At 59.8% G+C, this 55,217-nt stretch carries 59 protein-coding genes and 1 pseudogene; 23 read left to right on the top strand and 37 right to left on the bottom strand.

Annotated elements, in window-relative coordinates; all coding sequences use genetic code 11:
• Positions 1-575: 575 nt before the first annotated feature.
• Positions 576-1,643, top strand: a complete 1,068-nt coding sequence (locus GAO09_RS06390; protein WP_153353209.1) for a porin — start codon at positions 576-578, stop codon at positions 1,641-1,643.
• A 274-nt stretch (positions 1,644-1,917) separates the two neighbouring features.
• Positions 1,918-3,042 (top strand): porin, encoded by a 1,125-nt coding sequence (locus GAO09_RS06385; RefSeq protein ID WP_153353208.1) that lies wholly within the window; start codon positions 1,918-1,920, stop codon positions 3,040-3,042.
• Between the two features lie 138 nt (positions 3,043-3,180).
• Here the strand turns inward: GAO09_RS06385 and GAO09_RS06380 are convergent, their stop codons facing one another.
• Positions 3,181-5,292, bottom strand: a complete 2,112-nt coding sequence (locus GAO09_RS06380; RefSeq protein WP_153353207.1) for a lytic transglycosylase domain-containing protein — start codon at positions 5,290-5,292, stop codon at positions 3,181-3,183.
• 327 nt (positions 5,293-5,619) lie between these two features.
• Between GAO09_RS06380 and dapA the strand changes: the two genes are divergently transcribed.
• The 3 genes from dapA (at position 5,620) to GAO09_RS06365 (ending at position 7,590) form a co-directional block, all read left to right on the top strand.
• On the top strand, positions 5,620-6,504 hold the full coding sequence (dapA, locus tag GAO09_RS06375; protein WP_153353206.1) for a 4-hydroxy-tetrahydrodipicolinate synthase: 885 nt from the start codon (positions 5,620-5,622) through the stop codon (positions 6,502-6,504).
• Between the two features lie 131 nt (positions 6,505-6,635).
• The gene (smpB, locus tag GAO09_RS06370) at positions 6,636-7,112 is read left to right on the top strand and encodes an SsrA-binding protein SmpB (RefSeq protein WP_153353205.1); all 477 of its coding nucleotides are present in this window, start codon (positions 6,636-6,638) and stop codon (positions 7,110-7,112) included.
• 109 nt (positions 7,113-7,221) lie between these two features.
• Complete coding sequence (locus tag GAO09_RS06365; RefSeq protein ID WP_153353204.1) at positions 7,222-7,590, top strand: hypothetical protein; 369 nt, start codon at positions 7,222-7,224, stop codon at positions 7,588-7,590.
• An 18-nt stretch (positions 7,591-7,608) separates the two neighbouring features.
• Here the strand turns inward: GAO09_RS06365 and GAO09_RS06360 are convergent, their stop codons facing one another.
• Positions 7,609-8,667 (bottom strand): bifunctional transcriptional activator/DNA repair enzyme AdaA, encoded by a 1,059-nt coding sequence (locus GAO09_RS06360; protein ID WP_153353203.1) that lies wholly within the window; start codon positions 8,665-8,667, stop codon positions 7,609-7,611.
• Between the two features lie 75 nt (positions 8,668-8,742).
• Positions 8,743-9,318 (bottom strand): LabA-like NYN domain-containing protein, encoded by a 576-nt coding sequence (locus GAO09_RS06355; protein WP_153353202.1) that lies wholly within the window; start codon positions 9,316-9,318, stop codon positions 8,743-8,745.
• Between the two features lie 285 nt (positions 9,319-9,603).
• On the opposite strand from GAO09_RS06355, the gene rpoZ reads away from it, so the two are divergent.
• From rpoZ to era, 8 genes are all read left to right on the top strand, one after another.
• Positions 9,604-10,002: a DNA-directed RNA polymerase subunit omega gene (rpoZ, locus tag GAO09_RS06350; RefSeq protein ID WP_153353201.1), complete on the top strand. Its 399-nt coding sequence runs from the start codon at positions 9,604-9,606 to the stop codon at positions 10,000-10,002.
• Between the two features lie 154 nt (positions 10,003-10,156).
• Positions 10,157-12,397 (top strand): RelA/SpoT family protein, encoded by a 2,241-nt coding sequence (locus GAO09_RS06345; protein WP_153353200.1) that lies wholly within the window; start codon positions 10,157-10,159, stop codon positions 12,395-12,397.
• A 489-nt stretch (positions 12,398-12,886) separates the two neighbouring features.
• Positions 12,887-13,039 (top strand): DUF3563 family protein, encoded by a 153-nt coding sequence (locus GAO09_RS06340; protein WP_132273015.1) that lies wholly within the window; start codon positions 12,887-12,889, stop codon positions 13,037-13,039.
• A gap of 144 nt (positions 13,040-13,183) precedes the next feature.
• On the top strand, positions 13,184-13,693 hold the full coding sequence (locus tag GAO09_RS06335; RefSeq protein WP_458773774.1) for a DUF2062 domain-containing protein: 510 nt from the start codon (positions 13,184-13,186) through the stop codon (positions 13,691-13,693).
• A gap of 33 nt (positions 13,694-13,726) precedes the next feature.
• A complete protein-coding gene (acpS, locus tag GAO09_RS06330) occupies positions 13,727-14,131 on the top strand; it encodes a holo-ACP synthase (protein WP_153353198.1) in 405 nt (134 codons plus the stop codon).
• A gap of 98 nt (positions 14,132-14,229) precedes the next feature.
• Positions 14,230-14,979 (top strand): signal peptidase I, encoded by a 750-nt coding sequence (gene lepB, locus GAO09_RS06325; RefSeq protein WP_324185232.1) that lies wholly within the window; start codon positions 14,230-14,232, stop codon positions 14,977-14,979.
• Positions 14,976-15,695, top strand: a complete 720-nt coding sequence (rnc, locus tag GAO09_RS06320) for a ribonuclease III (protein WP_153353245.1) — start codon at positions 14,976-14,978, stop codon at positions 15,693-15,695. The genes lepB and rnc overlap by 4 nt, the downstream gene beginning before the upstream one ends.
• 6 nt (positions 15,696-15,701) lie before the next feature.
• A complete protein-coding gene (era, locus tag GAO09_RS06315; protein WP_153353196.1) occupies positions 15,702-16,670 on the top strand; it encodes a GTPase Era in 969 nt (322 codons plus the stop codon).
• A 241-nt stretch (positions 16,671-16,911) separates the two neighbouring features.
• Here the strand turns inward: era and GAO09_RS06310 are convergent, their stop codons facing one another.
• Complete coding sequence (locus GAO09_RS06310) at positions 16,912-17,298, bottom strand: hypothetical protein (RefSeq protein ID WP_235937952.1); 387 nt, start codon at positions 17,296-17,298, stop codon at positions 16,912-16,914.
• 179 nt (positions 17,299-17,477) lie between these two features.
• Between GAO09_RS06310 and recO the strand changes: the two genes are divergently transcribed.
• Entirely contained in the window at positions 17,478-18,239 is a 762-nt protein-coding gene (gene recO, locus GAO09_RS06305; protein WP_153353195.1) for a DNA repair protein RecO, read from the top strand.
• Here recO and GAO09_RS06300 read toward each other — a convergent pair.
• The 15 genes and pseudogenes from GAO09_RS06300 to GAO09_RS30450 form a co-directional block, all read right to left on the bottom strand.
• Positions 18,227-19,453, bottom strand: coding sequence for an MFS transporter (locus tag GAO09_RS06300; RefSeq protein WP_153353194.1), 1,227 nt, complete (start codon positions 19,451-19,453; stop codon positions 18,227-18,229). The genes recO and GAO09_RS06300 overlap by 13 nt on opposite strands.
• A gap of 113 nt (positions 19,454-19,566) precedes the next feature.
• Entirely contained in the window at positions 19,567-20,556 is a 990-nt protein-coding gene (locus tag GAO09_RS06295) for a flagellin N-terminal helical domain-containing protein (RefSeq protein WP_153353193.1), read from the bottom strand.
• 214 nt (positions 20,557-20,770) lie between these two features.
• Complete coding sequence (locus GAO09_RS06290; protein ID WP_153353192.1) at positions 20,771-21,667, bottom strand: DMT family transporter; 897 nt, start codon at positions 21,665-21,667, stop codon at positions 20,771-20,773.
• Between the two features lie 199 nt (positions 21,668-21,866).
• Positions 21,867-22,724, bottom strand: coding sequence for an MOSC domain-containing protein (locus tag GAO09_RS06285; protein ID WP_153353191.1), 858 nt, complete (start codon positions 22,722-22,724; stop codon positions 21,867-21,869).
• 3 nt (positions 22,725-22,727) lie between these two features.
• Positions 22,728-23,384, bottom strand: a complete 657-nt coding sequence (locus GAO09_RS06280) for an HD domain-containing protein (RefSeq protein WP_324185231.1) — start codon at positions 23,382-23,384, stop codon at positions 22,728-22,730.
• Positions 23,381-26,194: a DUF2339 domain-containing protein gene (locus GAO09_RS06275; RefSeq protein ID WP_420796138.1), complete on the bottom strand. Its 2,814-nt coding sequence runs from the start codon at positions 26,192-26,194 to the stop codon at positions 23,381-23,383. Before GAO09_RS06275 ends, GAO09_RS06280 begins: the two co-directional genes overlap by 4 nt.
• Before the next feature lie 212 nt (positions 26,195-26,406).
• Positions 26,407-27,267, bottom strand: coding sequence for a mechanosensitive ion channel family protein (locus GAO09_RS06270; protein ID WP_153353190.1), 861 nt, complete (start codon positions 27,265-27,267; stop codon positions 26,407-26,409).
• Between the two features lie 144 nt (positions 27,268-27,411).
• Positions 27,412-27,960 carry a tyrosine phosphatase family protein gene (locus GAO09_RS06265; protein ID WP_153353189.1) on the bottom strand — a complete coding sequence of 183 codons (549 nt, stop codon included), beginning with the start codon at positions 27,958-27,960 and terminating at the stop codon, positions 27,412-27,414.
• Positions 27,957-28,535 (bottom strand): HD domain-containing protein, encoded by a 579-nt coding sequence (locus GAO09_RS06260; RefSeq protein WP_153353241.1) that lies wholly within the window; start codon positions 28,533-28,535, stop codon positions 27,957-27,959. The genes GAO09_RS06265 and GAO09_RS06260 overlap by 4 nt, the downstream gene beginning before the upstream one ends.
• Before the next feature lie 44 nt (positions 28,536-28,579).
• Positions 28,580-29,422: a CAF17-like 4Fe-4S cluster assembly/insertion protein YgfZ gene (gene ygfZ, locus GAO09_RS06255; protein WP_153353188.1), complete on the bottom strand. Its 843-nt coding sequence runs from the start codon at positions 29,420-29,422 to the stop codon at positions 28,580-28,582.
• A 136-nt stretch (positions 29,423-29,558) separates the two neighbouring features.
• Positions 29,559-30,275 carry a hypothetical protein gene (locus GAO09_RS06250; RefSeq protein ID WP_153353187.1) on the bottom strand — a complete coding sequence of 239 codons (717 nt, stop codon included), beginning with the start codon at positions 30,273-30,275 and terminating at the stop codon, positions 29,559-29,561.
• A gap of 59 nt (positions 30,276-30,334) precedes the next feature.
• Positions 30,335-30,592 (bottom strand): hypothetical protein, encoded by a 258-nt coding sequence (locus GAO09_RS06245; RefSeq protein WP_112732297.1) that lies wholly within the window; start codon positions 30,590-30,592, stop codon positions 30,335-30,337.
• A gap of 103 nt (positions 30,593-30,695) precedes the next feature.
• Entirely contained in the window at positions 30,696-31,133 is a 438-nt protein-coding gene (locus tag GAO09_RS06240; RefSeq protein ID WP_153353186.1) for a TIGR02301 family protein, read from the bottom strand.
• A gap of 57 nt (positions 31,134-31,190) precedes the next feature.
• Positions 31,191-31,619, bottom strand: a complete 429-nt coding sequence (locus GAO09_RS06235; protein ID WP_153353185.1) for an NUDIX hydrolase — start codon at positions 31,617-31,619, stop codon at positions 31,191-31,193.
• A 56-nt stretch (positions 31,620-31,675) separates the two neighbouring features.
• A pseudogene (locus tag GAO09_RS30450) lies at positions 31,676-31,783 on the bottom strand (HigA family addiction module antitoxin); the annotation flags it as partial.
• A gap of 333 nt (positions 31,784-32,116) precedes the next feature.
• On the opposite strand from GAO09_RS30450, the gene GAO09_RS06230 reads away from it, so the two are divergent.
• From GAO09_RS06230 to GAO09_RS06220, 3 genes are read left to right on the top strand one after another with little or no spacing between them, the layout of a single operon-like run.
• Positions 32,117-32,452, top strand: a complete 336-nt coding sequence (locus GAO09_RS06230) for a YnfA family protein (RefSeq protein WP_153353184.1) — start codon at positions 32,117-32,119, stop codon at positions 32,450-32,452.
• Between the two features lie 45 nt (positions 32,453-32,497).
• Entirely contained in the window at positions 32,498-33,265 is a 768-nt protein-coding gene (locus GAO09_RS06225; RefSeq protein ID WP_153353183.1) for an SOS response-associated peptidase, read from the top strand.
• A 53-nt stretch (positions 33,266-33,318) separates the two neighbouring features.
• The gene (locus GAO09_RS06220) at positions 33,319-33,942 is read left to right on the top strand and encodes a LysE/ArgO family amino acid transporter (protein WP_153353182.1); all 624 of its coding nucleotides are present in this window, start codon (positions 33,319-33,321) and stop codon (positions 33,940-33,942) included.
• Positions 33,943-33,955: 13 nt separating this feature from the next.
• On the opposite strand, the gene GAO09_RS06215 is transcribed toward GAO09_RS06220, so the two are convergent.
• From GAO09_RS06215 to GAO09_RS06205, 3 genes are all read right to left on the bottom strand, one after another.
• Entirely contained in the window at positions 33,956-34,099 is a 144-nt protein-coding gene (locus tag GAO09_RS06215; RefSeq protein WP_153353181.1) for a hypothetical protein, read from the bottom strand.
• Positions 34,100-34,259: 160 nt separating this feature from the next.
• A complete protein-coding gene (gene pssA / locus GAO09_RS06210; RefSeq protein ID WP_410768562.1) occupies positions 34,260-35,123 on the bottom strand; it encodes a CDP-diacylglycerol--serine O-phosphatidyltransferase in 864 nt (287 codons plus the stop codon).
• A gap of 34 nt (positions 35,124-35,157) precedes the next feature.
• On the bottom strand, positions 35,158-36,072 hold the full coding sequence (locus GAO09_RS06205) for a phosphatidylserine decarboxylase (protein ID WP_274379750.1): 915 nt from the start codon (positions 36,070-36,072) through the stop codon (positions 35,158-35,160).
• Here GAO09_RS06205 and GAO09_RS06200 point away from each other — a divergent pair.
• On the top strand, positions 36,030-36,404 hold the full coding sequence (locus GAO09_RS06200; RefSeq protein WP_153353178.1) for a hypothetical protein: 375 nt from the start codon (positions 36,030-36,032) through the stop codon (positions 36,402-36,404). The genes GAO09_RS06205 and GAO09_RS06200 overlap by 43 nt on opposite strands.
• Before the next feature lie 112 nt (positions 36,405-36,516).
• On the top strand, positions 36,517-36,765 hold the full coding sequence (locus tag GAO09_RS06195; protein WP_153353177.1) for a hypothetical protein: 249 nt from the start codon (positions 36,517-36,519) through the stop codon (positions 36,763-36,765).
• 77 nt (positions 36,766-36,842) lie between these two features.
• Here the strand turns inward: GAO09_RS06195 and GAO09_RS06190 are convergent, their stop codons facing one another.
• From GAO09_RS06190 to GAO09_RS06170, 5 genes are all read right to left on the bottom strand, one after another.
• Positions 36,843-37,865: an LLM class flavin-dependent oxidoreductase gene (locus GAO09_RS06190; protein WP_153353176.1), complete on the bottom strand. Its 1,023-nt coding sequence runs from the start codon at positions 37,863-37,865 to the stop codon at positions 36,843-36,845.
• A 174-nt stretch (positions 37,866-38,039) separates the two neighbouring features.
• Entirely contained in the window at positions 38,040-38,531 is a 492-nt protein-coding gene (locus GAO09_RS06185) for a hypothetical protein (RefSeq protein ID WP_153353175.1), read from the bottom strand.
• A gap of 48 nt (positions 38,532-38,579) precedes the next feature.
• Positions 38,580-38,720: a hypothetical protein gene (locus GAO09_RS06180; RefSeq protein ID WP_153353174.1), complete on the bottom strand. Its 141-nt coding sequence runs from the start codon at positions 38,718-38,720 to the stop codon at positions 38,580-38,582.
• Between the two features lie 21 nt (positions 38,721-38,741).
• Positions 38,742-40,631: an ABCB family ABC transporter ATP-binding protein/permease gene (locus GAO09_RS06175; protein ID WP_153353173.1), complete on the bottom strand. Its 1,890-nt coding sequence runs from the start codon at positions 40,629-40,631 to the stop codon at positions 38,742-38,744.
• Positions 40,632-40,797: 166 nt separating this feature from the next.
• Entirely contained in the window at positions 40,798-42,555 is a 1,758-nt protein-coding gene (locus GAO09_RS06170) for an Ig-like domain-containing protein (RefSeq protein ID WP_153353172.1), read from the bottom strand.
• Between the two features lie 137 nt (positions 42,556-42,692).
• Here GAO09_RS06170 and GAO09_RS06165 point away from each other — a divergent pair, with 137 nt between their 5' ends.
• On the top strand, positions 42,693-43,328 hold the full coding sequence (locus GAO09_RS06165; protein ID WP_324185229.1) for an LOG family protein: 636 nt from the start codon (positions 42,693-42,695) through the stop codon (positions 43,326-43,328).
• Between the two features lie 10 nt (positions 43,329-43,338).
• Here GAO09_RS06165 and GAO09_RS06160 read toward each other — a convergent pair whose 3' ends face one another.
• Positions 43,339-43,668 (bottom strand): DHCW motif cupin fold protein, encoded by a 330-nt coding sequence (locus GAO09_RS06160; RefSeq protein ID WP_153353170.1) that lies wholly within the window; start codon positions 43,666-43,668, stop codon positions 43,339-43,341.
• Positions 43,669-43,682: 14 nt separating this feature from the next.
• Positions 43,683-44,633 (bottom strand): EamA family transporter RarD, encoded by a 951-nt coding sequence (gene rarD / locus GAO09_RS06155; protein WP_153353169.1) that lies wholly within the window; start codon positions 44,631-44,633, stop codon positions 43,683-43,685.
• A 139-nt stretch (positions 44,634-44,772) separates the two neighbouring features.
• Here rarD (GAO09_RS06155) and GAO09_RS06150 point away from each other — a divergent pair, with 139 nt between their 5' ends.
• From GAO09_RS06150 to rarD (GAO09_RS06140), 3 genes are all read left to right on the top strand, one after another.
• Complete coding sequence (locus GAO09_RS06150) at positions 44,773-45,651, top strand: protein-L-isoaspartate O-methyltransferase family protein (protein ID WP_153353168.1); 879 nt, start codon at positions 44,773-44,775, stop codon at positions 45,649-45,651.
• A 63-nt stretch (positions 45,652-45,714) separates the two neighbouring features.
• Complete coding sequence (locus GAO09_RS06145; protein ID WP_324185228.1) at positions 45,715-46,083, top strand: ExbD/TolR family protein; 369 nt, start codon at positions 45,715-45,717, stop codon at positions 46,081-46,083.
• A 114-nt stretch (positions 46,084-46,197) separates the two neighbouring features.
• Positions 46,198-47,109: an EamA family transporter RarD gene (rarD, locus tag GAO09_RS06140; protein WP_153353166.1), complete on the top strand. Its 912-nt coding sequence runs from the start codon at positions 46,198-46,200 to the stop codon at positions 47,107-47,109.
• 18 nt (positions 47,110-47,127) lie between these two features.
• Here the strand turns inward: rarD (GAO09_RS06140) and cimA are convergent, their stop codons facing one another.
• The 8 genes from cimA to GAO09_RS06100 all read right to left on the bottom strand — a co-directional run.
• On the bottom strand, positions 47,128-48,744 hold the full coding sequence (gene cimA / locus GAO09_RS06135; protein WP_153353165.1) for a citramalate synthase: 1,617 nt from the start codon (positions 48,742-48,744) through the stop codon (positions 47,128-47,130).
• A gap of 131 nt (positions 48,745-48,875) precedes the next feature.
• Positions 48,876-49,835 carry a prolyl aminopeptidase gene (gene pip, locus GAO09_RS06130; RefSeq protein ID WP_324185227.1) on the bottom strand — a complete coding sequence of 320 codons (960 nt, stop codon included), beginning with the start codon at positions 49,833-49,835 and terminating at the stop codon, positions 48,876-48,878.
• Positions 49,832-50,308, bottom strand: coding sequence for a GFA family protein (locus GAO09_RS06125; RefSeq protein ID WP_153353163.1), 477 nt, complete (start codon positions 50,306-50,308; stop codon positions 49,832-49,834). Before GAO09_RS06125 ends, pip begins: the two co-directional genes overlap by 4 nt.
• On the bottom strand, positions 50,305-50,823 hold the full coding sequence (locus tag GAO09_RS06120) for a GFA family protein (protein WP_153353162.1): 519 nt from the start codon (positions 50,821-50,823) through the stop codon (positions 50,305-50,307). Before GAO09_RS06120 ends, GAO09_RS06125 begins: the two co-directional genes overlap by 4 nt.
• Complete coding sequence (locus tag GAO09_RS06115; protein WP_324185226.1) at positions 50,820-51,317, bottom strand: GFA family protein; 498 nt, start codon at positions 51,315-51,317, stop codon at positions 50,820-50,822. The genes GAO09_RS06120 and GAO09_RS06115 overlap by 4 nt, the downstream gene beginning before the upstream one ends.
• Positions 51,318-51,384: 67 nt before the next feature.
• Positions 51,385-52,770, bottom strand: a complete 1,386-nt coding sequence (gene cysS, locus GAO09_RS06110; protein ID WP_153353161.1) for a cysteine--tRNA ligase — start codon at positions 52,768-52,770, stop codon at positions 51,385-51,387.
• A gap of 252 nt (positions 52,771-53,022) precedes the next feature.
• Positions 53,023-53,763 carry an SDR family NAD(P)-dependent oxidoreductase gene (locus GAO09_RS06105; protein ID WP_153353160.1) on the bottom strand — a complete coding sequence of 247 codons (741 nt, stop codon included), beginning with the start codon at positions 53,761-53,763 and terminating at the stop codon, positions 53,023-53,025.
• Positions 53,764-54,205: 442 nt separating this feature from the next.
• On the bottom strand, positions 54,206-55,217 hold a 1,012-nt coding region (locus tag GAO09_RS06100), incomplete at its 5' end, for an amidophosphoribosyltransferase (RefSeq protein ID WP_153353159.1).

The raw sequence follows: 55,217 nt of genomic DNA, 5'->3' as shown, positions 1-55,217 counted from the left end.
ACGAATTTTCCCTGACATGGATATGTTGAACGTGCGCCAGCGCCGGTCGAGCCATGTGCTTGCAGCGGCGCATTTCCGATTCCTGGTTTCGGGCCTGCTTGTTCACCGGCGGACTACCCGGGCAACCGATTCCGATTCTCGCATCGATTCTGCCGGCTGGGCCAAATGGTGGGTTGTTGCCAGCCGACTCTGAAATTGCAGGATGCAGACTTTCTGGAATCACCTTTGAAAATCCCTGGGTCGGCTGCGAATCCGCGCTTCTCCACAGGCCGACAGGACAGTCTTTCGGCGGCTAAGTGCCTGCGTCTCAAGGCAATTGTTAAGGATTTGTAAAAATTGAACGATCCTCAACGGCCGTTTTGTGGCCTTTCCGCAACAGCGGGATTGGAAGCGGGCATGGCGAACCGCAATTCTCCCAGTTCAAGATTGCGTGCGCGGCGCGGTCTTGTATTTTCACTCTCGGAAGCGCGGCGGTGGATCGCACGTTTTCGAATACCGATGGGGATGGGGCAGGGAATGCTGTCCTTCAGCTATAAGAACCCAGACCCTTATGTAACTTTGACTGGAGGTCAAACATGAACATCAAGAGCCTTCTTCTCGGCTCCGCAGCAGCTCTCGCTGCTGTATCTGGCGCACAGGCTGCCGACGCTATCGTTGCTGCTGAACCTGAGCCCATGGAATACGTCCGCGTTTGCGACGCTTTCGGCACCGGCTACTTCTACATCCCGGGCACCGAAACCTGCCTCAAGATCGGTGGTTACGTTCGTGTACAGGTTGACGGTCGTTCGGACTTCGACCTGACCGGTCAGCAGGGCGGTTACCGCACCAACACCCGCGCTCAGCTCCAGTTCGACGCCAAGTCTGACACGGAACTCGGCACGCTCGCTTCCAAGATCACGCTGCGCGCCAACACGAACAGCGACTCGGACTTCTACCTCGAAGAAACCTACCTCGAAATCGGTGGTCTCCGCGTTGGTCAGTTCTACAACTACTTCGATAACGGCCTTCCGGGCGAAACCGTTCTTTCGGACGGCGGCCCGTTCGGTAGCGGCTACATCGCTGGCGACACGCTGAACAACTCCATCCGTTACACCTTCGATGGCGGCGCTTTCCAGGCCTACATCCAGGCTGACGCTTTCAACTCGGAAGCTGGCTGGAAGTTCGACAACGGTATCGTTGACACGCAGGACGAAGTTGGCGTTAACGCCATGATCGCTGGCAAGTTCGGCGGCGTATCGATCGACCTGTTCGGCGCCTACGACTTCGATTGGGAAGACGGCGTTATCGCTTCGACCCTGTCGGCTGAAATCGGCCCGGGCAAGCTCGGCGTCTTCGGCGTATACTCGACCGGCCCGTCCGCTTACTGGGACTTCTCCGAGTGGAGCATCGGTGCAGAATACGCAATCGCTGTAACCGACAAGTTCTCGATCACCCCGGGCGCTCAGTACTGGGATAACGTTACCCGTAACTACGGCACCGGCGACTACGTTGGTGGTGACGCTTGGCGCGTTGGCGTAACTGCCGACTACAAGATCACCCAGGGCCTGACTGCTAAGGCAACTGTTAACTACACCGACGTAGACAACGGCGTAGAATCTGCTGACCGTTGGGACGGCTTCTTCCGTCTGCAGCGTTCGTTCTAATCTGACCTTTCAGGTTTGATCGGGAAGCCCGGCCTTTGGCCGGGCTTTTCTGTTTTGGGCCTTCGTCGGCTTTGGTTTCGATTCGACCGAAGATGAAAAATCCGGCAGGGTGTGGAAAGACTGTGTGCACTGCAATAAGTTGTGACATAAAAGTGACGCAGGTGTCGCAACTATGTGGCGAGGCGCATTAGCAGTGCCGGATTTGCTTGAAAGCAAGTTATGCACATGTACGTTGGACCCCGTAAGAATGACTCGCCAAATCGGGGAATGACCAATGAACATCAAAAGCCTTCTTCTCGGCTCCGCAGCTGCGCTGGCAGCCGTTTCCGGCGCCCAGGCGGCCGACGCTATCGTCGCTGCCGAACCGGAACCCATGGAATACGTACGCGTCTGCGACGCGTTCGGCACCGGCTATTTCTACATCCCGGGCACCGAAACCTGCCTCAAGATCGGCGGTTATGTTCGCGTCCAGGTCGACGGCCGTAGCGATTTCGATTTCGACGGCCCCGCAGGCGGTCGCTTTCAGGAAGGCGGCTACCGCACCAATACCCGTGGTTACCTGACCATCGCCGCCAAGTCCGACACGGAACTCGGCACGCTCGGTTCGTCGATCAGCCTTGAAGCCGACACCAACGGCGGCAGCCAGGATTTCTTCGTGGATGAAGCCATCATCCAGCTCGGCGGCCTGCAGGTCGGTTACTTCTACGGCTACTTCGATAACGGCCTTCCGGGCGAAACTGTTCTGTCTGACGGTGGTCCGCTCGGCAGCGATTTCGGTTATATCGGTGGCGACACTCTGAACAACTCTATCCGTTACACGTTCGACGGCGGCTCTTTCCAGGCCTACATCCAGGCTGACGCTTTCGACTCGCAGGACGGCTGGAAGACCGGTGGTTTTGTTAACGGCGCTGGGGATTTCGTTCCTGGCAATGAAGACGAACTTGGCGTCAACGCCATGATCGCTGGCAAGTTCGGTGGCGTTGCTATCGATCTGTTCGGTGCTTACGACTTCGACTTCGACGATGGCGTCATCGCTTCGACACTCGCTGCCGAAATCGGCCCAGGTACCCTCGGCGTCTTCGGCGTCTACTCCTTCGGCCCGTCGCGTTACTGGGACTTCTCCGAATGGAGCATTGGTGCTGAATACGCTATCAAGGTTTCCGACAAGCTCGCTATCACGCCCGGTGCTCAGTACTGGTCTAATATCCTGCCGGTTTACGGCGATAGCGATTATGATGGCGGCGATGCATGGCGCGTTGGCGTAACGGCCGACTACGAAATCACCACCAACCTGAAGGCTAAGGCCACCGTCAACTACACCAGCGTAGACGTTGATCTTGCTGGCGTTGGCGATGGCGATCGTTGGGACGGCTTCCTGCGTCTGCAGCGTTCGTTCTAATCGGATCTCGCAAGAGACAAAGAAGCCCGCGGATCATCTCCGCGGGCTTTTTCGTTGTGGATGCTGAATGTGCGAGGCCTTGATGTCGGATGGCTGTGGGCAACAAACGATGAAACAGCACATGTCGTCGTTTTCGGCTTATCGCCGCCCGAACCTCAGATCATCCTCGATATCAGCCGTCTGGCCGAGACGTGTCTTGTAGACCTGGTAATTCTCCATCACCCGCTGCACGTAATTGCGGGTTTCGGGGAAGGGGATGCGCTCGATCCAGTCGATCACCTCATCCAGCGATTTGCCGCGCGGATCGCCATAGCGGGCGACCCAATCCGGCACGCGGCGCGGACCGGCATTATAGGCGATGAAGGTGAGGATGTAGGAGCCACCAAAACTGTCGATCTGCTCGCCGAGATAATGGGCACCAAGCGTGGCGTTATAACCGGCGTCGGTTGTGAGTTTGGCGGCCGTGTAGGTAATGCCGTGACGACCGGCGACGCCTTTGGCGGTGCCCGGAAGAATTTGCAGCAGGCCGCGCGCATCGGCCGGTGAAATGGCGGCCGGGTTGAAGGCGCTTTCCTGGCGGGCGATGGCATAAGCCAGCGCCTTGCCGGAGCCGGCAATATTCGCGGAGGAGGGGATGACGCCGGTCGGGTAAGCAAGTGCCGCCACCTCGATGCCGCGCGCAAAGGCGGATTTACCGATCTGCAAAGACAGCGCATGGTCGCCGTTCTTTTCTGCGCGTGCGGTCAGAATGGCGAGTTCGCCGGGGCTGGTGATCTCGTCGGCCAGTGCGCGGTATAGTGCGTTTGCACGCGAATCATGGCCGGCCGCATCCAGCCGGTCGATGGCGCGCACCACTTCGCGGTTCTCGAAATTGCGTCGGTCGCTATCGCTTGGTGCGGGATAGGAAACGTTCAGTACCTTCGTGCCGAGTTTGGCTGCTGCCAACTGGCCGTAGAATGTGCCGGAATATTGTGCGGCCTGCCGGTAAAAATCAGCTGCCTTGCCGGGGCCGCCGGCTTCGGCGGAGCGGCCGAGCCAGTAGAGCGCGCGCGACGCCGAAAGCGGTCGCGTCGAGGTATTCAGGATTGCGCGAAAATGTTTTTCAGCGTCTGTCGGGTTCTTGAGCGCGCGCAGCGCATACCAGCCGGCATGAAATTCCGCGTCGACGATATCCGTGGCGGCAGTCGCCATGTGGTGGGAGGCGACACGATAGGCCTCGGCAAAGTCACCCTTGTCGGCCAGGCCGCGTGCGATGATGCGGCGCTCGTTCCACCATTCGCCGCCATTGACGAGCCGGGTGGCATCCCGCGGTGCCTTGTCGAGCAGGCTGGCTGCCTCGCGGTAACGGTCCTGATGGCGCAGGTTCTCGATCGTGGAAAACAGATAGGCCGGGTCCTTGCTCCAGTTGGCGGATGCCGCCTGCAGAAGTTGATCGGCATTTTTGCTCTTCGTGGCAACGGCGGCCCATGCCTTGTAGAGCGACTGCGCGCGGCCGAGATCGGCGAACCGCTCGGCCTGCGCCGTGCGTCCGCGATACATCAGGTAATCCATGCGAGCCTTATGGTCGGCAGTGGAGAGAAGGCCGGAAAATTCCTTGAGGATCTTGTCCTCGGTGCCCTTGTCCAGCGCCTCACCGGTCCAGATCGTGCGCAGCACGGTGGCGGCGCGTTTGCTGTCTCCGGAGGTGACCAGAGCGCGGGCGAGGACCATCGCGCCTTCCGGCGTTTCGGCCGCACTGTTGCCGAAGGCGGCAAGCACGGAAGCCGGGGCCGGATTTTCGCGGTAAAGCGCGCGCTCCGAGTTGGCACGCAGGCGGGTGAGCCCCGGCCAGCCGCGCAATTCGCGCTGTGCATTTGCAATCTCGAAAGAGGGCACACCGTTGAGGCCGGACGTTGCGATTGCCCAGGTGAGGATCTGGCGGTCGAGCGAGCCGGCGGGCAGGCTGTTGCGGGTCGCAATCGCGGTGCCGGCATCACGCGCGGAAAGCGCATCAAGCCCGGTTTTCAGCTGGCTGACCATACCGAGGCGACCGCCGCGCTGCGGCAGCGAAGGTGAGGGGATAGAACCGGTAATGTCGGGAGAAGACATCGGTGGCCGGGCGGGCGCATTCGGCCGGGGTGCATCCGGTTTGACGAAAGGCAGCGGGACCGGACCTTCCGGCAACGACGCAGCAATGCTCATGCGCAGGTCGAAAAGGCCTGCGGTCAATCCGAGGCCAAGGCCTGCAAGGATCAGAACATTTTTTCTCATTCACCGTCCACGAACTTTGTGCCTGAAACCTTTGGAACCGCCCCGTCCTGCAGCTTCGGCAATCCTCATTCTCTTGCGGGATCACACGCCATCGACATGATCCTTTATACCATCGATTAGCGACCAGGCCGATTAACGATTCCTTACCGTATTCAAGCAAATGCGTGCTTTTCCGTGACCGGATCGTCACGAAAGCGTCATGGCTGCGCTTGTCGGCGGATCGACAGCAATCTATGGTGCCCGCCGAATAGGATTTTGCCTATAAAATTGGATTAGGGCCGAAGCATGAATCTTCAAAGATTCTGGGCCGCCGAGGAGAGTTTTTGCATGTTCAAGGGATCGATGCCCGCTCTTGTTACCCCGTTCACGGCGGAGGGCGCGGTCGACGAGCAGGCCTTTGCGGACCATGTGGACTGGCAGATCACCGAAGGCAGCTCCGGTCTTGTACCGGTCGGCACCACGGGCGAATCGCCAACCCTGTCGCATGCCGAGCATAACCGCGTTGTCGAGCTCTGTATCGAAGCGGCCGCCGGTCGCGTGCCGGTGATTGCCGGCGCCGGTTCCAACAACACGCGCGAATCGATCGAGCTTGCCGTCCATGCTGAAAAAGCTGGTGCCGACGCCATCCTCGTGGTTACGCCCTATTATAACAAGCCTACCCAGAAGGGCCTGTTTGCGCATTTTTCCGCCGTCGCCGAAGCGACCAAACTGCCGATCATCATCTACAACATTCCGCCGCGCTCGGTCATCGACATGAGCCCGGAAACGATGGGCGCGCTGGTCAAGGCACACAAGAACATCATCGGCGTCAAGGATGCGACGGGCAAGATCGAACGCGTTTCCGAGCAGCGCATCACTTGCGGCAAGGATTTTATCCAGCTGTCAGGTGAGGATGCGACGGCGCTCGGCTTCAACGCCCATGGCGGTGTAGGCTGCATTTCGGTTGTGGCCAACGTTGCGCCGCGCCTTTCTGCCGAGTTCCAGGCAGCCACCGCCGCCGGCGATTTCAGGGCGGCGCTGGATTATCAGGATCGCCTGATGCCGCTGCACAAGGCAATCTTCATGGAACCGGGCCTGTGTGGCGCCAAATATGCGCTAAACCGCACGCGCGGGATGAACCGCACCGTGCGTTCGCCACTGATGTCGACGCTGGAGCCGGCAACCGAAGCGGCGATCGATGCGGCGCTGCGCCATGCCGGCCTGTTGAACTGAGGCATTACGAGGCATCGTCGTAAGGCGGTGCTTCACTTTCGGCACTGCACGCACTAGATATGACTGACAGAACCCCGGTCCTCGCCAAGGCCGGGGACACTTGTTTCAGATGGCGAGACGGAAGACATCCCATGGCCCCCAGAGGCAGCCAGCGCACGGTCAACAAGATAGTCGCGGAAAATCGCAAGGCCCGCTTCAATTACGAGATCCTCGACACCTACGAGGCAGGCATCGTGCTGACCGGCACCGAGGTGAAATCACTGCGCGAAGGCAAGGCCAATATCGCCGAATCCTATGCATCTGACGAAGGTAACGAGATCTGGCTGATCAACAGCCATCTGCCGGAATATCTGCAGGCCAACCGCTTCAACCACGAACCGCGCCGCCGCCGCAAACTGCTCTTGTCGAAGCGCGAGATCAGCCGCATGCGTGTCGGTATCAACCGCGAAGGCATGACGCTGGTACCGTTGAAGATTTATTTCAACGAAAAGGGCCGGGCCAAGCTGGAACTGGCGCTCGCCAAGGGCAAGAAGCTGCATGACAAGCGCGAGACCGAGAAGGAACGCGACTGGAACAGGCAGAAATCGCGGTTGCTGAAGACGGGGTGATCTTAGCCCACCCTTCCGTTTCGCCGGATTTGGAGACGTCGTGTTCCTGCCTGAGTTTCGCCGATTGAACGCAGGCTGGAATGCCGAGCCAAATTCGCCGGATCCGAGCGTGACGGTGACGGAGGCAATTACTCGCCTGTCTTTCGTGTTGAATTCCCAAATCTATGACTTCGCTGAAGACAAAAAGGGCGCGCTCATCTTTGCCCGGTGCACGCGCTGGCGCCTTGGAGCCACCAATGATGAGGGCTGGTACCGTGGGCAGTGCCGTTACAGCCGATCCGCTCCGATATGGGGCGAGTTTTATGAATTGGCCGGCGAGGATGATGTCAGGCTGCAGCCTGATGACTGGCATGTCCTGTCATCAGAGACGGGAGAAGATCGTCATTTTCTCTTTTATCTGAGAGACGAGACCTTCGAGTGTTTCGCCTCCGATTGGACGTTCGAGCGGGAAGACAGCAGCGCCGAGGCGACATCATAGGCCAGCACTTCCGAGGCCTTATGTCTTCGCCACCATTCGCCGTTCATGCTCCAGCAGCCAGCGTTTGCGCCACAAACCTCCACCATACCCGGTCAAACTACCGTCCGATGCGATCACCCTGTGGCAAGGGATCACGATGGCGATCTGGTTGGCGCCGTTGGCACCGGCAACCGCACGGGTGGAGGACGGCAGGTTCATGTTGGCCGCCAGCGCGCCATAGGAACGGATTTCTCCCGACGGAATTTTTCGGAGAGCATCCCAGACCTGGCGCTGAAAGGGTGTGCCGTGACCGGCGATGCGGGTGGAAAAGCTCGTGTCCTCGCCGGCGAAATAGGCTTTCAGTTCAGATTCCATCTGGTCGATCGGCGCATGGCGGCCCATGACGATGCTGCTGCCGGTCGCGGCCTGCAGGCGGCGAATTTCAGCTGGCAATGCCTTGCGTTCAGCGAATTCGAGAATGTGTAGCGCATGGCTGTCGGCAATGGCGATCATCGGGCCGATCGGCGTTTCGATCCAGTCGGCGCGTAACAGATTTTTGCCGCGCAGTTTTGCCGGGGCCTCGCCGAACATTTTGGTGACGGCACTGCGAAAGCCGCTGCCGGATTCAAAGCCGGCATCGAGCTGCGCGTCGATCACGCTCGCGCCCTCATTCAGCACGTCGGCTGCCTTGCCCATGCGCCGCAGCCGCGCCATTTCCAGAAAACTCAGGCCAAACCGGCGCTTGAAAGCCCGCCGTGCCGTGGATGGATCGATGCCGGCGGCAATCACGTCGTCCTCGCTCCAACGCCGGAATGGATCGGCGTCGAGTGCTTCCACCAGTTTCGTCACCACGGGGTCGGTCTCGCCGAATTTCACCAGTGGCCGGCAACGGCTGCAGGGGCGAAAACCCGCCTCCATACATTCGGCGATGGTGCCGTAAAATGTGGTGTTCTCGCGTTTCGGTTTGCGGGCAGGGCAGGTGAGGCGGCAGAAGACGCCGGTTGTTTTCACCGCTGCCCAGGCAAAGCCTTCGTAGGCGGCGTCGCGGGAGATCAGCGCGTCGTAAAGAATGTCGTCGGTGGGGCGTTCGAAAAGCATGGTGTTTTCTAACCCGAAACAAAAATAGGCGCCGCCGAAAAACGGGCGCCTATTTTATTGTTTATGCCGTCCTCATCAGAGTTCGGCGGGTTCCACCGGTTCGACCGGACGCTGCGGCCGTTCGGACGGATCGCGTCCGATTTCGGCCTTCAGCGACGAAAGGTCGATGAAGTGGTCGGCCTGGCGGCGCAGGTCGTCGGCGATCATCGGCGGCTGGGTCGCCATCGTCGAAACGACGGAAACCTTGCGGCCTTTACGCTGAAGGGCCTCAACGAGCGTCGTGAAATCGCCGTCTCCGGAGAAGATGACCAAGTGGTCAGCGGTCTCCGATTGCTCCATGGCGTCAATTGCCAGCTCTATGTCCATATTGCCCTTCACCTTGCGGCGGCCCATGGAATCAGTGAATTCCTTGGCTGGTTTGGTGATGACCTTGTAGCCGTTGTAGTCGAGCCAATCGATCAACGGCCGGATGGACGAGTATTCCTGATCCTCAATCAGAGCTGTGTAATAATAGGCGCGCAGGAGATAGCCGCGCTTCTGAAAAGCCTTCAGCAGCTTACGATAGTCAATATCGAAGCCGAGGCTTTTGGAAGCCGCGTAAAGATTCGCGCCATCTATAAAAAGCGCAATCTTCTCCCTAGGGTCGAACATTAAACCTCCACTCCCTTAAAAATACGTGGCGGGATCAGCCAACTATCCAGTCTACGCAATTTGTAGCTTGATCCGCAAGAATAAGTGTTACATTACGTAATGGTGATATAAAAGTGATTTATGCTGTGGCGCTCGGGAATCCAAGCACCAATTATGGTCATAAGATAATTGTCGTGAGTTGCGGCCACCACGCGCACCACCCATGTCAACAAAAACTTGAATTTTGCCGCCAATGCCTGTATCGGGCGTGTCAATCCCTGAAAGACCAATCAAGAAGGACAGGCAATGGCCCGCGTCACCGTAGAAGATTGCATCGACAAAGTTGACAACCGCTTCGAGCTCGTCCTGCTCGCCAGCCACCGCGCTCGCCAGATTTCGCAGGGCGCCTCGATCACCATCGATCGCGACAACGACAAGAACCCGGTCGTGGCTCTGCGCGAAATCGCCGACGAAACGCTGTCGCCGGACGACCTGAAGGAAGACCTGATCCACTCGCTGCAGAAGCATGTGGAAGTGGACGAGCCGGAGCCCGATCCGTCGAGCCTCATCGCTGCCAATGCAGCCGGCGATGGCATCGAGGAAGAAGACGCTCCGGAAGCCGTCAACTTCGACCAGATGTCGGAAGAAGAACTGCTGGCCGGTATCGAAGGCCTCGTGCCGCCGGAAAAGAGCGACGACTACTAAGATTGATCGGATCATGGGCAGGAAGCGTTCATCCTCTTGCCCCAATCTGTATGTCTTCTCTTTGATGGCTGCGCCGGTCTTCTGATCGGCGCGCCATTTTTCGTTTCTCCCCCCTTCATCTCACATGGGGGCATTTCGAGGGACCGGTTCCAGAATGATGCGGCAATACGAGCTCGTCGAGCGGGTCCAGCGATACAAGCCCGATGCGAACGAAGCTCTTCTCAACAAGGCCTATGTCTATGCCATGCAGAAGCATGGCCTGCAGAAGCGCGCCAGCGGCGATCCCTATATTTCGCACCCGCTGGAAGTTGCCGCCATTCTCACCGACATGCATCTCGACGAGTCGACCATCGCGGTCGCGCTTTTGCACGATACGATCGAGGATACCACGGCGACCCGCGCCGAGATCGATGAACTGTTCGGCGAAGATATCGGCCGTCTTGTCGAAGGCCTGACCAAGCTCAAGCGGCTCGATCTGGTTTCCAAAAAGGCCAAGCAGGCCGAAAACCTCAGAAAGCTGCTGCTCGCCATTTCAGATGACGTGCGCGTGCTGTTGGTCAAATTGGCTGACCGCCTGCACAACATGCGCACGCTCGATCATATGGCGGCGGACAAGCGTGCCCGCATTTCCGAAGAGACGATGGATATCTATGCGCCGCTCGCCGGCCGCATGGGTATGCAGGACATGCGCGAGGAACTGGAAGACCTGTCCTTCCGCCACATCAACCCGGAAGCCTATGAAACGGTCACCAAGCGGCTGGCCGAACTGTCCGGTCGCAACGAAGGCCTCGTCACCAAGATCGAGGACGAGTTGAGGGAGTTGCTGGTCGCCAGCGGCCTCAAGGATGCGACCGTCAAGGGCCGGCAGAAAAAGCCGTATTCCGTCTTCCGCAAGATGCAGTCCAAGTCGCTGTCCTTCGAGCAGCTTTCGGACGTTTACGGTTTTCGCCTCTTCGTATCGGAGCTGGCCGATTGTTATCGTGCGCTGGGGATCGTCCACACCCGCTGGCGCGTCGTGCCCGGCCGGTTCAAGGATTATATCTCGACGCCGAAGCAGAACGATTACCGCTCGCTGCACACCACCATTGTCGGCCCGTCGCGCCAGCGAATCGAGCTGCAGATCCGCACCCGGCGCATGCATGAGATCGCCGAATTCGGTATTGCAGCGCATGCGCTCTACAAGGATGGCGTCGGCAGCGATGGCGAATTGCTGTCAAAGGAGAGCAATGCCTATTCCTGGCTGCGCCGCACGATCGAGCAACTGGCCGAGGGCGACAACCCGGAAGAGTTTCTCGAGCACACCAAGCTCGAACTGTTTCAGGATCAGGTGTTCTGCTTCACGCCGAAAGGCAAGCTGATCGCACTGCCGCGCGGCGCAACCCCGATCGACTTTGCTTATGCCGTCCATACCGATATCGGCGACACCACGGTCGGCGCCAAGATCAACGGCCGCATCATGCCGCTTGTCACCCGTCTTTCGAACGGCGATGAAGTGGAGGTGATCCGCTCCGGCGTGCAGGTGCCACCGGCCGCCTGGGAAGAAATCGTCGTGACAGGCAAGGCGCGCGCCGCCATTCGCCGCGCCACTCGCATGGCGATCCGCAAGCAGTATTCCGGCCTCGGCCACCGCATTCTGGAGCGCACTTTCGAGCGTGCCGGAAAAACCTTTTCCAAGGATGCGCTCAAGCCGGCGCTATTCCGTCTCGGCCACAAGGATGTCGAGGATGCCGTGGCGGCCGTTGGCCGCGGCGAACTGTCGTCGCTCGATGTCGTACGTGCGGTTTTCCCCGATTACAAGGACGAGCGCACCACGGTAAAGCCGTCTGCCGATCAGGGCTGGTTCAACATGCAGAGCGCACAAGGCATGATGTTCAAGCTGCCTGATGCGCCGCGCACCGCCGAACAGGCGGCGGCTGCCAGCGTGCAGGACGGCACCGGGCCCGGACCTCTGCCGATCCGCGGGCTTTCGGGCAATTTGCCCGTCCAGTTCGCGCCGGCGGGAGCGGTGCCGGGCGATCGCATCGTCGGCATCATGGAAAAGGGCAAGGGGATCACAATCTATCCGATCCAGGCGTCGGCCTTGCAGCGGTTCGACGATCACCCGGAAAGCTGGATCGATGTGCGCTGGGATATCGACGAGGCAAACAAGTCGCGTTTCCTTGCCCGTGTGTTCTTCAACACGATCAACGAACCGGGGACGCTCGCAACCGTCGCGCAGGCGGTGGCCAATCTCGATATCAATATCCGCACCCTGAAAATGGGCAGCAGCCGCGCGGCCGATTTTTCCGAGATCGAGATGGAGGTCGAGGTCTGGGATGTGCGCCAGCTTAATCAGTTGCTGACCCAGGTGAAGGACCTCGACTGCGTCTCGAGCGTTCGACGCATCTACGACTGACATTTCGGCTCTGATTACCGCGTGAGAGTAGGCGGCGAGCTACCGAGGTGCGAGGTGCTCGCTATCGGCCATGTTCCTGAGGTGTGGCAGGAGAAAAGCGAATGTCATGGTTGGAGAAAATATTTGATGTCGTCGTGGCTACCATCGGCTGCTGATTTTTGCGGTTCTCGTCTGCGCCGGTGCCGTCTATGTTTTGATTAGGATGCCGATGCGCATCCCGCTCGTTGCCTGGACCTTCGATAGCTATTTCGGTTTTTTACCGTTTCTGGCGGTCTTTTCGTCGTCGTTTTTGTTGGAGTGATGAGCTTGTACAATCGGGCTGCCCGGCGCGCGCGCTGAAATCGCTCCTGCCTGCCTAATTCGTGCGCATGTCAAAACGTCACATTAACGCGATATGCGTTTGACGCATGGCTGACGCATCGGCTTAGCGTTGGTCAAATCGATTGAAAAGCCGTATCTAATGGACATCCAAACCAAGGAACCCAAGAGATGTTCAAGCCACTTCGCCAGTTTGCCCGCGCCCTTCGCGCCCCGTCGGTACAGGAGCGTGAAATGGCATACCTCAATGAGTCCAACGATGCTATCGAGCTGGAATACCGCATGCGTCAGGTTGACCGCGGCATGTTCCGCAAGGGTCTCTGATTGATATGATCGCGGCGGCGCTTCACCGCGCCGCTCTTGGCTTTTGTCAGCTATCGTCCTAGATGCTGATCCATGCCGTTTCGTCGCCGAAGCCCTGCCGGATGGGCTGAAAAAATCCGCAACGCCGTCTGGCCCCGCAAGGGAGTGACCAGAAATCTCCGTTATTACGGATTGCGCGCCGCACGCATCAGCGCTTCGCCGCATGGGGTTGCCTCCGGCATTGCCGCAGGCGTCATGATCGGCTGGACGCCCTTTCTCGGTTTTCATATCCCGCTCGCCATCGCGCTTGCCTTCCTTCTGCGCGGTAGTCTGGTTGCTGCCGCTCTCGGCACGCTTGTCGCCAATCCCCTGACATTTCCGCTCATCTGGTCGGCCAGTTGGGAAATCGGGCATTTCATGCTTGGTCATCCCGGCGGTGCCGCCGGGCAGGTTGCCGGCAAACAGCTGGATCTGGCCGAGCTTGTCCGCACCCTGCGTTTTGCCGAGCTTTGGCAGCCGGTTCTGAAGCCCATGTTGATCGGCTGTCTTCCACCCGCCATTTTCTGTGGGGTTGTCGTTTACGCCGCGACCTATATGGGTGTGAAAAGGTTTCGCGCGCGCAGGCGCGAGCGCATGGCGGCAAGACTGCATGCCATGGTCAAGTCAGGCATTTGAATAAGACGGGCATTTGATGAGGAGACGACAGCAATGATCATCGGCATGGGCAGCGACCTCATCGACATCAGGCGCGTGGAAAAATCGATCGAGCGTTTTGGCGAACGGTTCACTCATCGGGTTTTCACCGAGGTCGAGCGCGCCAAGTCCGATGGCCGCAAGAATCGCGCCGCCTCCTATGCCAAGCGTTTTGCGGCCAAGGAAGCCTGTTCCAAGGCGCTTGGAACAGGCATCGCCTATGGCGTCTTCTGGCGTGACATGGGCGTGATCAACATGCCCGGCGGCAAACCGACCATGAAGCTGACCAACGGTGCCGGCGAGCGATTGGCATCGATGATCCCGGCCGGTCACAAGCCTGTCATCCATATCACCATCACCGACGAATACCCCTACGCACAGGCCTTCGTGATCATCGAGGCCTTGCCTGCGGAAGATTGAACCCGATTTGAGCCATTGCCGCCGATTGGCGAAGGGTTTAGAGAAAGCGGCTACGCCTCATGGGCGCGCCGGAAAGCCATAAAAGAAAGACGTCCTCAGTGTCGAACACCGCCGAAGCAAAGCCGCAGAATGCTCTTTGGGAAAACATCAAGGTCATCATCCAGGCCCTGTTGCTCGCCATGGTCATCCGGACCGTCCTGTTCCAGCCTTTCACCATCCCGTCCGGCTCGATGATGCCGACGCTTTTGGTCGGCGACTATATCTTCGTGAACAAGTTCGCTTACGGTTATTCGAAATATTCGCTGCCGTTCTCGCCGGACCTATTCGACGGTCGCATCCTCGAGTTTAACGAGCCGAAGCGCGGTGACGTCATCGTCTTCCGTCTGCCGCAGCAGCCGGAAATCGATTACATCAAGCGCCTTGTCGGCCTGCCGGGCGATCGCGTTCAGGTCACGAATGGCGTGTTGCAGATCAACGGTCAGCCGGTACCGAAGGTGCAGGACGGCACCTTCACCTCCGACTACCGCCTTGATCCGGGTTCGGACGTTCCTGTTTTCCGCGAAACCTTCGACAATGGCGTGACTTTCGACACGCTCGACCAGTCGCCGGTTTCGCGCGGTGACAACACCCGCGAATTCGTTGTGCCGGAAGGCCACTATTTCTTCATGGGCGACAACCGCGACAACTCGCTCGATAGCCGTTTCGACGTCGGTTACGTGCCGGCTGAAAACCTTGTCGGCCGTGCCAGCGTGATCTTCTTCTCGCTCGGCAACGACACCTCGTTCCGCGAGTTCTGGAAATGGCCGGCCAACATGCGTTGGGATCGCCTGTTCAAGGTCGTCAACTGATGAAGCCGGCGACACTTTCGGCGGATGAAAAGGCGAAGCTCGAAAGCATCGTCGGCCATGTCTTTTCCGAAAAACAATGGCTGGACCGGGCTCTGACCCATGCCAGCACCGGCACGGCCAAGACCGCCAACTACGAGCGCCTGGAATTTCTGGGCGACCGTGTGCTGGGTCTGTGTGTCGCCGAGCTTTTGTTTCGCACCTTCAAGACCGCGACCGAGGGTGAACTTTCGGTACGTCTGAACCAACTGGTCAGCGCTGACAGCTGTGCTGCCGTTGCCGACGAGCTTGATCTGCACCGTTTCGTGCGCACCGGTGCCGATGTGAAGAAGCTGACCGGCAAGCGCATGATGAACGTGCGCGCCGACGTTGTCGAAAGCCTGATCGCAGCACTTTATCTCGATGGCGGGCTGGAAGCAGCGCGAAAATTCATCGAGCGTCACTGGGGTGAGCGCGCTGCCCGCGCCGATGCCGCCCGTCGCGATGCCAAAACCGAATTGCAGGAATGGGCGCATGCGAAATTCGCACTGACGCCCGCCTATCGTATCGATGACCGTTCCGGGCCGGATCACGACCCGCGCTTTACCGTGACGGTCGAAGTGAATGGCGTTGCGCCCGAAACTGGCGTAGACCGTTCCAAACGCGCTGCCGAACAGGTAGCAGCCACAAAGATGCTCGAACGCGAAGGCGTCTGGCAGAAAACGCCTGCCGAAGGCTGAGGACCGATGACTGAACACGAAGACAACAACGCTGGCCATGAGCCGGCAGCCGAAACGCATTCCGAGGACGTGCAGGCTGGCCCGACCCATTCCGGCTTTGTCGCGCTGATCGGCGCCACCAATGCCGGCAAGTCGACGCTTCTGAACCGCCTTGTCGGCGCAAAGGTGTCTATCGTCAGCCACAAGGTGCAGACGACGCGCGCCATCGTGCGCGGCATCGCCATCCACGACAATGCCCAGATCGTGTTCATGGACACGCCCGGCATCTTCAAGCCGCGCCGCCGTCTCGACCGCGCCATGGTGACATCCGCCTGGGGCGGTGCCAAGGATGCCGACCTGATCCTGCTTCTGATCGACAGCGAGCGCGGCATCCGCGGCGACGCCGAAGCGATTCTGGAAAGCCTGAAGGATGTGCAGCAGCCGAAAATCCTGGTGCTCAACAAAATCGACCGCGTGCCCCACGAAGCGCTTCTGGCGCTGGCGGCAAAGGCCAACGAGATGGTCGATTTCGAACAGACTTTCATGGTGTCGGCGACCGGCGGCTCAGGCTGCAACCACCTGATGAATTTCCTGGCCAAGCGTCTGCCGGAAGGTCCGTGGTATTACCCGGAAGACCAGATTTCAGATCTGCCGATGCGTCAGCTGGCGGCCGAAATCACACGCGAAAAACTCTTCCTGCGCCTGCATCAGGAACTGCCCTACGCTTCTCACGTCGAGACGGAGAAGTGGGAAGAAAAGAAGGACGGTTCGGTTCGTATCGAACAGGTCATCTATGTGGAGCGTGAAAGCCAGAAGAAGATCGCGCTCGGCAAGAACGGCGAGGCCATCAAGTCGATTTCCACAGCATCCCGCAAAGAGCTGTCGGAAATCCTCGAGCAGCCGGTGCACCTCTTCCTGTTCGTGAAGGTACGCGAGAACTGGGGCGATGACCCGGAACGGTTCCGCGAAATGGGGCTGGAATTCCCGAGAGGGTGAGACGCGACGGACAAAGTGCGGAAAATCGATCCGGTGGATCGATTTTAGCGTCGAACGCCCGGAGCCGAAGCGACGGGCCGGCAGCTGCTGTTTCAGGCGCGTAACGTCGTCATCCTCGGGCTTGTCCCGAGGATCTAACCACGCCGATAATGATGCTCAGCAGATCCTCGGGACAAGCCCGAGGATGACGGATTTGGGGTAGGCGGCGCCTGCAAAAGCAGCGCTGTGGCTGCGGCGTTCCTTACTTCTTCCGGTCCATCAGCGCCTTGATTTCCAGATACCGTCGGCGATTGTCGGGGTCCTGCTCATCCGCCGAATAACAGGTCGTCGAGATGCAGAATTTCGTCAGCCCAAACGGTGCGGTCGCCTTGTCGAACTGGCAGTCGATCGTGTTGGTAAAATCGTTCGGCTTCGGATTGTCACGCGTCGAATAGGTCAGACGGGCGCCGGGCGGATCGAGTTCCGGGAAGGACTGGACGGTGCCGGTGGCCAGAACTGGGGTCATCAGAAAATTCTTGGCGACATTGACGCAGGCGTTTTCCAGCTCCTTCGACTGGGCGGCCGCCGGTGTCGAGACCAGCGTGAGCGACGGAACCAGCATGAGGGCGGCGGCGAGAGCGTATTTCATGAAATCTCCCTAAATTCTATTTCCGCTGGAACACGCAAGCAGGGCAATTGGTTCCGTGAGACGGCCGCAACATTTGTCGAGCGACATAAGCGCCACACCGAATGTCCGAAAACAGTTCTGTCCCGGCCACTTATCGCTTAAAATGGAATCTGCCTTTCAAGGACCGAAATTCAAATCTCATGCAGTGGCAGAGCGAAGCGATCATTCTGGGTGTACGGCGGCACGGCGAAAGCAGCGTGCTCGTCGAGGTGATGACACGCGATCGCGGTCGCCATCTCGGTATGGTGCGCGGCGGTCGCTCTCGAACAATGCAGCCTGTGCTGCAGCCGGGCAATCGCGTCGAAGTGGTCTGGCGGGCGCGACTGGATGAACATCTCGGTGAGTTCAAGGTCGAGCCGGTGCGTCTGCGTGCGGCGCGTCTGATGGAAACGGCCACCGCCGTTTACGGTGTGCAGGCCATGGGGGCGCTGCTGCGCCTGTTGCCCGAGCGTGATCCGCATCCGCATCTTTACGAAGCGCTCGATGTTATCCTCGAGCATATGGACGATCCGGCCGATGCCGGCGAGTTGTTCGTGCGTTTCGAACTGGCCGTTCTGAACGACCTTGGCTATGGCCTCGACCTTTCCGAATGCGCCGCCACCGGCCGTCGTGATGAACTTGTTTATGTGTCGCCGAAAAGCGGCAAGGCCGTCTCGCGTGATGCCGGTGCACCTTATGCCGATCGCATGCTGACGCTGCCAGGTTTTTTGGGGCAGGGGGTGCAAAAATCCGCCAGCCGGGACACGATGGCGGAAGCCTTTCGCCTGACCGGCTTTTTCCTCCACCGCCACGTTTATGAACCACGCGGGCTGACGGAAAACGCCGCCCGCGACGGTTTTGTGCAGGCGGCGTTGAAGGCAATCGCCAAGGCGCGTGAAGAGAGTGAGCGTCAGGCCGGTTGAGCGGCGACCTCTGGCCTATCCACCGGCTTTTCACGGATAGGCCAATGCACGACGGCGGCAAACAGGCCCATGATTACACCCAGCCACCAGACAATGTCATAGGAGCCGAAGCGGTCGTAGAGCGCGCCGCCCATCCACACGCCGAGGAACGAACCGACCTGATGCGACAGGAAGACGATTCCGCCCAGCATGCCGAGATGGCGTGTGCCGAACATGATGGCGACGAGGCCGTTGGTCGGCGGCACGGTGGAGAGCCACAAAAGCCCCATGACGATGGCGAAGATGATCACCGAGGTCGGTGACTGCGGCAGAAGCAGAAACGCCGTCACGGCGATCGAGCGGCCGATATAGATATAGGCGAGGAAATACGGCTTCGAATATCGCTGGCCGATGACGCCGGCGGCGAGCGAACCGGCGATGTTGAAAAAGCCGATCAGCGCCATTGCGATGACGGCGTATTTGGCATCGATGCCGATATCACCGAGATAGGCTGGGAAATGCGCAGTGATGAAGGCGACCTGAAAACCGCAGACGAAAAAGCCGGAGGTCAGCAGAAGATAGCTCTTGTGCCCAAAAGCTTCGCGCAGCGCTTCACCGGCGCTCTGCTGAAACTGCGCCTGCGACTGCGTGCCGGAAGACGAGTTGCCGCGCAGGGGATAGGCGAGCAGCGGCACCAGCAGCATCAGCGCGCCCATGATGACGAGACTGTCCGACCAGCCGTAATTGGTGATCAGCGCCTGGCTGAGCGGCGCAAACAGGAACATGCCGGCAGATCCCGCCGCCGTGCCGATGCCGAATGCCATGGAGCGCTGTTGCGGCGTGACGTTGCGGGCAAAGGCGGAGAGTATGGTACCGAACGAACCAGCGCCGACGCCAAGCCCTACCAGCACGCCACCGCCGACATGTAGCCAGAGGGGGGAGGCGGCATGCGACATCATCAGCAGGCCTGCGGCATAAAACAGGGCAGACAGCACGAGAACGCGACCGGTGCCGTATTTATCGGCCGCGGCACCAAAGAACGGCTGGCTGAGACCCCAGGCGAGGTTCTGCAGCGCCATGGCAAGGCCAAAGGTCGTGCGGTCCCAGCCGGTATCGCTCAACATGGGTAGCTGGAAGAAGCCCATGGCGGAGCGCGGGCCAAAGGTCAGCACGGCGATCAGCGAGCCGGCCAGAATAATGAGATAGGGCAGGTGCGGGCGGGCGGCTGGCGCCATGAAAAATCCTCCGGATAAGAAGGCGACCTTAGACCTGCCCGAGATTTTGCAAAAGCAAGTTTTGCTGACGCAACGCATCACCGCGATTGATGATGCGTTGCGGGTAATAAGCCTTATTGGAACAGTTGTAGCAAGGCGCTCGGGGTGGAGTTGGCGATCGACAGCGCCTGCGTCGTCAATTGTTCGCGCGCCTGCAATGCCTTCAGCCGCGTCGCTTCCTCGTCCATATCCGCATCGATCAGCTTGCTGACGCCTTTTGTCGTCCAGTCACGTAGCGCGCCTACGAATTCGGTCTGCAGGTCCACCCGCATCTTGAGTGCACCATATTGCGCACCGGCATTTGTCAGCTGCTGCAGCATTTTGTCGACGGTCGAGATCATCTCGCCCAGATCGTCATTGCTGGTCGTATCATCGATCTCGATCTCGATCTCGATCTCAACGGCGGTCGCAGAGTTGCTGTCGTTGAGGTGAAGAACCCAGTTGGTGTCGGCACTGGCGGCATCCGCAAACCATGTGCTTGTAAGGATGCCGGCAGCGCCCCCGGTCGCGGACGTCCGGTCATCGACGAGTGCCAGCATGTTGCCGTTGCCGGCATCGCCGTAAATGTCGAAGTCGATCGTATTCATCGACACGACCCGGTTCGTGTCGCGCACGAAGGAGCCGACGACCTGAACGGTGGAGGCCGTCGTGTTGCCGATGTTCAGCCAGTTGACGCCGTTGAATGTCGACGATTTGGCGATCGCCAGCAACTGGTCCTTCAGCTGGGTGAGCTCCTTGTTGACCTTGCCCTTCTCCACGCCCGGTTCGCTGGCGGCCACCAGCTTGGCCTTGATCTCGTCCACCACCTCGACGGAGGAACTCAGACCCGTATAGGCGGTATCGATGGTAGCCGTGCCAAGGCTCAGGGCGTCCTGAACGGCGGACAGGGCCTTGTCGTCGGATTTCATCGTGCGGGCAATCGACCAGTAGGCCGCATCGTCGGAAGCGTGGCCGATGCGGTACCCGCTGGCGACACGGCTTTGTGTCTGGTCCAGATGGTGATTGATGGACCTGAGCGTGCCAAGGGCCGCCTTTGCGGCTGAGTTGGTGATTATACTGTACATACTTGCGCTCTACACGAAACATATAATCACGTCGGCGGACCTGCCCGCCAACGGCAACATGGTTACCTGCAGAGAAGCTTCCGACAGTGTTATTTATGGAGCGCTAACCTTAACGTGTGCTTAAGTACGTCTGTATCATTTATGGTTAATACGAATTTGCGCATATAACCAAATGGAAAACTTGCTTGCTTTTCCTGGTCAATGAACGGTGTCACTAAACGGATGCGGGAGGATCGACCTGGGCGAGCTTCTTGCCGAGACGGCTTTCCCGCCAAAGTGTAAAGCCACCAGCGCTGATGACGATGATGCTGCCGGCGATCATGTTGAGCGTCATAACCTCGTTGAAGATGAATACGCCGATCAGGCAGACAAGGACGGTCTGGACGTAGAAGATCGGTTGTACGGCAACGGCATCGAGCATGGAGTAGGCGCGGATCAGCAGGTAGTGGCCGCTCATGCCGGTAATGCAGAGGATGATCATCCAGAACCAGTCGCTGAAAGTGATATGGCTCCAGTAGAACGGCCCGATGAACGTGATGGCAACGGCTCCGGCGACGCCGGTGTAGAAGAAGGCCGTGTCCGATGTATCGGAACGGCTGCCGAGACGCGTCAGGACTGAATAAAGCGCAAACATGGTCGTGCTGATCATCGGGATGATGATCTTCAGATCAAAATTCGCATGAAGTGGATTGATGATCAGAAGAATGCCGATGAAGCCGACGCCGATCGCCGTCCAGCGACGCCAGCCGACCTTTTCACCGAGGATCGGCACGGACAGGCAGGCCACCACGAGAGGGGCGGCGGCAAAGATCGTGTGGCTCTGGGCGAGGCCAACGCGCGAAAAGGCGAAAACGGAGATGACGATCTGAGAGACCAGCAGCACGCCACGGCTGATCTGGAGGAGAGGGCGGTTGGCGCCGGCTGTCTGCTTCAGCCCGCCGGTGGCGCGGCTCGCGAGGAAAAGCGCAAAACCGGCAAAAGCCCAGTAGCGGATCATGGTGATGAATATCGGCGGATAGGCGCTGCCGAGATGTTTCGAAATACCATCCTGAACTGCGAAAATGCTCACTGCCAGAAGAGCGAAAAGCAGACCGGTCGTGCGAGGTGTCATTTGAAGAAAATCTCTGGCTTCGGACGGATTATCGTCCGGGCATTCGGGCAGGGCGAAGATCGATCCCTCCCGTGCCGGGCAGCCGATCACTCTGCCTGACATTCGTCTTGTTTCAGAAATGGTAGCCAAAGGTCAAGCAGGCCGCACTGATAACGGTACAGCTTTGCTCACAAATTGCCATGGCGGGCGTTTTGCCGCTTCAGGCGCGGCGCTTGATCGCCCAGCCTTCGCTGCGCTCCTCGATGATCTTCACCGTATCACCAAGGCTGACCTTGCCAGTGCTGCGCGGCACGGCATTCCAGCCGAACAGCGGGCCGGGCACGCGGCGGTCGCCCGACATGCGGATGCGTCCCATGGCCTTCATGGGGCTCGGCACGTCGCGTGAACCGGTCTGCTGATCCTGCGTGGTCATGATGCAGCGGGCACAGGGCTTGACAAGGTCGAAGCGAATACCGCCGATCTCGATCGCGGCCCAATTGTCTTCGGCCCAGGCTTCATCGTGGTCGATCACGATATTTGGGCGAAAGCGCTCCATGCCGACCGGCTCTTCGCCATTGTCCGCCATGTTGGCGTTGAGCGCGGCCAGCGAACCGGTGGTGGTGACCAGAACCTGATAACCGTCGGCAAAGGTAACGGGTGAATTGTCCCCCGCCCATTCCGCGGTTGCCGTGCGGCTGGCGCGATCGTCGAAAAAGACGAGGCGCAAGTCGCGTTCCAGCCATTCGGAAAGTTTGGCATTGGTCACGTCATCGGCCATTGCGGCGGAGACGCTGGATTTCCACACGACCACGTCAAGGCGGCGGTCCGGCGTGTCGAATGTGATGTCGATCTCACCCTTGCCATCGATGGCAAGCCGTGTCCTGCCATCAGCATCGATCGGAGACGCTTTCACCTGCGCCAGAGCCTGCAGGTCGCGCTGTGTGAAGAAATGTCCGTCGGGCCCCGTCACCATCATCACGCGGTCGCCGGGAATGCCGGTGTCAGTGATTTTGGCGGTTTGAAGCGTGATGCCGCGGCCGCTCTTCAGGGGGTAATGATTAAGTTCACTGATACGCATGCCTTACCCCTCGATTTCATCCAGAAACATGTCGCGGATGGTTTTCAGCCGCTCATGCCGTTCCGCCGCCAGCTCGCGACCCGCTACAGTCTGAAAACCATCGGCGAGCTTGAACAGTTTTATCTCGAAATGATCGATTGCATAGAGCTTGTCGTCGAGCGCACGTTCGCGCGCCAGCGGATCAACCGGGTCGTAAAGACCCGATGCCATCCGCCCGGCAATGTAGAAACAGCGGGCGGCACCCACCATTCCGATCGCATCCAGCCGGTCGGCATCCTGCAGGATCTTTGCTTCCAGTGTTTCCGGAGAAAGATTGGCGGAAAAGCTATGTGTGGTGATGGCGTGGGCAACGGCGTCGATTTCATCGCTGTTCCAGCCGAGTTCGTCCAGAATTTTCGATGCTTTTTCTGCGGCCAGCCGTGAAGCCTGTGCTCTCAGCGGCGAATTTTTCTCCACCGCCACGCAATCATGCAGCAGAACGGCTGCCGCCAGAACGTTGCCATTGCCGCCTTCCTTGGCATGGATGCGCATGGCGTTTTTGAACACGCGCAGGATATGGGCGATGTCATGCGAACCGTCATCGCCTTCGGCGGCATGCGGGATGAGCTGGGCGGCAAGCGCCTCGTGCGGCGCAAAGGCAGCCGCCAGAGAGAGGGTCACGAAATGGTTCCTTCCGGTGCGCTGGCAGAATCGACTGGGCGTTTATTGCCATCCTTCTTCATCAGAATCCGCTGGTAGAAAAGCCCGATGCCGATCAGCACCGCACCAAGCCCCATGAAGGAAAGTGCCCGAAGGATGCCTTCAAGGTTCGACATGTCGATCAGAAACACTTTCAGCACGGCAACGAGAACCAGTGCCGCCGAGGCAAGTCGCAATGAACGCTGGTTGAAGCGCGAGCCGAGGACGAGAAGAACGATGCCGATCAACAGCCAGACCACCGAATAGGTATAGGTCTCGCTGGCCAGGAAACCTTTCCAATCGGCGATGTTCTCGCCCTGCCAGAAGCGACGGACCGAGAGCGTGGCCCAGGCAAAACCGAGCACCCCGCCGGAGATCGCCAGCATCAGCACGTAAGGCATCGGCCGGCGCTCGCGGGCGAGATAAGCCACGAATGCATAGGCCAGAGCCGGCATCAGGTAACCCAGAAGCAGAAGGTTGAAGAACGGCCAGGGGCCTGTGCCTTCGCCGGTAAAATAAGGGTTGAGGCCGATGAGATGCAGCAACAGTACATTGGCGGTGGCGAGCACACCTGCGATCATCGACCCGTAACGGAAAACGGGGCTCGGCGATTTCAGGTCCAGCATCATCAATATGCCGGAGAAGCCGACCGTGATCAGCGTATAGATCGACTGTTCGCCAAGCGTCGGCACAGTGGTTTCCAGCGTGCCGCCATTCATGGCGTGGCGCACGAGAACGGAAATAGTGATCAGCGCCGACAGCGAGGCAAGCGCCTGCATGATGTTGCGGATGCGCAGATCGTCCGAGTTGCGCAGCATCCATGCGGAAGCGATGGCGAGCAGGGTGGGGATACCGTAGCCCGGCAGCAGTGCGTTGAAGAAAGGCATCGTGCCAAGGCTGTTGGCGCCGATGATAGTCGGCTCCCAGGCGATCCGGCCGAAGACGATCATCGTGGCGGCTGCCATCATCCACGGCAGCGATGGCCATGCGCGGATGCGCATGGCGAGCACATAGAGGAAGCCGAGAAGCGACAGCGCAATGGTGGTGACGATGCCATTGGTCAGCGTGTGCAGCGCCAGCGTGAAACCGGCAAAGGAACCAGCCACCAGCAGGTTGGCCGGCCAGTCGATCCTGCCTTCTTCCGCCTCGTCGCTGCGGCGGAACAGCCACTCGGCACCGGCGAGCAGGGCAAGACCAAGGGCGACGCCGTAGAACCCGTGCGTCCAGTCGCGGGTGAGATTGCCGAAATTGAAGAAGCTGATCGTGGCGATCGCCACCGGTACAACCGGCATCAGCAACGCCCAGATTTTGGAAAAGTCTGGCTCGCTCTTTCGGAAGCGTGCGAGGAAAGCGAAGCCGCAGGCAGGGAAGACGGCAGCGAGCAGCAGATAGACCCAGACATGCGGTTCCACTGGTGCTGTTGTCGTGGTGATTGGCTGTCCGTCGAGCAAAGTGGCAACGGTATCCAGCGCATTGGCGGCGATGACGGCCATGCCGAGCACAGCCCCCACGGCCGCCAGTATGGCGGGCCAGACGGCATAGGCGCGCAAGGCACCGAATGCTGCGAGCGCTGCCAGAAGCACCGATGCGCAGGCAAGAAGATCGAAGGCCCCCTTCGGCTCCGATCCAAGCATGGCCAGCGCAAAGAACACCGTGACCAGCGAAACGGAGAGGGTGGTCTGCAGCGGCATGCGGCCGAGAATCGCGGATATGCCCGCTTTCTCAGGGCCAATCAGGCCAGCGTAGCGGCCGGGCCAATAGAACGCGGTTCCGGCCAGCATGACCAACAGTGTCAGGGTCGGCTGAACCATGCTTGCATCACGCGCGGAGCCGGCAAGGTAAGCCACGGACCAGAGGCCCAGACCGACATTGGCAAGCGTCGGCACGACCGTCCACTGGCGGAAACGCGAGGCGGCGTTGACGGCGAGCCAGACCAGCGCGAGGAAGCCGAACAGCGCATTGGCGCTGGGGTTCTCGGTGGAGACGAGCGCTGGCGTGACCAGTGAGGCGAGCAGGCCAAGACCCGCCAGCGCCTGGCCATGCAGCAGCGACAGCGCGATCGTTGCGAAAGAGACGAGTGCCAAGGCCAGGAAGGCGGGCGTCGGGCCGATGAAGCCATAAACGGCGTAGAAAGCCCAGACGGCTCCCATCAGCGTCACTGAGCCTGCAGCCGTCAGTGCGCCGGGGATCATCGCGTTGCCAAAACGGTCGGACAGGTCCGGCATGGCGCGACGGCGTATCAGTTCGCCGCCGGCCATCAGCACAAGGCCGAACAGCATGGCGAGGCTGAGCCGCGCGGCGGGGCCAAGCAGGCCGGCCTCGATCGTGTATTTGACGAGGAAGAGGCCACCGAAGGCCAGGGCCACGCCGCCAACCCAGACGGCCCAGCGGGCGCCGAGCCAGCTTTCAAGACTCTCGCGTTCTTCCGGTTGCGGTGCCGCTGCAACGACGGGCGGGGCAGGCGTCGCGTCAGCCGCAGATGCAACGGTTTCCTGAATGACAGGCGTTTCTGCATCGGACGCCATTGCCGCGACCTGCGGTTCTGCCAGCATCTCCTGGGGAGGCATTGCCTGTTTTTCGTCGGTAGCCGGGGACTCGGCAATCGGTTCAATCCGAGCGGCTTGCCCTGCCGCCTCTGTCAACGGTGCCGCCAGTGTCATGCCGGTAATGCGCGCCTGCAGCGCCTTCACTTCCTTCTCCAGCCGGTCGACCCGTTTGGCCATGTTACGCTGCAGGGCAAGGCCGATGACGACCAGCACGAAGATGATAAAAGGAAAGAAGGGCAGCACGATGCGGTGACCTCTATGTGTTCGGACAGGCGCCGATACAAAAAACACGAAAGTCTTTTAATCGCATATGTTGCGGCATGAGCAAGGCAAACGATGCCGGATTGTGACAATATTGAGCATTATCAAGTATAAAACGGCAGCGGGCGGGTTTCCTCGTGAAACCCGCCCGCTGCTTCTTTCCTACGACTGCATACGCCCGAGGGCGAATTCGGCGGTCAGACCGCCGAAGGTCCGCTCTCGCCATCCGGCGCATGTTTGTCAGTCTGGGAAGGAAGTTCTTTTGTTTTCTGTTCGTCGAATGTCAGCTTCACGGCCTTTGAAAGTTCACGGCTGACATTGAACCAATCGCCGCTTTTCGCCCAATAGCGCACCGTGACGGTTGCCGAGCCATCGCTGAAATCGGATACGAATGTGGTGGGGGCAGGGGCCTTCAGCACCCGGCCGTCTGCGGCCACCAGATCGTACAGCAGCTTTTCGGCGCGGGCGATGTCTATCTTCTCGCTGGTCGACACGCTGATGTCGTTGCGGCGCTTGTCCAGGCGGCTGTAATTGGTGATCGGCACGTTCCACAGTGTCGAGTTCGGCGCCAGGCGATAGACGCCCTCGGCTGTGCGAAGCTCGGTCGCGAACAGGCCAACATCGATCACAGTGCCGTTGACGCTGCTGGTTTCGATCGATTCTCCCACACGGAAGGGGCGCAGCACGAGAAGCATGATGCCGGCGGCAATGTTCTGCAGCGTGCCCTGAAGCGCAAGACCAACCGCTAGGCCGATCGCGCCAAGGGCGGCGAGCACCGACGCCGTCTGTACACCGAACTGGCCGAGCACCATGACGACGACGATGACCAGAATAGCGTAGCGGATGATATTGGAGAAAAACTGCGCAAGCGTCGCATCAATACCGTGAATGCGGCCAAGGCCGTTGCGTGCCCAGCGGCTGAAAATGCCGGCCGCCAGCCAGCCGAGGACAAGCAGAAGGATGGCACCGACGACGGAAAAGGAATATTGCACGGCGAGAGCGCTGAGCTGGGCGAGTGCTGCCCGCGTTGCGACGACGAATTCCGATGCCTGATCCATTTCGGCGATATGCTCCTTTTGGTCGCTGAAGGGCAACGCGCATCCTGTCGCATCATTGCCGCGAACCGTCTAATTGGAGCAAAATTGATGAACGTCAACCGTCCTATATGTTTTTAGTAATATTACATAAAACCATATAAATACTCAGTTTTCTGCTGTCCGCGCTGTTTTTTCGGCCAGATTGAGCGGCAGCAGGAACGACACCGTGCCATCCGTATCGGCACCGCGGCCGATGCCTTTGACGGCTGCAACCAGTCGCCCTTGGCGCTGCAAAATGCGATCACCGATTTCCACAAGGCGTGCGTTCGGCGTTGCGTGCGGCGCGACCGTCCGAAGGCGGGCAGTCAGTTCGAATTCATCCTCTTCAGGCGAAACGGCAAGGGCTGCAATCAATGCCGCGGCCGGTGATCGGGACACGCCCATCCAGCAATGCACGACAAGGGGAAAGCCTTTGTCCCATTCACGCATGAAGCCGATCAGTCGTTCCACATGCGCTTCGTTCGGGGCGATCAGGTTCCCGGTGCCGGCAAAGGTGATATCGTTCATGGCAAGCTTGAGGTGGCGCTCCGCAGAGATGACGGCCGGCCGGTGAAAATCCTGCTTTTCCGCAATCAGGCTGACCATTTCCCGGGCGCCATGACGCACGGCCAGTTCGGCGATCTTCGCCAGCGGACAGACGATGATCGCGGTCATCGGGCTTCAGTTCCGCGAGACAATTCGATGTCGGAGAACCGCTCCTGAAAGCGCCGTTGTGCTTCGGTCGCCGGTAGCGGCTCTATCATCAGCATGTCTCTGGTGACGCCATTCGGCACGCCGAAAAACTTGCGGGCCTCGGTCAGTGAAAATCCGGCCAGTTCCGTCGCTTCGAAAAAGGCGGCAATCGAATCGGCGCGCTTGATGCGTGTTTTTAAATCCCGTGTCGGATGCGCGGGCAGGCCGAAACGCAGATGAATGGCAGCCTCCAGCCGCGCCTCGACCGTTTTGTAACCGCCTCCGACCACGGCCTTGAATGGTGAGATCATGTCGCCAATCACATATTCCGGGGCATCATGCAGCAGCGCCATCAGCCGCTCTTGCGGCGTGGCAGCAGGTTGAGCGAGGCCAAACACCTGCTCGACGATGAGCGAATGCTGCGCCACCGAATAGGCATGGTCGCCGCGTGTCTGGCCGTTCCATCGGGCAACGCGGGCAAGCCCGTGGGCGATATCGGAAATTTCCACATCCATGGGCGAGGGATCGAGCAGATCAAGCCGGCGCCCGGACAGCATGCGCTGCCACGCGCGTGCCGATTTGGTGGTCGTGGGCCCAGCGCTCACGTTTCCGCCTCTTCCGCGCCTGTCGGGAACGACAGGCCCGACCATTCCGGCAGGGTCAGCGAGACCGCAATATCGGCTGCCGTGAGAGGAACGCCGCTCGCCAGTGCATCGCCGACACGATCGATACGAACGATCGCGAGGCCATTGCCGCCTGCCGTCGAACCAAGCGTGCCGACCGGTTTCGAACCTGCCAGAATATCCGTGCCGGCTGCGGGAAGGTCCTGCGCGGCAGACACGATCACCACGCGACGACGCGCCGTGCCGCGATGCTGCATGCGCGACACCACTTCCTGGCCGACATAACATCCCTTGCGGAAGGAAAGCCCGCCATCCTTGTCGAGCAGGACATCATGCGGAAATGCATCCTGCAACGCAAAATCATGGCCCGATACCGCAAGTCCGGCGGTTATGCGCAGGGCCTGATATGCAGTCTCGTCACCTTCCTCCTGTTTGCCGGACGCACGCTGCAGCGCGATGCCTGCCTTGGCGAAGGCGGTATCGGTGACGCCGCCCGGCAAGGTTTGGCCATGCCATGCGACCGTTACACCGCTGTCTTCGTTCATGGTGATATCGACCGCGGCACGCAGCTTGTACATGGTCAGACGTCGCGCAAAAGCGTCGCGCTGCGCGTGGTCGATTTCGATAGCGAAGCCTGCCTCGACACGCCAGATCACGAAATCGAAGAGGATCTTGCCCTGAGGGGTCAGAAGTGCACCAGGGCGTGCCTCGTCTTCCGGTAGGCCGGCAATGTCGGTGGTGATCAGATTGTGGAGGAAATCCTCCGCATCCTTGCCTGTGACGGAGAGGAGGGCACGATCGGAAAGGAAAGCTGACGGCATGATTTTCACCCGTACGAATCGGAAATGGAATGTTCGCGCGCAAGCGAATGCGCGTCGAAGGCTATCCTAGAGTTAAGGTTTAGGTGTCCCGGCGGCAAGCATGCGCCTCACCCGGAAAAATTCGCCTCAGCGCTGCTTAGTCGCCGCTGACGATGAACTTCCACTTGCCGTCGGGCGAAATGCCGATGCGATAGAAATTATAGCCGCCCGCTTCGTCCATGGCGGCGAGATCGCCGGCGGTAACGATGCGCAGAAGATCGACCTTTTCCGGCGGCGTCAGCTCGTTCAGCGGCTTGCCGACGAAATAGGGCCAGACATAAACTTCATCCGGCGTGCCGGCCTCGATACGGGCAACGCCCGTCTGCATCAGGTCGAGCATGATGGCGAGGATTTCCAGGCCCTCGGTATCGCCGGAAAAGCTCTTCAGTGTCTCGATCGGATCTTCGTTCTGGTCGGGACCATCGGTCTTCTTGGCGCCCGGATCCATGATAGGCCGCATGCGTTCGACATCACCGGAGGCGGCGGCTTCGACGATCGCCTCGCGCAGCTTGCGTACCGGTTCCGGCAGCTTGCTGAAATCATGGATGATTTCAGCCTTGATGGCCTGTTCGGTTTCACCTTCCGCCTCGGGCGTGGCGGCAGGTTGTTCAGCGGCTGGCGGTGTCGCCTGACTGTGCTGGTTTTCCGTGCCCTTGACCGACGGTGCCGTTTCAGCCGGCTGAATGCCCTGGGCACCCACGGGCTTTGTCTGTGCCATGCCCGAAAGGGCAAAGGCGGCAGGAGCCTGAGTCAAGGCTGTCGCGCCGGTAAGCGCGACGGCAAGCAGGGTGCGGGAAAAACGGCTGTTGGGCATGGCTGTATTGGCGTTCCTGTTGGAAAGCCCCGATCTTACATGAGAATTGATGCTTGCGCTTACTGAATGATGCGCTGCGGTGAAAATTCACCAGCCAGCATGCGTTCGCGCAGCGACTGCAACATGGCTTCCGCGCCCGCTTCACCGTGCATGCGAATGGTTTCGCGCATGGCAAGAGCAATGGCGGCATCTGCGATGATTTCCGGCTCGATACCATCGGCACGGCCATCGGCCCACGCCTCGTTCTGGTATTCGAGCGCCACCTGCATCTTTTCGTGCACAATCATCTCATCGATGTCGTTACGGGCTGTCTGCATAATCATCCTCTTTCCGACACCAGTGTGTTACCGGTGCGTTAACAAGATTACCAGCCTTTTATCAAAACGACACGGCTTGCGAGCGAAACGGGTAAATAAACACTTAATTTCCGTAGCGAGCGGCGATTTCCGCAGCCAGTGTTGCTCCTTCGGCACGGTATGCCTCTTCCGCGGAGCGCGCGGTCGGGGTGCAGGTCGTGTGCACGGAGGCAAACGAGCGGTAGCCGCGATTGAAGGCTGCCGTGAGTCTCTCGCGCCGTTTTGGCTCATTTGCCGTCTCGGAATCAATCAGTTTCTGCATGGACGTGCGCCAGCCCGACTGACGTTCTCCACAGAGCGTGCGCAGGTAATGCACCGAGCCGAGAATTTCGGAAAGCCTTGAAAGCCGGTCGTCATAAGGCGCAGGCTTTTCCGCAGGCGGTGCCGTCGCGGCCGGCGGGGCAGGCGACGCGGCCTTTTTCTGCGCCAGCGCGGGCGAGGCCGAAAGCGGCAGGCTCATGGCCAGAAGGCAGGCGGTAACAAGGCGTTTGCGAGGCGTCATCGATGATCCGGAATAGCGGCGCCGCCCGCGAATCTGCTGCGGCCACTCGCCAGTCTTTTAGCCTTTTGCGACCCGCGCCGCCAGTCGTTCGGCGCATTCGAGAACGCTGGGCGGAACCGGCAGCGCGCGGATTTCATCCACCGTGTACCAGCCCGGATCGGCGGCATCATCGGCGGCAACGGCTTCGATGTCTTCGTCGGCCTGAACAAGAAACACCGAGAGAAAGAAGTGGCTGAGGATATCGCCGCCTTCCGATTCGGTTTTCAGGTCGTAGGTGGCAAACAGTTCAGGTTCGCGCACCGGTATTCCGGTTTCCTCGAAAAATTCCCGCATGGCGGTATCGGCCGGTGTTTCTCCCGGTTCGCCGCGCCCGCCGGGGAAAGCGAACAGGTCGGCAGATGGCGGGTTGATTCGCCTGATCAGCAGGAAACGGCCATCGCGTTCGAGAATGGCGGAGGAAGCGGGGCGGGGATGCGAGACGGTCATGCGACGGTCGGTGTCGGGATGTTGCTAAAATCGACGTCACGCTCAGCATGGCAGGCGGCGATTTCGACCTCGGTCTTGCCTGTGGCCGGCTTGATGTCCGCCAGCAATGCGCCAGGGTGAGACGGGCAGCGCGCCAACGGCCTTTTTACATGGTGCTCAGTCATTGCTCTCCACCTCAATCATATTGCTCGAAGTACACCCGGACAGCATCCTTGCCGTCGAACTTGAAGGCTACGCAACAAGGGCGTGATGAAAACCTGCCCCTGACTGACGAATAGACGCGATAACCGGGGTCGTAGTCGATCCGCATTCTGCCGATTGCGCTACCGACAGGCTTTACATCACCGGCATCGCCAAGTGAGAAGCGACGGATACGCGTGTTGATTCGGGCCTTGGCTCGCTCGCCCCGCGTCGGGCAAACCAATTCGCATGGATTGCGGTTTCCCGGATTTCGATCATGTGAAATTGTAGCGTATGCGCTGCAATTCGGCGAGGTGATGCTTTTGATCAGGACCTACATCCTCTACGCCCTTGCCGCCGTTTTCGAGATTGCCGGCTGTTTTGCCGTGTGGGGCTGGCTGCGGCTGGAAAAACCGGTCTGGTGGCTGGCGCCCGGTGTCATCAGCCTCGTCCTGTTTGCATGGCTTCTTGCGCTGGTCGAAAGTGAGGCGGCGGGCCGCACCTATGCGGCCTATGGCGGCATCTATATTCTCGCCTCCATCCTCTGGCTGCTGGCCGTCGAAGGCCGTATGCCGGACCGCTGGGACCTTGCCGGTACGGCGCTCTGCCTGATCGGTTCAGCCGTCATCATATTTGGGCCGCGCAGCGCCTGAACCAGCTGACTTGACCCTTCAACATACCGGTGCGATGAAAACAGGATGTGCGGACGATACGCCCTGACAACCACTCCCGACGACGTGTTGAATTTCGTCAGCGTTGCGCTGGTGGAAGATTTTCCGCCGCGCTTTAACATCGCGCCGACGCAGCCCATTCTCGTCGTTATGCAGTCGGAAAGGCCCGATCCCGGCAGCAACCTGCCGGATCGCCGCGCCTTTCTGGCCCGCTGGGGTTTCATTCCCGGCTGGGCCAAAGACCCGAAAGACCTCAGCCTGATGATCAATGCACGGGCAGAAACGGCGATCGGCAAGGCATCTTTTCGGGCCGCCATGCGCCATCGTCGAATTCTCGTGCCGGCCTCGGGGTTTTACGAATGGCGACGACCGGAAAAATCGGGTGAGGAAAAGTCGCAACCCTACTGGATCCGCCCGAAGAAGGGCGGCCTGATAGCCTTCGCCGGGCTTATGGAAACCTATGCCTCGGCCGATGGGTCGGAGATCGATACCGCTGCCATTCTCACGACTGCCGCCAACCGTTCGCTGAAACGCATCCATGACCGCATGCCGGTGGTGATTTCCCAGGAGGATTTTACCCGCTGGCTGGATTGCCGCTTGCAGGAACCGCGTGAGGTCAAAGATCTGATGACGGCGGTGGATGACGATTTTTTCGAGGCAATCCCGGTCTCGGACAGCGTCAACAAGGTCTCAAACATGGGCGCGGAGCTGCAACTGCCCGCAGATGACGTGGCGCCGCTGCCAGTGCTCAGGCCAAAGCCGAAACCTGACGATAGCCAGCTTTCTCTTTTCTGATTCTCGTGTACTGATCCTCCTCCCGCCTAATACCCAGACTGGACTGCCCCTTCATGGATCTTTTTCCCGCTGCCCTTTCCGGTTTTGCGCTCGGTGGCTCGCTGATCATTGCGATCGGTGCGCAGAATGCCTTCATCCTGCGTCAGGGGCTCATCCGCAGCCATGTCTTCATTCTATGCCTGATCTGCGCGGCGTCGGATGCACTGCTGATAGCCGCCGGTGTGGCGGGCCTCGGGACACTGGTGTCGAAATCGCCCGTACTGATCGCGGTCGTCACCATTGGTGGCTTTCTGTTTCTGGCTACCTATTCCTTCATGGCGTTCAAGCGCGCCTTGGCGCCATCGGCCATGGTGGCAGGTGCGCCTCAGGGCATGCCGCTGAGGACTGCGGTCATGGCGTGCCTGGCCTTCACCTTCCTCAATCCGCATGTCTATCTGGATACGGTGGTGCTGCTCGGCAGCCTGTCGGCAGCGCATGAGGGAACAGCGCGTCTCGCTTACGGCGTCGGTGCCGCGGTCGCATCGTTCACGTGGTTTTTCGGGCTTGGATATGGCGCGCGTTTTCTGGCGCCGCTGTTTGCCAGGCCATCGGCCTGGCGCGTGCTGGACGTGCTGATCGGCCTTGTCATGGCTCTGCTCGCCATCGGCCTTCTCGTCAGCTTTGTTGCCGGGGAATAATCCGGCCTGAAACTCAGGACTTCTTGGCCGGCTTGCGCTTCAGCATCATCGTTGCGGCAATCACGGCCTTGATGCCGAGCGGGCGCAACGGCGCATGCAGGTTGTTCTGGTTCTTCTCGGCCGGGGCTGCATCGGCCAGGGCGATAGGGTTGGTCATGTTCGTTCCTCTGGGGCGATCTTGTTGTCGATCGCCGCTTTCACCGTAAATCCGGGCGGAAATACGATGAAATCATAGCGATCCGGAGGAATATTCATAAAGGTGTCATCTTGCCGCAGACTGTAGCTGCAACGCAGCATTCGCCTTGCAGGGCAAAGAATCACGGCGAGGCGTGATCGTCCTCGATGGTCAGCGTGCCGTACCGACGATGCCAGGCGCGCGCGCTGAATGGCAGCATGGAGAGATAGGCGATCACGGTGATCGACAGCACTTCCCAGGTGAAACTCATCAGAAGAGCCACATAGATGACGACGCCGAGAATGACCGGCAACATCAGGTCGCGGCGGATGCGGGTTTCCGACTTGCCGGACCAGATCGGCAGTCGGCTGACGAGAAGGTATCCCATCAAAACCGTGTAGGCGCTGGCGGCATAGGCTACCCAGCCTTCCAGCGGAACGCCCAGAAAGCCGAGATAGACAGGCAGAAGCACAAGCATGGCACCCATCGGTGCCGGCACGCCGACGAAGAACTCCGACTGCCATGCCGCCTTCACCGATCGCTCTTCCATGACATTGAAACGGGCAAGGCGAAGGCCGGCAGCGATCGCGTAGATCAGCGCCGCGATCCAGCCGAGCGACCGGGCGCCGTCAAGCACATAGGCGTAAAGCACAAGGGCAGGGGCAACGCCGAAATTGATGATGTCGGCAAGACTGTCCATCTGCACGCCGAACCGCGACGTCGCCTTCAGGAGACGGGCGATGCGCCCGTCGATCCCGTCGAGGAAGGCGGCAAGCAGAACCATGCCGACCGCCAGTTCGAACCGGCCTTCGAAGGCCAGTCGAATGCCGGTAAGGCCGGCGCAGATGGCAAGAACGGTAATGAGATTGGGGATCATCAGCCTGAGCGGGATTTCCCGCAGGCGGGGCCCGCGACCGCTATCGTCCTGGCGGACTTTCGATGCGGTGTCCGCGTTCGTATCCGTCTGTCCGGTTGTGTGCGGCTCTGCTGGCTGGTCCATTCTCATTCTCCATTCCGCGAACGGTTGATTGTCGTTCGCGTCAGTTGCGGCGGCTGACGACCGGGCCTTTGGCCGAACCGAATTCGGCCAGCACCGTTTCACCACCGATGGCGCGCTGGCCGATCGAGACACGGGCTTCGCCGCCTGCCGGCACATAAACGTCGAGACGCGAACCGAAACGGATCAGGCCGAAACGCTCGCCGGCTTCCAGCGGTTCGTTCGGCTGTACAAAGCAGAGAATGCGGCGTGCAACGAGGCCGGCGATCTGCACGACGCCGAGCTTGCCGTGCTTGCTTTCGATGACGAGGCCGTTGCGCTCGTTGTCTGTCGAGGCCTTGTCGAGTTCGGCGTTGATGAACTGGCCCGAACGATAGGCGATCTGCGAAATACGGCCACGCACGGGGGCGCGGTTAATATGGCAATCGAACACGTTCATGAACACGGAAATGCGCAGCATAGGCTCGGAGCCGAGATCCAGTTCCGCTGGCGGCACGACCATGGCGACATGGCTGATGCGGCCGTCTGCCGGGCTGATGACGAGGTCTTCATCCTGCGGCACGACGCGTTCGGGATCGCGGAAGAAATAAGCGCACCATGCGGTCAGGATCAGGCCGATCCAGAACAGCGGTTCGGCGATCAGGCCGAGAACCAGCGATACCACGAAGAACGCGGCGACAAACAGGTAGCCCTCCTTGTGGATCGGGACGAGCGTGTTGCGAATGGTGTCGAGTAGGTTGATCAACCGTGTTCTCCTGCGTTGTCGGCGCACTCTGACTACAGAAAAACCCTTACTGCGGCAATGTGGTTCCGCAACGACGCAATTCACCTTGTTGATAGTTGTGTTTATTTGCGAAAATAGCCATCGATCGGCTCGTTGTTTTTCTGAATTGGGTGCGCGAAGAAAGATCTTGAATGAAAGACATACGGCCCTTCCTCTCGGGTATTTCGCTTGCATTCATTCTGACGGGATGGCTGCTGTTCCAAGCCTATCTGGCATGGGTGGTGGATCCCCATGGTCCCGGCTTGATCGGGCCTATGTTTGGCGTCTTTGCGGGTCTCGTTGTTCTGGGAATTCCGCTGTTGATCTTCTGGGGCGGATTCATGTGGTGGAAACGCGGCCGTTTGCCAGGGCGTGTCCATGCGCTGATGTTCCTCCCGCCATTGGCAGCCTTACTTGCCGTGCCGGCTGCCATCATGATCAGCGTCATGCGGGGGCCTGATGCTTCCTCACAGGCGCCGGCAGGAGGCGAAAAACCCGGTATCACATCGCCTGCAACGAACCCATAGCCGGTGGCCGTTTGAGGCATTCCCCATGTCGCGATATGCGACATTTTGTCATTTATTTTGGAACTCATGTCCGCCAGCGGGATTTTGTCAGTCTCAGACAAGGAGAATTGACATGACCAAAACGAACATCTGGCTGGCAATCATGTGCGGTATGATGGTCAATGCCGTTCTTTTCGGTGTCGGCACGATTACCGTTCTGACAGTGCCGGCACTTACGGAACACGCCAAATATCTGATCCCGGCTGTCGTGGTGCTGAGCTTCGCATTGTCGCCCTTCATTTCCTGGCTGATTGCGCCGCGCATGCGTCTGCGCAACTGGGGCAAGGAGGAATGGCAGCGCGGCGACATGATTTCGGGTTAAGCCCGACGTCGCAACGTGAAACGACAAGGCCCGGAAATCGCTAGGATTTCCGGGCCTTGTTCATGTGTCGCGCGAGCTTAGCGCCAGCCCATGGCAGGCGCCACGTGTTTGAGGATCGCCTCGATCACGTGGGCGTTGTAGTCCACGCCCAGCTGGTTCGGCACTGTCAGAAGCAGCGTATCGGCCTCGGCAATCGCCTCATCCTTCTTCAACTCCTCGACCAGCCTGTCCGGCTCACCGGCATAGGAGCGCCCGAAGATGGCGCGGGTCTTTTCATCGATGAAGCCGATCGAATCGTCCTCTTTGCCACCGTTGCCAAAATAGGCGCGGTCGCGGTCATCCACCAATGCAAAGATGCTGCGGCTGACGGACACCCGAGGTGCGCGCGTATGGCCGGCTTCTTTCCACGCTTCGCGGTAGGCGCGGATCTGCTTGGCCTGCTGGATATGGAAAGCCTCGCCGGTCTCGTCGTCCTTCAGCGTCGAACTCTGCAGGTTCATGCCGAGCTTGGCTGCCCATTCAGCAGTCTTGTTCGAACTGGCACCCCACCAGATACGATCCCGTAGTCCTTCGGAATGCGGTTCCAGACGCAGCATGCCGGGCGGATTGGGGAACATCGGACGCGGGTTGGGCTGGGCAAAACCGTTGCCCTTCAGCACTTCCAGCAGGATTTCGGTGTTGCGGCGGGCCATCTCGGCTTCGCTTTCGCCTTCACCCGGCTGATAGCCAAAATAACGCCAGCCATCGATCACCTGTTCCGGTGAACCACGGCTGATACCGAGCTGCAGGCGGCCTTCGGAGATCAAGTCGGCAGCGCCGGCATCTTCCGCCATGTAGAGCGGGTTTTCATAGCGCATATCGATGACGCCGGTGCCGATCTCGATCTTTTTCGTCTTCGCACCGACGGCGGCGAGAAGCGGAAAGGGAGCGGCAAGCTGACGGGCAAAATGGTGGACGCGGAAATAAGCGCCATCCGCGCCGAGTTCTTCGGCCGCGACCGCAAGGTCGATCGATTGCAAAAGCGCATCACCGGCCGAACGCGTGCCGGACTGCGGCGAGGGCGACCAATGGCCGAAGGAAAGAAAGCCGATCTTTTTCATGACTTTGCCTTATGTTGGCAAACACGGTGGACTGGGCTGAATGTGTTTCCCAATCCAGACTCACGGCCGTGCAGCACATCGTATGAACGTTGCTCCTCAGATGGCATGCCGCCCGCCATATTCACAGTGGCCGAGCGGTGAACAGTGCGTCGTCGGTCGCGCCTGCACCAGTTCCTATTCGTCTTCCATGTCAGGCGCGCGATACTCATGGAGGCCGATAGCCGAGAATTCATCCATGTCGGACCGGCGCTGAACACCCATTGCCCGCAGGCCCTCGTTGACAGGCCATTTTGCTTCGCACCCCAGGAGTTGCGAAAACAGGGCAGGTTCCTCGCCAAGCGCTCGCGCCTCCTTCCAGATCAGTCGGGCATCGCGAAAAAGGGCTGCCGCTTGCGAACCGATGCCGCCAAAGAAGTCACTCTCGATATAGAGAAACCCGTCCTTGGCCGAGGCGTTGCGAAGTGCCTGCTCCAGTTCCGGCCCGAGGTATGTAAAACCCGTGTGGGACGGTTTCTCATACGTGGCGAGAGCATCGAGTGCGCTATGGCCAAGTGGCAAGATAAACAGGTCCTGTTGCAGCGGTGCCAGATATTGTGCACCGACTATTTTGATGGTCTCGTTCAGAGCTGTCCGTTTGCCGACAAGACCGATGATGCGCTGTCCCATGTCATCCTCGTCACAAAAGTCGGGTGTCGCGCTGCCGATTGGAAACGATCACCGCGCCGCCTGCGGATCGACCCAGCCCATCCAGGTCGTAAACGCCAGCAACGGCGAGCCCCAGAAAATCAGAACCAGCGCGTAAACAATTCCGACGGCTCCAAGCACGATCAGGCGGGTTTTGCGGTTGCGTTTCATGTCTTTCCCATTCCCCAAAGATTATTCGCCGGCCGGTTGGCCACGCTGGACCACGCCGAGGTCGTCGTTTTCGCGCACCTGGCGCAGATGTTCTTCCGCCTGTGTGGCCTCGCGCTGGCGGTTCCACATCGAGGCGTAGAGGCCGCCCTGTTCGATGAGGGCGGTATGCGTGCCGCGCTCGGCAATCTCGCCGGCGCGAAGCACTATGATCTCGTCGGCATTGATGACGGTCGACAGGCGATGCGCGATCACCAGCGTCGTGCGGTTTTTCGAAACGATGTCGAGGGCAGACTGGATTTCGTGTTCAGTCGTGGTGTCGAGCGCTGACGTTGCCTCATCGAGAATAAGGATCGGCGGGCCTTTCAGCACCGTGCGGGCAATCGCCACTCGCTGCTTTTCACCGCCTGACAGTTTCAGGCCACGCTCGCCGACCTTGGTCTCGAAACCTTCCGGCAGATGGGTGATGAACGTGCCGATCTGGGCGATGTCGGCGGCGGCCTTCACTTCTTCAGCACTGGCGGCTGGGCGGCCGTAGCGGATGTTGTAGGCGATCGTGTCGTTGAACAGCACGGTATCCTGCGGCACCATGCCGATGACCGAGCGCAGCGATTGTTGCGTGACTTCACGCACATCTTGTCCGTCGATTGTCACCGAGCCCTGCTGCACATCGTAAAAGCGGTAGAGCAGGCGGGAAATGGTGGATTTGCCGGCACCCGATGGCCCGACGATTGCCACCGTTTTGCCGGCCGGCACTTCGAAGGACACGCCCTTCAGGATCGGCCGTTCGGGGTCATAGGCAAAATGTACGTTGTTGAAGGCAATGGCTCCGGGTCCACTCGCCAACGGTTTTGCGTCGGGACAGTCCACGACTTCGGCCTCGACCTGGAGAAGGTCGAACATCTGTTCGATATCGGTCAGGCCCTGACGGATTTCGCGGTAGACGAAACCGATGAAATTGAGCGGTATCGACAGCTGCATCAAAAGTGCATTGACGAAGACGAAATCGCCGATCGTCTGCTCGCCGCGCTGAACGGCAAGCGCCGACATCACCATCATCACGGTCTGGCCGATGCCGAAGATCACGCCTTGGCCGAAGTTCAGCCAGCCGAGTGATGTCCAGACTTCCGTTGCCGATTTCTCGTATTTCGCCATAGAGGCGTCAAAACGTTCGGCCTCCATCTTCTCGTTGCCGAAATATTTGACGGTCTCGAAATTGAGAAGCGAATCGATCGCCTTGGTATTGGCTTCGGTGTCGCTGTCGTTCATCGAGCGACGAATGGCGATGCGCCAGTCGCTGGCCTTGATGGTGAACCAGATATAGGCCCAGACGGTCAGCGCCGTCACCAGTACATACCAGAAGCCGTAGGCCGCCCAAAAGATGATGGCCGTCAGCACGAATTCCAAAAGCGTCGGCACCGAATTGAGGATGGTGAACCTTACGATGGTTTCGATGCCCTTGGTGCCGCGCTCGATAATGCGCGACAGGCCGCCGGTCTTGCGCTCCAGATGGAAGCGCAGCGAAAGCTGGTGCATGTGCACAAACGTCTTGTAGGCAAGCTGGCGCACCGCATGCTGGCCGACCGAGGCAAACAGCGCGTCACGCAGCTGGTTCAGGCCCACCTGGATAAGGCGGGTGAGATTGTAGAGGATGACGAGAATGACGGCGCCAAGCAAGAAGGCCGGCAGGATGCCGGCCATGTCGAGCTTGCCGTTCAGCGCATCCGTCGCCCATTTGAAGAAATAGGGCACCGACAGAAGGATGAGTTTCGCCAGAACCAGATAGAAGGTCGCCCACAGCACGCGTGCCTTCAGATCGGCACGCCCCGTCGGCCACATATAGGGCCACAGATTGACGAGTGTGCCGAGCGGATTGCCGCTATCCGCCGAAACGGTCTTTTTCTTCGATGCCATGAAATGTCGGTCCCTTGAGGCGAGGGGCGCGTGCAGCGCTATGGCGCGGACATAAGCGTGAAGGCTGGCGGATGCAATGACAGCGGCATGAAACTTGGCGGATGCGGCCGTCAAAACAAAATCCCCGCCACAAGGGCGGGGATGTCGGTTCAAATCAGCCTGGTTGTCAGGACTTGTTGTGGTCCAGCCATTTGCGGTGCTGCTCCTCGGCGTCCGGCCGCGCCTCGTTCGGCACGCCAAACACCTGGCCGGGCTGGATCAGGTCCGGATTGGTGATCTTGTCCTCATTGGCGAGATAGATCGTCGTGTAGCGCACGCCCTGACCATAAACGCGGCGGGAAATCTGCCACAGCGTATCGCCGCGACGGATGATGACGGATGCATTTTCGCTCTGGGTCAGTGGTGCCTGCTCGATGATGCGCGCATTGCCGGCGGCTGCGACCTCGGCGGGCGCTACGGCCTGTGAGGTCGGCGGCGTATCGACAACCGGGCCGACGGCGCTGGCAATAATCGTGCTGATCTCGCCAAAACCCTTGCCGAATTCGGCGGTGTCACGCGGCAGGGCCTCCAGCGCCTTCAAGGCGGCTGTTGCCTGTGCAACAGTCATTTCGGCAATACGGCGCGCTTCTGCGCTGGCATCGGCCGGCAGGCGGTACTGCGTCAGCGAATTCAGTGCGATCATCGTGGCCGAACGTGCTGCGGCCAGTTGCTCGACCGTCGGCACAGCGCCATCGGCATAAAGGCGGGTCAGGATTTCGTGCGCGCGTGCGACCTGATTGCGCAGATTATCGAAGGCGCCACCATCGATTGGCATCAGTATCTTGCCGGATGAGGATGCCGACGGGCTGGCGACGGCGGCGACCTGATCACCAGCCGGGCGGTTGAACGGCACGGCCACACGAACCAGAGCCTTGCCGTCCGCACCGAGCTGCTCGACTGCGATACGGTGATCGCCGACAGACAGCGGGACTTTGCCATCGATCACGAAATGACCGTTGGCGGCAGCGCTGGCATCACCGATCTTCGTATCATCGGCATAACCACGCAGTTTGGCCTGCGGCTTGGCAATGCCGGCCACGAACAGGCGGTCGCCTTCGATCTCCACGGCGGTGATCTGAATTTCGGCCTTTTGGCCTGCGGCATCTGTCTTCGCGGTGACGCTGCCTGCATTGGGAGCGGTAACGGCGACTTCAGGATTTGCCGGTTTGTTGACGCTATCAGCCGGCTTTGTCTCTGCGGACACAGCGACCCGCTCGGTCTTGGAGGGCGCCTGTTCACCGGTCGTGGGCGTCGCCATCAGGCGGCTCGCTTCACCCGGCTTGGTGACCATGGCCAGCAGTTCTCCGCCCTTGACGGCGGGCACCGAAATCGTTGCCACTTCTTCGGACACGACGGTCTTGCCGTCCTTGCCTGTGACTTTCAGCACCAGTTCATGGTCACCCGGCGGCAGCGGGTTGTCGAGAATGGCGGCAAACTCACCACCATTTGCGACATCTGCCTTGGCCAGCACGGAATTCTTGTCGGCCACTTCCAGCGTGGTGCCCGGTTCAGCGCGACCGGCGATCACAGTGGAGCCATCGGGCTCGACACGCAGCACGTCGAATGTCGGAGCATTGGAGGCCGGGGCCTGTGCGGCGGTCGGGGCCGTGGATGATGCCGCCGGTGCCTGGGCGCTTTGCGCAGGTGCCATCGGAGCGGAAGGTGTCGTTGTCGCCGGTTCCTTCGGCTTGGTGCCCTCAACGAGGTCCTGAGCCGCCTTGCCGCCTTCGGCAACAGCTTGCTCCACCTGTTTGCCAGCCTCGTTGATCGCCGCGCCAAGCGGTTGCTTGTCGTCGGAAATGCGGGGCATGACGAAAAACACCATCACGATCGTCGCGATGGCCAGGACACCAATGGCCAGCCAGCCGGCAGGATTCTTCAACATCAGTTCTCTCCGGACGGAACGCCCGCCGCATCAAAGGGAAATAGCCTTTTCATGCAACCTTCACAAGCTTTTCAAGGATTTCTGCCTTGCTCTTCGCGTTCTTTCCGGTCAATTTTGACGTTTGTGCGTCGTCACGCGTGAAGAACAAACAAAAAACGGAGAAAAGCGTGCCAATTCAGTCGATATGCGTCTATTGCGGCTCTCAGCCCGGCCGCGACCCTGCTTATCTCGCGGCGGGGCGTGCGCTCGGCAAATCCATCGCCGCCCATGGCCTGCGTCTCGTCTACGGCGGCGGCACCAAGGGCATCATGGGTGCGGTCGCATCAGGCGTATTGTCGAACGGTGGTCAGGTGACGGGAATCATCCCTGAATTTCTTGTCGATATGGAGGCAACCCGCCACTCTCTCGGCCAACTGGACGAACTGATCATCACCAAGGACATGCACGAGCGCAAACACAAGATGTTCGAGCGTTCGGATGCTTTCGTGACGTTGCCGGGCGGCATCGGCACGCTGGAGGAGATTGTCGAGATCATGACCTGGGCGCAGCTCGGCCGCCATGAAAAGCCGATGGTGTTTGCCGATATCGGCGGTTTCTGGAAACCGATGCTTGATCTCGTCAGCCATATGCGTGATCAGGGTTTTATCCACCGCGCGCATCTGGTGCAGCCGCTGGTGATTTCCGAGGTCGATCAGATCGTTCCAGCCATCCTCGAACGTGCCGAGGAACAGGGCACGTCCGAAGGGAAAAAGGACGTCATCTCAAAGCTTTGAGATAAAGATCTCAGTCAACGATGAAGAGTTTCGCGCCCGTTGCTGTCGACGTGCGGTGAGGTTCGGCATTGTCCGCCACCTGATAGCTCATGCCGGGTTTCAGTACGAACACCCGGCCATCGGCGAGCTCGGTGGTCATCTCGCCTTCCAGGCACAGAAGGATATGGCCTTTTTCGCACCAGTGATCGGCGAGGTATCCCGGCGAATGTTCGACCATGCGCACGCGGATCGGACCAAAGTGGCGGGTCCGCCAGGTGGAATGACCCGTATCACCCTTGTGTTCGGTCGGCTCGATTTGCGACCAGTCGGTGGTGCCGAAGGGGATGTCGTTGATCTGCATGAAGTATCCTCGGTTCAGCGCCGGCCCAGCGGGCGCAGCATGGCAAGTGTGTAGAAGATCAACGCCGACCAGATAAACAGGAAGGCGACGAGTTTTGTGCCGCTCAGCGGTTCACCGAAGGCAAACACTGCGATCAGGAACACGATGGTCGGGGTGATATATTGCATGATGCCGATGGTGGAGAGGCGCAGCAGTTTGGCGCCGGTCGCAAAGGTCATCAGCGGAATGGCGGTAATGAAGCCGGCGCCGATCAACAGCAACCTGTCGTTCATGCCGGTCTGCAGGAAATGTCCCTGACCGGTGGTTTCGAGATAGATCAGGTAGGGCAGGGCCGGAATGGAAAGCAGCAGCACTTCCAGAAAGAACCCCTGGTTGGGGCCAATCGGCAGCGTCTTGCGGAAAAAGCCGTAAAGGCCCCAGCTCAAGGTCAGGGTGAGCGCCACCAATGGCAGGCTGCCGGCATCCCATGTGAGGATGGCGACCGCGATGGCGGCAAAGATAACGGCAAGGATCTGCGCCGGCGCCAGCTTTTCCTTGAGAAAGAATGCACCCAACAGGATGCTGAAAAGCGGATTGATGAAGTAGCCCAACGCACCTTCCAGCGCCCGATCATTGCTGACTGCCCAGACGTAGGTTCCGGCATTGATCGAGATCAGCACGGCGGTGACGCTTGCCATCATCAGCGTTTTGGGTGAGCGCACGGCCAGCAGCACATCGCGGGTTCGGCCTAGACAGAGAAGCACCACGCCGGCGATCGGCACGGACCAGAGTACGCGGTGGGCCAGAAATTCCAGCGGCGAGATATGCGATAGCGCCTTCATGTAGAAGGGCATGAAACCCCATATCAGGTAAACCGTCAGGGCAAGTAAAAATCCCCGGCGGCTGTCGCTCGCCGACACGGCCGACGAAACGACCGCCGCTCCCGTAGCTTCGGCGGCGATGGGCGTTGCTGTCGGTTTGGACATGGGTGTTTCCGGATCGGTTAAGGCGCTGATCCTGTCTATCTTTGGCAAATGCCATCTGCCAATGCATTTCGTTTGTATGCCATTGATTTTTGACGTCCGTTGCCATCATGTTCGGCAATCTGCGGTGGAGGTGGTGAGCATGAGCAATCAGGATGAGGTGGGCTACCGGCACATCTATGCGCGCCAGATATTGGCCAAGGCCGGTGTCACGCAGAACCAGCGGCTGGAAAGCGCCCTTACCACCGTCCGGCGCGAGGATTTTCTCGGCCCCCCGCCATGGCTGTTCCGGGATGTCAGCCAATACCGGGAGCTCGCCTCCAGCGATCCGCTAGCACTCTATCAGGATATGCTGGTGACGCTTGATGCCGCGCGTCATGTCAATAACGGCATGCCGTCGCTGCACGCCAATGCCCTGCACAGGCTCGGCATACGTGAAGGCGAAACTGTCGTGCATCTGGGCGCCGGCAGCGGCTATTATACGGCGATCATCGCCGAGCTCGTCGGTGCTTCCGGTAAAGTGATCGGCGTGGAATACGATGCTGCCCTGGCTGAGCGCGCACAGACGTCATTGTCCGGCTACCCGCAGGTCAGCATCGTCCATGGCGATGGGCTGAAATGGGCATCGGGCGATTTGGAAGCGGATGTCATCTACGCCAATTTCGCACTCGATCATCCACCGGCGGCGTGGATCGACAATCTCGCTTCGGGCGGCAGGTTGCTGTTTCCTTTTGGGGTCCCGACGATCGAAGCCGGCCGGCCGACCGCCTTCAGCCGCTGGGCGGCGTTTCTGATGATAGACCGGCGGCCCCGTGCCTTTGGGGCGCAGTTTCTCGCACCCGTCTCCTTCATCTGGGCGGAAGGGCAGGAGCCCGCGCCGGAAGGACGCCACGAGGCTCTTGCAGAGGCATTCAAGAGGCGCAACCTGGCCCGCGTTCGCAGTTTTCGCTGGTGTGTGCCGGCAGCGGGTGAGGAATGGTATGGCGAAGATGACTGGGGATTATCGTTCGATGAGGTGTGAGACGTGAGGAACAGCTTTTCAGCCGGAAGAGTTTTCGCTTTTCTCGTTTCATGTCTCGGCTTTATGATGGTGCCCGTTATGGCGCAGGCGCAAATGCCGGTCCTTTTCGATATTCCGATTGCATTACCGGAGGTGAAGCCGCAGCCGCCTGCTGCCACCGTTCTTCTTGGCATCGGAAAAGACGGACACTTCTCAGCCTGCGGCCAGACGATGCGAAACCTGAATGCGCTGCCGTCAATGCTGGAAAAGGGCAATGAAACGCGGATCATGCTGAGTGCCGATCGATCTCTGGATTACAAGATGGTGTTGTCGGCGCTGGAAGGATTGCGCGAACTTGGTTTCCTCAAGGTGGGGCTGGTGGCAGCCGATGCCGATCAGGAAGCCGTGTTTTCGCCAGAAGTGCGGCAGATCAAGGCCTGCCGCAACGGCTGAACCGCGCGATGGCTTTCATTCATGACCTTGCTGAATGTAAGCTTCAACCGAATGAATTGGCACATAGGGCCGCAAGAGCCTAGAAGCCGCTGATCCAGCAGGGAGGATCATCCGATGGCCACCGACAGTGTCGCGCCGCAGATCAAGAACGAAGATACGCCGCGCGGTTTTGCCTTCGCGCTGACCGCCTATCTGATGTGGGGTTTTCTGCCTTTCTATCTGAAGGCCGTGTCGCATCTGCCGCCGCTGGAAGTTCTGGCGCACCGGGCGATCTGGTCGGTGCCGGTGGCTGGCGCGGTCCTCCTCATCCTCAAACGCACTGAGGAGCTGAAGGTGGCGATCCGCACGCCTCGCATGCTCGGCATGGCCTGTGTCACGGCTGCCTTCATCACAGTCAACTGGGGCATCTATGTCTGGGCGATTGCCAACAATCACGCGCTGGAAGGTGCGCTCGGATATTTCATCAATCCGCTGTTCAGCTTCTTTCTGGCCGCGGTGATTTTGCGTGAGAAAATGAGCCCGGTGCAGCTGGCGGCCATCGCGCTTGCCGCAGTCGGTGTCGCCATCCTCACCTGGGGCGCCGGTGGCCTGCCATGGGTGTCGCTCGGCCTTGCCGTTACCTGGGGCTGTTATGCGCTGTTCCGCAAGACGCTGCCGATCGGCCCGAACCAGGGTTTCTTTCTGGAGGTGCTTCTGATCAGCATCCCGTTCCTGCCCTACATCATCTATCTGGAAGTGACGGGCGCAGGCCATCTCTTCAACAGCACCGGTTATGATACGTTCATCCTGATGCTGGCCGGCCCGATTACCGCCGGGCCGCTGATGATCTATGCCAACGGCGCCAAACTGCTGCGTCTCTCCACCATCGGCATCATGCAATATATCGCGCCGACGCTGATCTTCCTGATTGCCGTCTTCGCGTTTAAGGAGCCGCTGAGCACTAACAAGCTGGTGGCATTCATGTTCATCTGGTCGGCGCTGGTGGTGTATTCCTATGGCATGCTGAAGGCCGCGAGGGCGCGGTGATCGGAATGGATCGCGGCTTTATTCCGCCGCGATCCGGCCCGCCAGCTCGCGGTTCTTCATCAGCTTGTAGATGACCGAATCCATCAGCGCCTGGAACGAGGCGTCGATGATGTTTTCCGACACGCCGACCGTCCACCAGCGCACGCCGCTGCCATCGGTGGATTCGATCAGCACGCGAGTGATCGCCTCGGTGCCGCCGTTGAGGATACGCACTTTGAAATCGGCGAGAACGAGGTCGTCGATCTCGTTCTGGTATTTTCCAAAGTCCTTGCGCAGCGCGAGGTCGAGTGCGTTGACCGGCCCGTCACCTTCCGCCACCGACATATGGTTTTCACCATCGATCACGATGCGCACCACCGCTTCCGAGACCGTCTTCACACGGCCGAAACTGTCGAAACGTCGTTCGACCATCACGCGAAAACCATCGACGGCGAAAAACTCTGGAATAGTGCCGAGCGTGCGACGTGCGAGCAGTTCGAAACTGGCGTCGGCGCCTTCATAGGCATAACCGGAAGCTTCGCGTTCCTTGACGATAGAGATCAGGTGATCGAGTTTTGGATCGTCCTTGGCAACCTCGATGCCGCGGCGCTTCAGTGCATTGAGAAAATTCGACTTGCCGCCCTGATCCGACACCATGACCTTGCGGAAATTGCCGACACTTTCGGGCGGCACATGTTCGTAGGTGCGTGGGTCTTTCAGCAGCGCCGATGCATGGATGCCGGCCTTGGTGGCGAAGGCGGAGGCGCCGACATAAGGCGCCTGATGATTGGGTGAGCGGTTGAGCAATTCGTCGAAGGCATGACTGAGCCGTGTCAGGCCGGTGAGGCGCTCGGGGTCGATAGCGGTCTCATAGCGCGAGGCAAAAGCCTCCTTGAGACAGAGCGTGCCGATCAGCGTGATGAGATTGGCGTTGCCGCAACGCTCGCCGATGCCGTTGAGGGTGCCCTGTACCTGCCGGCAGCCGGCCTCAATGGCGGCCAGTGAATTGGCAACGGCCTGGCCGGTATCGTCATGTGCATGGATGCCCAGCGACGAGCCCGGAATGCCGGAGGTGATGACGGCGGAAACGATCTCGCGCACCTCGTTCGGTTGCGTTCCGCCATTGGTGTCGCACAACACGATCCAGCGCGCGCCGGCGTCATATGCGATGCGGGCGCAGGCGAGGGCATAGGCCGGGTTGGCCTTGTAGCCGTCGAAAAAATGTTCGCAATCGACAAGCGCTTCCTTATCCGCAGTCTTGGCGGCCTCGACGCTACCGCGAATGGATTCGAGGTTTTCCTCGTTGGTGCAGCCGAGCGCGACCTCGACATGGTAATCCCAGCTTTTGGCGACAAAACAGATGGCATCGCTTTTTGCCTGCAAAAGGGTGGCAAGACCGGGATCGTTAGAGGCGGAAATGCCGGCGCGCTTGGTCATGCCGAAGGCGACGAACTTTGCCCGCGTTGTGCGCTGTTGCGTGAAGAAGGCAGTGTCGGTCGGGTTTGCGCCGGGATAGCCACCCTCGACATAATCGAAGCCGAATTCATCGAGCATGGCCGAAATCGCGATCTTGTCCTCGACGGAAAAGTCTACGCCGGGGGTCTGCTGGCCGTCGCGCAATGTCGTGTCGAAGAGGTGGATGCGGTCGCGGGTCATTGGTGTTCCCTCCCGAGGAACATGGGTTGCGGTTGGTCCGGGTGGCCTTGTTCCCTGGCCTTCTCCCCGCATACGGGGAGAAGGTGGTCGCGGCCGGATGAGGGGCTGCCGCAAAGCCCGTCAGATATGCTTCAGGTCTTGCCTGCAAACCGGTCCGTTGCCCGGATCAGCTGGTCGGTTATGCCGGGCTCGGAGACCGAATGTCCCGCACCCTCGACGATGTGGAAATCCGCTTCGGTCCAGACCTTGGACAGTTGCCAGGCATATTTCAGCGAGCACGGCATGTCATAACGGCCATGCACGATGGCGCCCGGAATGCCTTTGAGTTTCGTCGCATCGCGCAGAAGCTGGCCTTCCTCCAGCCAGCCGGCATGCATGAAATAATGCGTTTCCAGCCGGGCGAAGGCGATGGCGAATTGGTCCTCGCCAAAACCGGCCGTCATTGCTGCATCCGGCAGAAGCGTGATGGTCGAGCCTTCCCACGTGCTCCAGGCCTTGGCGCAACGCAGCTGCTCGGCCTTGTCGGTGCCTGTCAGGCGGCGGTGATAGGCGGCCAGCATTTCGTGGCGTTCCGTTTCCGGAATGGGTGCGATAAAATCCTCCCACTTGTCCGGAAACATTTCCGAGACGCCGAACTGGTAATACCAGTCCATCTCCGCCTTGGTCAGCGTATAGACGCCGCGCAGCAGCAGTTCGCTGACTCGCTCCGGGTGGGTTTGCGCATAGGCAAGCGCCAGTGTCGACCCCCAGGAGCCGCCGAACACCTGCCACCTGTCCACACCCACCATCTCGCGCAGCCGTTCGATATCGGCGACCAGATGCCATGTCGTATTGGCCTCAAGCCCGGCATGCGGTGTCGAGCGGCCACAGCCGCGCTGGTCGAACAGAAGCACGTCGTAAAGCGCCGGATCGAAAAGTCGGCGTTGCGCCGGTGTGCAGCCGCCACCCGGTCCGCCATGCAGGAAGACGACGGGCTTGGCGCCCTTGGTGCCGACGCGTTCCCAATAGATCACATGGCCGTCGCCGACATCGAGATGGCCGCTCTCATAAGGTTCGATCTCAGGATAGAATGTACGAAGAATTTCGGTCACAGGTGCAGACCCCTTTCCGGCCAGTGTTCGGTATCGTGGTCAGGATGCTGGAAGGAGATAATCTGCTCCTGACGGGCATAATAACCCACATCGCCATGGATATTGGCCTCGAAAATGGTTTCCACCCAAGGCAGCCGGAACGCGTGATTAACCTGCACCGTGGGGGCCAGATCATCACGTTCGTCAAAAGCACCGATGGCTATCTCGAGGCTGGACGGCGTGCGGTAGGTCAGCGGTGTTCCGCAGTTCTCGCAAAAGCCCCTGTCGATGTTGACGGAGGATTGAAAGTATTTTGGTTCGCCACGGGTCCATTCCAGTCCACCCTCCGGCGCGGTGACCAACGGGCCGAAAAAGCCGCCAAAGGCTTTCTGGCACATGCGGCAATGGCAGATCGATGCCCGCCCCAGCTTGCCATGGATACTGAAGCGGACGGCGCCGCACTGGCAGCCTCCTGTTCTGGTTGCTTCACTCATGCATCGTCCTCCGTTTTGCCGGCGTCCTGTGCGGATCGTGCCGGGATGGGCTGCCACATGTCTGTATCGTGATCGGGATGCTGGTTGGAATTGAGGTCGGCGAGGAAGGGCGCATCGGCAATGTCCTCCTCCGTCCGGCGGGCGGGCAGGGCATGCAGATGCTCGACAAAAGGCAGTTTGCTTTCGATGCCATATTGTATCGACGGCGGCAGGCTCGACGGATCGTCGAGTGCACCGGCCGAGACGGCGATGGTGCCCATGGCTTCATAGGTCAGCGGCGTTCCGCAATTGTCACAGAAGCCGCGCTGCACATGGTTGGACGATTGGAAATATTTGGGCGCTCCGCGTGTCCAGGCAAACGCCGCCCCCTCTGTCGAGACCAGCGGCGCGTAATAGGCGCCGAACGCCTTCTGGCACATGCGACAGTGACAGATGGAGGACCGGCCTGGTTTGCCTTCGATACGGAAGCGGATGGCGCCGCATTGGCAGCCGCCGGTATGGACGTGATAGGTCAAATCCGCTCCTTCCCAGGCCGAGTGTCGCTCCACGCATCGGTGTCATGATCAGGATGTTGTCGGCTGCCGGATGCAACCGCTGCCTCGTCTTCCGGTGACATGTCGAAACTGTCGTCGTGCCTGAGGCCGTCGAGATCACTGAACCACGGCATCTTGCGGGCAAGGTTGGTCTGCACTTCAGGCTTCACGCTTTCGGGCTCATCCAGAGAGCCGAGCGTGATGCTGATATGGTCGCTGCCGCCATCGTAAAACAACGGCGTTCCGCAGCGGCTGCAAAAACCGCGACGCACACAGTCGGAGGACTGGAACCATGTCGGTTCGCCGCGCGTAAGCGTGAAATTCTCGTGCTTCACACCGCCGAACGGCATGAAATAGCTGCCCGCCGCCTTCTGGCACATTCGACAATGGCAGACATGCGGAAAGCCGATCTCGCCTTCCGCCCGGTATCGCACGGCACCGCATTGGCAGCCGCCGGTGTAGATCTGTCTGGTCACTCTTCAAGCCTCCTGAACCATCGAAGAACACCATACGGTGGCGCGAACATGCGCCACCGGTCTTATCCTAGCGCTTGACCTCCCAGGTCGTCACCCTTTCGCCGGTCGCTGCATCCTTGCCGTCTTTCAGCTGGATACCCTTTGCCGAAAGCTCGTCACGGATCTTGTCGGCCTCGCCAAAATTCTTGGCCTTCAGCATTTCCAGCCGCATGGAAACCACGGCATCCACGGCACTGGCCAGAGCTTCGTCCACCTCGGTCTTTTTCGGTAACACGCCGAGGAGGGCGGCGCTTGCCGCAAACATCGGCATGAGCATCGCATCGGCATTGGCTTCCTGCGCCAGCGCATGCAGGCGCTGAACGGCGGCGACGGTGTTCAGGTCGTCGGCCAGCGCATCGATGACGATCGAGCAGGGCGCTGCCTCCGAAGCATCCACCGCCGGCCATTTGGCGATCAGACGCTCGGCTTCTTCCAGACGCTTAATCGAGAAATCGATCGGCTCGCGATAATGGGTCATCAGCATGGCAAGCCGCAGAATTTCACCCGGCCACCGGCGACCGCCGAAATCTTCTGTCGCCAGCAACTGGTTGATGGTGACGAAATTGCCGTCGGATTTCGACATCTTGCGGCCTTCGACCTGCACGAAGCCGTTATGCATCCAGACGTTGGCCATCACCTCGGTGCCATGGGCGCAACGCGACTGGGCGATCTCGTTTTCATGATGCGGAAAGATCAGGTCCAGACCACCGCCATGAATGTCGAATACCTCGCCGAGATAGCGGCCGCTCATTGCGGAGCATTCGATATGCCAGCCCGGCCGGCCACGGCCCCACGGGCTTTCCCAGCCGGGTTCGTTGTGGGAAGACAGCTTCCACAAAACGAAATCGCCGGGGTTCTTCTTGTGAGCATCGACGGCGATGCGCACGCCGGCCTGCTGTTCGTCCAGCGGACGCTTGGAAAGCTGGCCGTAATCGGTCATCGACTTGGTATCGAACAGCACTTCGCCTTCGGCTACATAGGCATGGCCGTTACCGATCAGCTTTTCGATGATGGCGATCATCTGCTCGATATTGTCGGTGGCGCGCGGCTCGACGGTCGGTTCGAGGCAGCCGAGCGCTGCGACATCCGCGTGGAACTGCTTGGCTGTCTTTTCCGTCACCGCATGGATAGCGTCGTTCAATGGCAGATGCGGAAAGTCACGCAACGCCCGCGCGTTGATCTTGTCATCGACGTCGGTGATGTTGCGGGCATAGGTGACGTGGGCATCGCCATAGACATGCCGCAGCAGCCGGAACAGCACATCGAACACGATGACCGGGCGGGCATTGCCGATATGGGCAAAATCATAAACCGTGGGGCCGCAGACATAGACGCGCACGTTGTCGGCATCGATCGGCTGAAAGACCGTCTTCTCGCGGTTCAAGGTATTGTATAGCTTGAGCGTGACGCTCATTGAAAAATTCTCCCAAGGTGCTCAAGGCGCATGCCACCACCGGTACCGGACCGGGGCGTTTGTCTTCAAGGCTTTCGAGAGACGAAAACGACCGGACCAGCGCGAACGCTAGCGGATAATGTTCCCACAAATGGAAATCGTCGTTTTCATGATGTCGGTTATGGCGCGGGGTCGGGATTTGGTCAAGGGGAGGAGCGGCCCGCTATTTGTCAAAGCGAGCCGATCAAGCCTTTCATGGAAGGTCGCGGCCGCTCACTCCGGCAGCCGATACTCCACGAACCGGTTTTCCCGTACCACGAACAACTTTCCGCTCTCCGTCAGCTCAGGCGACATCAGCGGCAAAATCTTTTCCGCAATCTCGGAGGGGTGCGGCAGCGTTTCCGGATCTTCGCCGGGCATGGCCTGGGCGCGCATCGCCGTGCGGGTGGCGCCGGGATTGACGAGATTGATCTTCAGGTTCGTGTGCGCCATTTCCTCGGCCCAGATGCGCCCCATGGTTTCCACCGCCGCCTTCGACATCGCATAGGCGCCCCAGAACGCGCGTGGATTGGTGGCGACGCCCGAGGAGAGAAGCAGCGCGCGGCCCGCATCCGATTTGACCAGCAGCGGCTCCAACGAGCGGATCAGGCGCCACATCGAAGTGACATTGGTGTTCATCACGCGCTCGAAGACTTTTGCCTCGACATGGGCGATCGGCGAGATGACGCCGAGAATGCCGGCATTGGCGACGAGAATATCGAGCTTGCCCCAGCGTTCGAAAATCGAGGCGCCGAGCTTGTCGATGGCCGCCATGTCGGTGATGTCGAAGGGAACAAGGGTAGCGGAACCGCCGGCCGCCTTGATGGCGTCATCCAGCTCTTCCAGGCCGCCGACCGTGCGGGCGCAGGCAATCACATGCGCACCCGCCTTGGCCAGTTCCAGCGCGGTGAAATAACCGATGCCCCGCGAAGCGCCGGTCACCAGCGCAATCCTGTCCTTCAAGTCGATCGTCATGTCTCGCCCTTAAATGCTGCGGCCATTGGCAGGCGCGCCGTTATGGAGGCATTGCTCCGCGGCTATGACGGGCGACCTCTCGGATACCGTGATTGTCACAGGCGTCCGGTATGCGCAAGACCCTGCGCGCAGCCGGGGTAACGGGGCCGCGACACCCTGCCATCGGCATGTCGTTTCGATGGAACGCAGGTGCGCGCAGCGAGGCTACTGCTGGCAGGGCGGCTGAAAAGGGGCATAAAAATCGACACGGCATGTCGTCTCCGTTGCAAGGAGTAACATGCCAAATTTTCCTCGCCCGCCGATTGACCCGGATCAATGCGCCCGTTGATGGTGGGTGCGGCCTTTTGTCAGTCGCGCCTTGTGTCGCAACGACGTTTCAAACGAGAAAGGCGCCCGTCCTGGAACGAGTGCCCTTTCCAATCACTGATGATGATGTGCCGGATCAGCCGTTGCTGGCCAGAAGCGAAACCTTGCGGCCGACCGCTTCGCCATCCTTGTCGAGAAGACGGGTCGGGTAGTCGCCGGTAAAATAGTGGTCCGTGAACTGCGGACGCGCATCGTTGCGATCCTCGCCGCCGACGGCGCGGTAAAGCCCGTTGATGGACAGGAATTCAAGGCTGTCGCAGCCGATATATTTGCACATCGCCGCCAGATCCTCGTACTGGTTGGCGAGCAGCTTGTCGCGGTCCGGTGTGTCGATGCCGTAGAAATCCGGATAGTAGATCATCGGGCTGGCGACGCGCAGGTGCACTTCCTTGGCGCCGGCATCGCGGATCATCTGCACGATCTTCAACGAGGTGGTGCCGCGCACGACCGAGTCATCGACCAGCACGACGCGTTTGCCGTCGATCATCGCCCGGTTGGCCGAATGTTTCAGCTTGACGCCGAGCGCGCGGATCTGCTGGGTCGGTTCGATGAAGGTGCGGCCAACGTAATGGTTGCGGATGATGCCGTATTCGAACGGAATGCCGCTCTGCTGGGCATAACCCAGCGCTGCCGGCGTACCGCCATCCGGCACAGGCACGACGACGTCTGCGTCGACCGGGGCTTCCTTGGCGAGGTTGATGCCCATGTTCTTGCGGGCAACATAAACCGAGCGGCCGCCGACGACGGAATCTGGACGGGCGAAATAAACGTATTCGAACAGGCAGAGACGCTCCGGCTGGCCGTTACCGGCCTTGCGGGCGTCGACCGAAACGGACCCATCCGGCTGCGTTTCGCAGATGATGACTTCGCCGTTTTCGACGTCACGCACGTATTTCGCGCCGATGATGTCGAGTGCGCAGGTTTCCGAGCAGAACACCGGCTTGCCGTCGAGTTCACCCATGACCAGCGGGCGAATGCCGGTAGGGTCGCGGGCGGCGATCAGCTTGGTGCGGGTCATGGCCAGCATCGAATAGCCGCCTTCCATCTGACGAACCGCATCGATGAAGCGGTCGGCCGTGGAAGAGTAA

The organism is Endobacterium cereale (assembly GCF_009617585.1).
Classification (GTDB): Bacteria; Pseudomonadota; Alphaproteobacteria; order Rhizobiales; family Rhizobiaceae; genus Neorhizobium; species Neorhizobium cereale.
This window is presented reverse-complemented; position numbering and strand designations above follow the sequence as displayed.

Excerpts from the sequence above, each read along its gene's own strand:
- GAO09_RS06260 (WP_153353241.1), bottom strand. The coding sequence starts at position 28,535 with ATGCTGTCCGGGCGCCGGCTTGATCTGCTCGATCCCTCGCCCATGGAT.
- GAO09_RS06200 (WP_153353178.1), top strand. The coding sequence starts at position 36,030 with ATGAAAGACATACGGCCCTTCCTCTCGGGTATTTCGCTTGCATTCATT.
- GAO09_RS06160 (WP_153353170.1), bottom strand. The coding sequence starts at position 43,668 with ATGCAGATCAACGACATCCCCTTCGGCACCACCGACTGGTCGCAAATC.
- GAO09_RS06175 (WP_153353173.1), bottom strand. The coding sequence starts at position 40,631 with ATGGCATCGAAGAAAAAGACCGTTTCGGCGGATAGCGGCAATCCGCTC.
- GAO09_RS06270 (WP_153353190.1), bottom strand. The coding sequence starts at position 27,267 with ATGGATCAGGCATCGGAATTCGTCGTCGCAACGCGGGCAGCACTCGCC.
- GAO09_RS06285 (WP_153353191.1), bottom strand. The coding sequence starts at position 22,724 with ATGCGTATCAGTGAACTTAATCATTACCCCCTGAAGAGCGGCCGCGGC.
- GAO09_RS06145 (WP_324185228.1), top strand. The coding sequence starts at position 45,715 with ATGATGGTGCCCGTTATGGCGCAGGCGCAAATGCCGGTCCTTTTCGAT.
- GAO09_RS06310 (WP_235937952.1), bottom strand. The coding sequence starts at position 17,298 with ATGAAATACGCTCTCGCCGCCGCCCTCATGCTGGTTCCGTCGCTCACG.
- GAO09_RS06360 (WP_153353203.1), bottom strand. The coding sequence starts at position 8,667 with ATGCTTTTCGAACGCCCCACCGACGACATTCTTTACGACGCGCTGATC.
- era (WP_153353196.1), top strand. The coding sequence starts at position 15,702 with ATGACTGAACACGAAGACAACAACGCTGGCCATGAGCCGGCAGCCGAA.
- GAO09_RS06150 (WP_153353168.1), top strand. The coding sequence starts at position 44,773 with ATGAGCAATCAGGATGAGGTGGGCTACCGGCACATCTATGCGCGCCAG.
- GAO09_RS06215 (WP_153353181.1), bottom strand. The coding sequence starts at position 34,099 with ATGACCAACCCTATCGCCCTGGCCGATGCAGCCCCGGCCGAGAAGAAC.
- GAO09_RS06290 (WP_153353192.1), bottom strand. The coding sequence starts at position 21,667 with ATGACACCTCGCACGACCGGTCTGCTTTTCGCTCTTCTGGCAGTGAGC.
- GAO09_RS06220 (WP_153353182.1), top strand. The coding sequence starts at position 33,319 with ATGGATCTTTTTCCCGCTGCCCTTTCCGGTTTTGCGCTCGGTGGCTCG.
- GAO09_RS06230 (WP_153353184.1), top strand. The coding sequence starts at position 32,117 with ATGCTTTTGATCAGGACCTACATCCTCTACGCCCTTGCCGCCGTTTTC.
- GAO09_RS06125 (WP_153353163.1), bottom strand. The coding sequence starts at position 50,308 with ATGAGTGAAGCAACCAGAACAGGAGGCTGCCAGTGCGGCGCCGTCCGC.
- GAO09_RS06265 (WP_153353189.1), bottom strand. The coding sequence starts at position 27,960 with ATGACCGCGATCATCGTCTGTCCGCTGGCGAAGATCGCCGAACTGGCC.
- GAO09_RS06250 (WP_153353187.1), bottom strand. The coding sequence starts at position 30,275 with ATGCCCAACAGCCGTTTTTCCCGCACCCTGCTTGCCGTCGCGCTTACC.
- acpS (WP_153353198.1), top strand. The coding sequence starts at position 13,727 with ATGATCATCGGCATGGGCAGCGACCTCATCGACATCAGGCGCGTGGAA.
- GAO09_RS06390 (WP_153353209.1), top strand. The coding sequence starts at position 576 with ATGAACATCAAGAGCCTTCTTCTCGGCTCCGCAGCAGCTCTCGCTGCT.
- GAO09_RS06205 (WP_274379750.1), bottom strand. The coding sequence starts at position 36,072 with ATGCAAGCGAAATACCCGAGAGGAAGGGCCGTATGTCTTTCATTCAAG.
- GAO09_RS06170 (WP_153353172.1), bottom strand. The coding sequence starts at position 42,555 with ATGTTGAAGAATCCTGCCGGCTGGCTGGCCATTGGTGTCCTGGCCATC.
- GAO09_RS06340 (WP_132273015.1), top strand. The coding sequence starts at position 12,887 with ATGTTCAAGCCACTTCGCCAGTTTGCCCGCGCCCTTCGCGCCCCGTCG.
- GAO09_RS06345 (WP_153353200.1), top strand. The coding sequence starts at position 10,157 with ATGATGCGGCAATACGAGCTCGTCGAGCGGGTCCAGCGATACAAGCCC.
- GAO09_RS06185 (WP_153353175.1), bottom strand. The coding sequence starts at position 38,531 with ATGGGACAGCGCATCATCGGTCTTGTCGGCAAACGGACAGCTCTGAAC.
- rpoZ (WP_153353201.1), top strand. The coding sequence starts at position 9,604 with ATGGCCCGCGTCACCGTAGAAGATTGCATCGACAAAGTTGACAACCGC.
- GAO09_RS06355 (WP_153353202.1), bottom strand. The coding sequence starts at position 9,318 with ATGTTCGACCCTAGGGAGAAGATTGCGCTTTTTATAGATGGCGCGAAT.
- cysS (WP_153353161.1), bottom strand. The coding sequence starts at position 52,770 with ATGAGCGTCACGCTCAAGCTATACAATACCTTGAACCGCGAGAAGACG.
- GAO09_RS06105 (WP_153353160.1), bottom strand. The coding sequence starts at position 53,763 with ATGACGATCGACTTGAAGGACAGGATTGCGCTGGTGACCGGCGCTTCG.
- GAO09_RS06195 (WP_153353177.1), top strand. The coding sequence starts at position 36,517 with ATGACCAAAACGAACATCTGGCTGGCAATCATGTGCGGTATGATGGTC.
- GAO09_RS06300 (WP_153353194.1), bottom strand. The coding sequence starts at position 19,453 with ATGGCGCCAGCCGCCCGCCCGCACCTGCCCTATCTCATTATTCTGGCC.
- GAO09_RS06240 (WP_153353186.1), bottom strand. The coding sequence starts at position 31,133 with ATGACGCCTCGCAAACGCCTTGTTACCGCCTGCCTTCTGGCCATGAGC.
- GAO09_RS06190 (WP_153353176.1), bottom strand. The coding sequence starts at position 37,865 with ATGAAAAAGATCGGCTTTCTTTCCTTCGGCCATTGGTCGCCCTCGCCG.
- smpB (WP_153353205.1), top strand. The coding sequence starts at position 6,636 with ATGGCCCCCAGAGGCAGCCAGCGCACGGTCAACAAGATAGTCGCGGAA.
- cimA (WP_153353165.1), bottom strand. The coding sequence starts at position 48,744 with ATGACCCGCGACCGCATCCACCTCTTCGACACGACATTGCGCGACGGC.
- GAO09_RS06380 (WP_153353207.1), bottom strand. The coding sequence starts at position 5,292 with ATGAGAAAAAATGTTCTGATCCTTGCAGGCCTTGGCCTCGGATTGACC.
- rarD (WP_153353169.1), bottom strand. The coding sequence starts at position 44,633 with ATGTCCAAACCGACAGCAACGCCCATCGCCGCCGAAGCTACGGGAGCG.
- recO (WP_153353195.1), top strand. The coding sequence starts at position 17,478 with ATGCAGTGGCAGAGCGAAGCGATCATTCTGGGTGTACGGCGGCACGGC.
- GAO09_RS06225 (WP_153353183.1), top strand. The coding sequence starts at position 32,498 with ATGTGCGGACGATACGCCCTGACAACCACTCCCGACGACGTGTTGAAT.
- rarD (WP_153353166.1), top strand. The coding sequence starts at position 46,198 with ATGGCCACCGACAGTGTCGCGCCGCAGATCAAGAACGAAGATACGCCG.
- GAO09_RS06245 (WP_112732297.1), bottom strand. The coding sequence starts at position 30,592 with ATGCAGACAGCCCGTAACGACATCGATGAGATGATTGTGCACGAAAAG.
- GAO09_RS06235 (WP_153353185.1), bottom strand. The coding sequence starts at position 31,619 with ATGACCGTCTCGCATCCCCGCCCCGCTTCCTCCGCCATTCTCGAACGC.
- GAO09_RS06180 (WP_153353174.1), bottom strand. The coding sequence starts at position 38,720 with ATGAAACGCAACCGCAAAACCCGCCTGATCGTGCTTGGAGCCGTCGGA.
- pssA (WP_410768562.1), bottom strand. The coding sequence starts at position 35,123 with ATGAGAATGGACCAGCCAGCAGAGCCGCACACAACCGGACAGACGGAT.
- GAO09_RS06295 (WP_153353193.1), bottom strand. The coding sequence starts at position 20,556 with ATGTACAGTATAATCACCAACTCAGCCGCAAAGGCGGCCCTTGGCACG.
- ygfZ (WP_153353188.1), bottom strand. The coding sequence starts at position 29,422 with ATGCCGTCAGCTTTCCTTTCCGATCGTGCCCTCCTCTCCGTCACAGGC.
- GAO09_RS06385 (WP_153353208.1), top strand. The coding sequence starts at position 1,918 with ATGAACATCAAAAGCCTTCTTCTCGGCTCCGCAGCTGCGCTGGCAGCC.
- dapA (WP_153353206.1), top strand. The coding sequence starts at position 5,620 with ATGTTCAAGGGATCGATGCCCGCTCTTGTTACCCCGTTCACGGCGGAG.